At 62.9% G+C, this 56,079-nt stretch carries 53 protein-coding genes (2 of these 53 cut by a window edge); 21 read left to right on the top strand and 32 right to left on the bottom strand.

All coding sequences use genetic code 11. The annotated features are described in order from the left end of the window. On the top strand, positions 1–175 hold the 3' end of the coding sequence (locus ACJRPG_RS21410; protein WP_408002126.1) for an OsmC family protein. Its footprint begins 293 nt before the window's first position; the window shows 175 of its 468 coding nt (coding positions 294–468); the start codon falls outside the window, past its left edge; the stop codon is at positions 173–175. Here the strand turns inward: ACJRPG_RS21410 and ACJRPG_RS21405 are convergent. Then, on the bottom strand, positions 172–2,994 hold the full coding sequence (locus tag ACJRPG_RS21405) for a GGDEF domain-containing protein (protein WP_408002125.1): 2,823 nt from the start codon (positions 2,992–2,994) through the stop codon (positions 172–174). The genes ACJRPG_RS21410 and ACJRPG_RS21405 overlap by 4 nt on opposite strands. Before the next feature lie 162 nt (positions 2,995–3,156). Beyond that, positions 3,157–3,921: a DUF4142 domain-containing protein gene (locus ACJRPG_RS21400; protein WP_408002124.1), complete on the bottom strand. Its 765-nt coding sequence runs from the start codon at positions 3,919–3,921 to the stop codon at positions 3,157–3,159. A gap of 153 nt (positions 3,922–4,074) precedes the next feature. Here ACJRPG_RS21400 and ACJRPG_RS21395 point away from each other — a divergent pair, with 153 nt between their 5' ends. Genes ACJRPG_RS21395 through ACJRPG_RS21385 form a run of 3 tightly spaced genes read left to right on the top strand, consistent with a single transcriptional unit; the run spans position 4,075 to position 5,710 of the window. Then, positions 4,075–4,434 carry a COG4315 family predicted lipoprotein gene (locus ACJRPG_RS21395; RefSeq protein ID WP_408002123.1) on the top strand — a complete coding sequence of 120 codons (360 nt, stop codon included), beginning with the start codon at positions 4,075–4,077 and terminating at the stop codon, positions 4,432–4,434. Positions 4,435–4,439: 5 nt separating this feature from the next. Further along, positions 4,440–4,937, top strand: coding sequence for an RNA polymerase sigma factor (locus ACJRPG_RS21390; RefSeq protein WP_408002122.1), 498 nt, complete (start codon positions 4,440–4,442; stop codon positions 4,935–4,937). Continuing rightward, positions 4,934–5,710: an anti-sigma factor family protein gene (locus ACJRPG_RS21385; protein ID WP_408002121.1), complete on the top strand. Its 777-nt coding sequence runs from the start codon at positions 4,934–4,936 to the stop codon at positions 5,708–5,710. Before ACJRPG_RS21390 ends, ACJRPG_RS21385 begins: the two co-directional genes overlap by 4 nt. A 1-nt stretch (position 5,711) precedes the next feature. On the opposite strand, the gene ACJRPG_RS21380 is transcribed toward ACJRPG_RS21385, so the two are convergent. Then, positions 5,712–6,209 (bottom strand): winged helix-turn-helix transcriptional regulator, encoded by a 498-nt coding sequence (locus ACJRPG_RS21380; protein WP_408002120.1) that lies wholly within the window; start codon positions 6,207–6,209, stop codon positions 5,712–5,714. A 234-nt stretch (positions 6,210–6,443) separates the two neighbouring features. Here ACJRPG_RS21380 and ACJRPG_RS21375 point away from each other — a divergent pair, with 234 nt between their 5' ends. The 5 genes from ACJRPG_RS21375 (at position 6,444) to ACJRPG_RS21355 (ending at position 11,474) form a co-directional block, all read left to right on the top strand. Continuing rightward, entirely contained in the window at positions 6,444–6,842 is a 399-nt protein-coding gene (locus ACJRPG_RS21375; RefSeq protein WP_408002119.1) for a response regulator, read from the top strand. Between the two features lie 108 nt (positions 6,843–6,950). Further along, a complete protein-coding gene (locus ACJRPG_RS21370) occupies positions 6,951–7,328 on the top strand; it encodes a BlaI/MecI/CopY family transcriptional regulator (RefSeq protein WP_408002118.1) in 378 nt (125 codons plus the stop codon). After that, positions 7,325–8,569 carry a TonB family protein gene (locus tag ACJRPG_RS21365; protein WP_408002117.1) on the top strand — a complete coding sequence of 415 codons (1,245 nt, stop codon included), beginning with the start codon at positions 7,325–7,327 and terminating at the stop codon, positions 8,567–8,569. The genes ACJRPG_RS21370 and ACJRPG_RS21365 overlap by 4 nt, the downstream gene beginning before the upstream one ends. A 77-nt stretch (positions 8,570–8,646) precedes the next feature. Next, on the top strand, positions 8,647–10,755 hold the full coding sequence (locus ACJRPG_RS21360; RefSeq protein ID WP_408002116.1) for a TonB-dependent receptor plug domain-containing protein: 2,109 nt from the start codon (positions 8,647–8,649) through the stop codon (positions 10,753–10,755). An 11-nt stretch (positions 10,756–10,766) separates the two neighbouring features. Continuing rightward, entirely contained in the window at positions 10,767–11,474 is a 708-nt protein-coding gene (locus tag ACJRPG_RS21355) for an SIMPL domain-containing protein (protein ID WP_408002115.1), read from the top strand. On the opposite strand, the gene pnuC is transcribed toward ACJRPG_RS21355, so the two are convergent. Beyond that, on the bottom strand, positions 11,461–12,024 hold the full coding sequence (pnuC, locus tag ACJRPG_RS21350) for a nicotinamide riboside transporter PnuC (protein WP_408002114.1): 564 nt from the start codon (positions 12,022–12,024) through the stop codon (positions 11,461–11,463). The genes ACJRPG_RS21355 and pnuC overlap by 14 nt on opposite strands. 134 nt (positions 12,025–12,158) lie before the next feature. Here pnuC and ACJRPG_RS21345 point away from each other — a divergent pair, with 134 nt between their 5' ends. Together ACJRPG_RS21345 and ACJRPG_RS21340 are read left to right on the top strand one after the other, a co-directional pair. Beyond that, entirely contained in the window at positions 12,159–13,184 is a 1,026-nt protein-coding gene (locus ACJRPG_RS21345) for a hypothetical protein (RefSeq protein ID WP_408002113.1), read from the top strand. Positions 13,185–13,286: 102 nt separating this feature from the next. Continuing rightward, a complete protein-coding gene (locus tag ACJRPG_RS21340; protein WP_408002112.1) occupies positions 13,287–16,595 on the top strand; it encodes an ATP-binding protein in 3,309 nt (1,102 codons plus the stop codon). On the opposite strand, the gene ACJRPG_RS21335 is transcribed toward ACJRPG_RS21340, so the two are convergent. The 11 genes from ACJRPG_RS21335 to ACJRPG_RS21285 form a co-directional block, all read right to left on the bottom strand. Continuing rightward, a complete protein-coding gene (locus tag ACJRPG_RS21335) occupies positions 16,587–18,089 on the bottom strand; it encodes a tetratricopeptide repeat protein (protein WP_408002111.1) in 1,503 nt (500 codons plus the stop codon). The genes ACJRPG_RS21340 and ACJRPG_RS21335 overlap by 9 nt on opposite strands. A gap of 119 nt (positions 18,090–18,208) precedes the next feature. Beyond that, entirely contained in the window at positions 18,209–20,119 is a 1,911-nt protein-coding gene (locus tag ACJRPG_RS21330; protein ID WP_408002110.1) for a hypothetical protein, read from the bottom strand. Between the two features lie 74 nt (positions 20,120–20,193). After that, positions 20,194–20,964, bottom strand: a complete 771-nt coding sequence (locus ACJRPG_RS21325) for an enoyl-CoA hydratase (protein WP_408002109.1) — start codon at positions 20,962–20,964, stop codon at positions 20,194–20,196. A 75-nt stretch (positions 20,965–21,039) separates the two neighbouring features. Continuing rightward, positions 21,040–22,236 carry an acetyl-CoA C-acyltransferase gene (locus tag ACJRPG_RS21320; protein ID WP_408002108.1) on the bottom strand — a complete coding sequence of 399 codons (1,197 nt, stop codon included), beginning with the start codon at positions 22,234–22,236 and terminating at the stop codon, positions 21,040–21,042. Between the two features lie 46 nt (positions 22,237–22,282). Continuing rightward, positions 22,283–22,729 carry a PaaI family thioesterase gene (locus tag ACJRPG_RS21315; protein ID WP_408002107.1) on the bottom strand — a complete coding sequence of 149 codons (447 nt, stop codon included), beginning with the start codon at positions 22,727–22,729 and terminating at the stop codon, positions 22,283–22,285. A gap of 59 nt (positions 22,730–22,788) precedes the next feature. After that, positions 22,789–25,188 (bottom strand): 3-hydroxyacyl-CoA dehydrogenase/enoyl-CoA hydratase family protein, encoded by a 2,400-nt coding sequence (locus ACJRPG_RS21310; protein ID WP_408002106.1) that lies wholly within the window; start codon positions 25,186–25,188, stop codon positions 22,789–22,791. Positions 25,189–25,203: 15 nt separating this feature from the next. Continuing rightward, on the bottom strand, positions 25,204–26,994 hold the full coding sequence (locus ACJRPG_RS21305; protein WP_408002105.1) for an acyl-CoA dehydrogenase C-terminal domain-containing protein: 1,791 nt from the start codon (positions 26,992–26,994) through the stop codon (positions 25,204–25,206). Between the two features lie 52 nt (positions 26,995–27,046). Continuing rightward, positions 27,047–27,634 carry a TetR/AcrR family transcriptional regulator gene (locus ACJRPG_RS21300; protein ID WP_408002104.1) on the bottom strand — a complete coding sequence of 196 codons (588 nt, stop codon included), beginning with the start codon at positions 27,632–27,634 and terminating at the stop codon, positions 27,047–27,049. Between the two features lie 225 nt (positions 27,635–27,859). After that, positions 27,860–28,237 carry an Hsp15 family ribosome-associated heat shock protein gene (locus ACJRPG_RS21295; protein WP_408002103.1) on the bottom strand — a complete coding sequence of 126 codons (378 nt, stop codon included), beginning with the start codon at positions 28,235–28,237 and terminating at the stop codon, positions 27,860–27,862. Continuing rightward, positions 28,234–29,397 (bottom strand): cardiolipin synthase ClsB, encoded by a 1,164-nt coding sequence (gene clsB, locus ACJRPG_RS21290; RefSeq protein ID WP_408002102.1) that lies wholly within the window; start codon positions 29,395–29,397, stop codon positions 28,234–28,236. The genes ACJRPG_RS21295 and clsB overlap by 4 nt, the downstream gene beginning before the upstream one ends. Before the next feature lie 4 nt (positions 29,398–29,401). Then, entirely contained in the window at positions 29,402–30,208 is an 807-nt protein-coding gene (locus tag ACJRPG_RS21285; RefSeq protein WP_408002101.1) for an endonuclease/exonuclease/phosphatase family protein, read from the bottom strand. Positions 30,209–30,357: 149 nt separating this feature from the next. Between ACJRPG_RS21285 and ACJRPG_RS21280 the strand changes: the two genes are divergently transcribed. Together ACJRPG_RS21280 and ACJRPG_RS21275 are read left to right on the top strand one after the other, a co-directional pair. Continuing rightward, a complete protein-coding gene (locus tag ACJRPG_RS21280; RefSeq protein WP_408002100.1) occupies positions 30,358–31,170 on the top strand; it encodes a Hachiman antiphage defense system protein HamA in 813 nt (270 codons plus the stop codon). Further along, on the top strand, positions 31,163–33,619 hold the full coding sequence (locus ACJRPG_RS21275) for a DEAD/DEAH box helicase (RefSeq protein WP_408002099.1): 2,457 nt from the start codon (positions 31,163–31,165) through the stop codon (positions 33,617–33,619). Before ACJRPG_RS21280 ends, ACJRPG_RS21275 begins: the two co-directional genes overlap by 8 nt. Here the strand turns inward: ACJRPG_RS21275 and nudB are convergent, their stop codons facing one another. The 9 genes from nudB to ubiE all read right to left on the bottom strand — a co-directional run bounded on the left by nudB (position 33,620) and on the right by ubiE (position 41,583). Continuing rightward, complete coding sequence (gene nudB / locus ACJRPG_RS21270) at positions 33,620–34,063, bottom strand: dihydroneopterin triphosphate diphosphatase (protein ID WP_408002098.1); 444 nt, start codon at positions 34,061–34,063, stop codon at positions 33,620–33,622. Positions 34,064–34,156: 93 nt separating this feature from the next. After that, positions 34,157–35,962 (bottom strand): aspartate--tRNA ligase, encoded by a 1,806-nt coding sequence (gene aspS / locus ACJRPG_RS21265; RefSeq protein ID WP_408002097.1) that lies wholly within the window; start codon positions 35,960–35,962, stop codon positions 34,157–34,159. A gap of 29 nt (positions 35,963–35,991) precedes the next feature. Further along, entirely contained in the window at positions 35,992–36,579 is a 588-nt protein-coding gene (locus ACJRPG_RS21260) for a DUF502 domain-containing protein (RefSeq protein WP_408002096.1), read from the bottom strand. Positions 36,580–36,595: 16 nt separating this feature from the next. Beyond that, a complete protein-coding gene (locus ACJRPG_RS21255) occupies positions 36,596–36,886 on the bottom strand; it encodes an FmdB family zinc ribbon protein (protein ID WP_408002095.1) in 291 nt (96 codons plus the stop codon). Positions 36,887–36,973: 87 nt separating this feature from the next. Beyond that, positions 36,974–37,573 (bottom strand): methyltransferase domain-containing protein, encoded by a 600-nt coding sequence (locus ACJRPG_RS21250; protein ID WP_408002094.1) that lies wholly within the window; start codon positions 37,571–37,573, stop codon positions 36,974–36,976. Next, a complete protein-coding gene (gene ubiB, locus ACJRPG_RS21245; protein WP_408002093.1) occupies positions 37,573–39,141 on the bottom strand; it encodes a ubiquinone biosynthesis regulatory protein kinase UbiB in 1,569 nt (522 codons plus the stop codon). Before ubiB ends, ACJRPG_RS21250 begins: the two co-directional genes overlap by 1 nt. After that, positions 39,138–39,770: a ubiquinone biosynthesis accessory factor UbiJ gene (locus ACJRPG_RS21240; RefSeq protein ID WP_408002092.1), complete on the bottom strand. Its 633-nt coding sequence runs from the start codon at positions 39,768–39,770 to the stop codon at positions 39,138–39,140. The genes ubiB and ACJRPG_RS21240 overlap by 4 nt, the downstream gene beginning before the upstream one ends. 101 nt (positions 39,771–39,871) lie before the next feature. Beyond that, positions 39,872–40,840, bottom strand: coding sequence for a Tim44 domain-containing protein (locus ACJRPG_RS21235; protein ID WP_408002091.1), 969 nt, complete (start codon positions 40,838–40,840; stop codon positions 39,872–39,874). Positions 40,841–40,848: 8 nt separating this feature from the next. Beyond that, the gene (gene ubiE / locus ACJRPG_RS21230; protein WP_408002090.1) at positions 40,849–41,583 is read right to left on the bottom strand and encodes a bifunctional demethylmenaquinone methyltransferase/2-methoxy-6-polyprenyl-1,4-benzoquinol methylase UbiE; all 735 of its coding nucleotides are present in this window, start codon (positions 41,581–41,583) and stop codon (positions 40,849–40,851) included. A gap of 134 nt (positions 41,584–41,717) precedes the next feature. Here ubiE and ACJRPG_RS21225 point away from each other — a divergent pair, with 134 nt between their 5' ends. Further along, positions 41,718–41,966, top strand: a complete 249-nt coding sequence (locus tag ACJRPG_RS21225) for a hypothetical protein (RefSeq protein ID WP_408002089.1) — start codon at positions 41,718–41,720, stop codon at positions 41,964–41,966. Here the strand turns inward: ACJRPG_RS21225 and ACJRPG_RS21220 are convergent. The 3 genes from ACJRPG_RS21220 to ACJRPG_RS21210 all read right to left on the bottom strand — a co-directional run bounded on the left by ACJRPG_RS21220 (position 41,938) and on the right by ACJRPG_RS21210 (position 44,121). After that, entirely contained in the window at positions 41,938–43,227 is a 1,290-nt protein-coding gene (locus ACJRPG_RS21220) for an RNA polymerase sigma factor (RefSeq protein ID WP_408002088.1), read from the bottom strand. The two genes, ACJRPG_RS21225 and ACJRPG_RS21220, sit on opposite strands and share 29 nt — an antisense overlap. A gap of 3 nt (positions 43,228–43,230) precedes the next feature. Further along, positions 43,231–43,581, bottom strand: coding sequence for a YciI family protein (locus ACJRPG_RS21215; RefSeq protein WP_408002087.1), 351 nt, complete (start codon positions 43,579–43,581; stop codon positions 43,231–43,233). Positions 43,582–43,668: 87 nt separating this feature from the next. Then, positions 43,669–44,121, bottom strand: a complete 453-nt coding sequence (locus tag ACJRPG_RS21210; protein ID WP_408002086.1) for a GNAT family N-acetyltransferase — start codon at positions 44,119–44,121, stop codon at positions 43,669–43,671. Positions 44,122–44,165: 44 nt separating this feature from the next. Here ACJRPG_RS21210 and ACJRPG_RS21205 point away from each other — a divergent pair, with 44 nt between their 5' ends. Further along, positions 44,166–44,741, top strand: coding sequence for a helix-turn-helix domain-containing protein (locus tag ACJRPG_RS21205; protein WP_408002085.1), 576 nt, complete (start codon positions 44,166–44,168; stop codon positions 44,739–44,741). A gap of 3 nt (positions 44,742–44,744) precedes the next feature. On the opposite strand, the gene ACJRPG_RS21200 is transcribed toward ACJRPG_RS21205, so the two are convergent. The 5 genes from ACJRPG_RS21200 to ACJRPG_RS21180 form a co-directional block, all read right to left on the bottom strand. After that, positions 44,745–45,647 carry a hypothetical protein gene (locus tag ACJRPG_RS21200; protein WP_408002084.1) on the bottom strand — a complete coding sequence of 301 codons (903 nt, stop codon included), beginning with the start codon at positions 45,645–45,647 and terminating at the stop codon, positions 44,745–44,747. 76 nt (positions 45,648–45,723) lie between these two features. Continuing rightward, positions 45,724–46,143: a gamma-butyrobetaine hydroxylase family protein gene (locus tag ACJRPG_RS21195; protein ID WP_408002083.1), complete on the bottom strand. Its 420-nt coding sequence runs from the start codon at positions 46,141–46,143 to the stop codon at positions 45,724–45,726. A 4-nt stretch (positions 46,144–46,147) separates the two neighbouring features. Then, positions 46,148–46,576, bottom strand: coding sequence for an HIT family protein (locus ACJRPG_RS21190; RefSeq protein WP_408002082.1), 429 nt, complete (start codon positions 46,574–46,576; stop codon positions 46,148–46,150). Next, positions 46,573–50,586, bottom strand: coding sequence for a DUF3683 domain-containing protein (locus ACJRPG_RS21185; protein WP_408002081.1), 4,014 nt, complete (start codon positions 50,584–50,586; stop codon positions 46,573–46,575). Before ACJRPG_RS21185 ends, ACJRPG_RS21190 begins: the two co-directional genes overlap by 4 nt. Before the next feature lie 122 nt (positions 50,587–50,708). Then, positions 50,709–51,203, bottom strand: a complete 495-nt coding sequence (locus tag ACJRPG_RS21180) for a YqaA family protein (RefSeq protein WP_408002080.1) — start codon at positions 51,201–51,203, stop codon at positions 50,709–50,711. Positions 51,204–51,371: 168 nt separating this feature from the next. On the opposite strand from ACJRPG_RS21180, the gene ilvA reads away from it, so the two are divergent. The 6 genes from ilvA to ACJRPG_RS21150 form a co-directional block, all read left to right on the top strand. Next, positions 51,372–52,904 carry a threonine ammonia-lyase, biosynthetic gene (gene ilvA, locus ACJRPG_RS21175; RefSeq protein WP_408002079.1) on the top strand — a complete coding sequence of 511 codons (1,533 nt, stop codon included), beginning with the start codon at positions 51,372–51,374 and terminating at the stop codon, positions 52,902–52,904. Between the two features lie 70 nt (positions 52,905–52,974). After that, complete coding sequence (gene queF, locus ACJRPG_RS21170; RefSeq protein ID WP_408002078.1) at positions 52,975–53,808, top strand: NADPH-dependent 7-cyano-7-deazaguanine reductase QueF; 834 nt, start codon at positions 52,975–52,977, stop codon at positions 53,806–53,808. 257 nt (positions 53,809–54,065) lie between these two features. Next, positions 54,066–54,548, top strand: coding sequence for a PTS sugar transporter subunit IIA (locus ACJRPG_RS21165; protein WP_408002077.1), 483 nt, complete (start codon positions 54,066–54,068; stop codon positions 54,546–54,548). A 34-nt stretch (positions 54,549–54,582) separates the two neighbouring features. Continuing rightward, positions 54,583–55,518: an HPr(Ser) kinase/phosphatase gene (hprK, locus tag ACJRPG_RS21160; RefSeq protein WP_231767692.1), complete on the top strand. Its 936-nt coding sequence runs from the start codon at positions 54,583–54,585 to the stop codon at positions 55,516–55,518. 70 nt (positions 55,519–55,588) lie between these two features. Next, positions 55,589–55,978 (top strand): response regulator transcription factor, encoded by a 390-nt coding sequence (locus ACJRPG_RS21155; RefSeq protein WP_408002076.1) that lies wholly within the window; start codon positions 55,589–55,591, stop codon positions 55,976–55,978. 33 nt (positions 55,979–56,011) lie between these two features. Then, on the top strand, positions 56,012–56,079 hold the start of the coding sequence (locus ACJRPG_RS21150; RefSeq protein ID WP_408002075.1) for a HEAT repeat domain-containing protein. Its footprint extends 973 nt past the window's final position; the window shows 68 of its 1,041 coding nt (coding positions 1–68); its start codon is at positions 56,012–56,014; its stop codon lies off the right edge, out of view.

Here is a 56,079-nt window from a genome sequence, read left to right as displayed (position 1 = left end):
ACAGGGCCGCATGGCGATGACCAGCATTACGCTGCGCCCGAACATCGTGTTCGCCGGCACGGCCTGGCCCGGCGAGGAGGAAATCGCGGCAATCCACCACGAAGCGCACGACAAGTGCTATATCGCGAATTCGCTGAAGACCGAGATTACGGTGGAAGCGCCGGTGCAGTACTAAGCCGCCGCGCTGCTGGCGAGGCCAAGGCGGCGCGGCGCGCCGTCCAGCGCTAGCGGCTGCACGAGGCTGGTGATCACTTTCACTTCGCCGCGCTCGATGGCGTGGCGCAGGTCCGTCACCAGATGGTCGAACAGGTCGCCTTGCGGCGTATTGTCGGTCGCGTAGAGCGCCGTCCAGCCATTGCGGCCGGAGTGCTTGGCGATATACAGCGCCTGGTCGGCCAGCTCCACCACCTGCGACCAGTTGAGCAGGCGCGGCGCCTGCGGCAGGAAGGGGAAGCAGGCAAAGCCGATCGAGCAGGTGCGCTGGATCAGCGCGCCGCCCGGCAGTTCGAAGGGACGCGAAGCGACCGCCGTGCGCACCCGTTCGGCCACCGCGTGCGCTTCGTCGCGCTGGATGGCGCGCGCCAGCACCAGGAATTCCTCGCCGCCCCAGCGCACCAGGTAGTCCGTTTCGCGGAACACTTCGCGCAGGCGCTCCTGCATCTGCACCAGCACCGCATCGCCCGCGGCGTGGCCGTGGGTGTCGTTCACTTCCTTGAAGTAGTCCAGGTCCACCATGAAGAAGACCAGGTCGCGGTCCGGCGAGGCGGATGTCGCGCCTTCGTCGTAGCGGCGCAGGCTGAGTGCCACGTCGGATTCCACATGCTGCAGGAAGAAGCGGCGGTTGCGCAGGCCGGTCAGCTGGTCGGTCAGGCTCACGTCTTCCAGCGCCTTGTAGGCGCGCTCCAGTTCCAGGTTCTTTTCCAGCAGCTGTGCCTGCGTTGCACTCAGGGTCTTCAGCGTGGCCGCCACCTGGCGGTAGGCCGCCGCGTTATCCAGGGCGATCGCGCCGTAGGCGCACAGCGTGCGGAAGATCATGCGTTCGCGCTCGCCGTAGGCGTGCGGCGTCATCGACTGCACCGTCATCACGCCCAGCACGCGTTCGCCGATGCTCAGCGGCGCAAACAGCAGGCTGCGCGTTTCGAGGGAACCGGGAATCAGGTTCGGCGTCACCGCATCGCCATCGATCTCGATCAGGATCTCGCGCCGCTCACGCACGCAGCGTGCGGAATTGGCCTGCGGGTCGTCCAGCGCATGGCGCGTGGCCGGCAAGGTGCGTCCGGCTTCGACGCCGAAGGCGCAGTGCAGGTAAAGGCCATTCGGCTCCAGCAGGAACACGGAGAAGTGGGTTGCATCGAGCAGGCCATGCACGTGGCGGTCCAGCGCGCGGAACACGGCGCCGGAATCCAGGTGCGCCGTGATTTCCTGGCCGATCGCGCTCAGGTGGCTCAGCGCCGCATTGGTCTGTTCCAGCACTTCGTAACGCCGCGCCTCGGCCTCGGCCAGCTGGCGGTGGTGCTCGCTTTCCGTCTGCGCGCGCTCGGTCTGGTACTGCACCTGCATGGCGATGGCGCGGTTGGTGGCTTCCTGGCTGTGCGTGCGGTCGCGCGCGGCGCTGGCCTGCAGCGAGATTTCGTAGGCGCGGCCGTAGTCGCCGCTGGCGGCATATTCGCGCGCCGCCGCATCCAGCAGCACGCCCGGGATGATGTAGCCTTCGATGATCGCCGCCGTCGCCATGGCCTGCTGCAGGTAATGCAGCACGGCGTTGGGCGCTTCCATCGCCTCGGGATTCGGCAGCATGTGCGCCGCGTGGATCTCGGCCAGCACGCGCAAGGCCGCGATGCGGTTGTAAGGATCGCCCTGCGCCATCGCCAGCGCGGCGCGTGCCGCGTCCAGCGCCTCTTCCGGACGGTCCAGCATGGACAGCGCATGCGCCTGTCCGCGCCGTGCGCCGCTCTGGAAATCGCTCTGGTCGAGTGCATGGCCGCGCCGTTCGAGATCGCGGAAGCTGTTCAGGGCAGCCGTGTAGTCGCCCAGGTCAAGGGCCAGGTCGCCCTGGTATTCCAGCGCCACCGCATAGCAGCGCGAGCCGCACACCGGCCGCAGCGTTTCCAGCGCCTCGCGCAGCAGGCTCTTGGCGGATTCGCGCTGGCCCAGCTGGCGCAGGGTTTCCGCGGTCTGCATCTGGCACAGGCCCACACTCATCGGCCAGCCCGTGGGGCGCGCGATGTCGAGGCCGCGCTGCATCCATTCCAGCGCCGCGTCGTGCGCATTCAGGCTGGTGAAGCCGTTGCCGATATTGGTGGCCACGATGATGGCGCGGCGCAGCTGGCCGGTGGCCATGGCCGCTTCGAAAGCCACCATCAGGTGGCTGATGGCGCGGCCGAAATCGGCCGCCTGGAAGGCACTGGTGCCCAGGTAATCGCTGATCCAGCCCGCCACTACCGGGTGCTGGCCGTTCAGGTCTTCGCTGAAGCGCCCGCCCCAGCGGCTGTTGGCGCTCTGCAGGTTGCGGAACACGCTGCACAGTGCGGCGGCGGCTTCGAACACGTCCACGCGCATCGGCTCATTGGCCGCGCGTGCGGCCGCCGCGGCCAGTTCCAGTTCGCGGTCGCTGCGCACGGAGTCGCCACGGTCGGTGGCAATCCAGGCCAGCAGCCAGTGTGCATCGGATTCACCCAGCGGCGCTTCAAGGCGGACGAACTCGCGCTGCGCATGTTCGGCCAGCGCCTGCGCCGCGTCCAGCTCGCCGAACAGCCAGCGCGATTCCGCCTCCACCAGCATGAAGCGTGCGGAGAGATTGTCCTGTTCGTGTTCCGGCAGCAGGAACAGCAGGGGCACCGCTTCGGCGGCGTATTCGGCGGCGCGCGCGACGTCGCGCTGGCGCATCTGCCAGGCGAGCTGGGCGAGCAGGTGCAGACGCGGTACGCCGTGCGATTCCGGCAATTCCGCTTCCCACTGCGCGACCTCATTGTCGAGCGCAAACAAATCCAGCACTGGATTCCCCACAGTAATTTTTCTGATAATCATTATTTCACACTTCGCCTCGAATGCGGCGCTGCAGTGTAAAAAGTGACAAAGCCTATGGCTTTTGAGACAAGAAATGGGGACGGGGGGAAGGAAGGCCGGGCAGGCGGTGTCTGCCCGGCCTGAGGAGGCTTACTTCGTGACCTTGTTGGCCGGATTGGACGGATGGTTGGGCGAATCGGTGTTGCCGCTATCCTTGGGCGCAGGCGGCTTGCTGCCGTCCCGCACCGTGCTGCCGGTAGTGCCGGCGGCACTGGTGCCGCTGGCGTCGCTGGCGCCCGGCGCGGCGGTGGTATCGCCCCGCTTCATATCCTTCGCAGGCTGGCCGCTGCCGCTGCTGCCTGCGCTGCCGCTGGCGCCCATCGAGGTGCCGCTCTTCAGGCTGGCGTTCAGCTGCTGCACATGGCCCATATGCTGCTCGATGGTGGGCTGCAGCTTGGCCGCCACGCCTTTCACATCAGCGTCCTTGGCGCCGGTCTGCGCCTTGCTGACGATGGCCTTGGCTTCCTTGTGCGACTTTACGCCCGCCAGCTCCATGTATTCGCGGTCGAACTTGTCGCCGGACAGTCCTTCCAGCTTCTTCGACATGGCCTTGTGCTTGGCATCGAGTTCGGTCGGCAGCGTCACGTTCTTGGCGCTGGCCACCTTCTTCACCTCCTCCAGGCCCTTGCTGTGGTCATCCACCATCTGCTGGGCGAAAGCTTTCACCTCGGCGTTCTGGGACTTCTGCAAGGCCAGCTTGCCGGTCTCCACTTCGGCCATATTGGCCATGGCCATGTCCTTCAGCGCTTTCTGGTCGCCGCTGGCCAGCGATTGGGCATAGGCCGAGCCCATGCTCAGCATTGCCGCCAGAACCGGTACGCCCAGGTAACTCTTCCACATCCTTGCTTTGTTCATGCGAATCTCCCTGTGTTGTTTGACAGAAAAAGCCGCTTCCAGGATTTTTGTTTTATTCTTAAAGGCGAAAAATAATTTTACGTTTTATGGAATAGCGGGGCCGCACGCCACGTATACCTCGTGCAGTCCCTCTCAATCTCAACGGAGACCACCATGAAACCATTTGCCTTCCTCGCCGCCGCCCTGCTCATCAGCAGCGCCGCCCACGCCGCCGACCCGCTCAAGAAAAGCGACGGCATCCTGGTCGATGACAAGGGCATGACCGTCTACACCTTCGACAAGGACAGCGCCAACAGCGGCAAGAGCGCCTGCATGGACGGCTGCCTGAAGCTGTGGCCCGCCGTGCCCGCGCCGGCGGAAGTGGCCGCGCCCTACAGCGCAATCACGCGCGACGACGGCATGCGCCAGCTGGCCTACAAGGGCAAGCCCCTGTATTACTACGCCAAGGACAGCAAGGCCGGCGAACGCAGCGGCGACAACTTCAAGGACGTGTGGCACGTGGTGAAGGACTAAGCCGGATGCAGGACGACAGCGCCAGCCTGCTCGCCTGCCTGCCGCGCCTGCGCCGCTACGCGCGGGCGCTGCTGGGCGACCGCAGCGAAGCGGACGACCTGGTGCAGGATACGGTGGAGCGCGGCTGGAGCCGCCTGTCGTCCTGGCGCCGCAACAGCGATATGCGGCCCTGGCTGTTCAGCATCATGCACAATCTGCATGTGGACCGGCTGCGCCGCGGCGCGCCGGAAATGGTGGAGCTGAGCGAGGAGCTGCACCTCGCCGCCCCGCCGTCCTCACGGCTGGAGATGCGCGATATGGAATCCGCGCTGGCCCTGCTGCCGCCGGAGCAGCGTGAAGTGCTGCTGCTGGTGGCGCTGGAAGAAATGTCGTACCAGGAAGTGGCGGCCACGCTGGGCATCCCGCCCGGCACCGTGATGTCGCGCCTGTCGCGCGGCCGGGAACGGCTGCGGCTATTGATGCTGGGCCATCCCCTGCCCGCTCCCCTCAAGGTGGTGAAATGAATACCGTCAGCGAAGCCGAACTGCAGGCCTGGGTGGACGGCCGCCTGGCACCCGCGCGGCGCGCCGCGGTGGATGACTATCTGGCAGCCCATCCGCAGCAGGCCGAGCGCCTGCGTGCTTACCGCGAACAGAACGTCAGCCTGCGCGCGCTGTTCAATCCCGTGCTGGACGAAACGCTGCCGGAAGCCCTGCAGCAGGCGCCGCGCCGCAGCTGGCTGCCCACGCCGCGCATGGTGGCCACGCTGGCCATTGCCATCGGCGCCGGCCTGCTGGGCGGCGCGGGCGGCTGGATGCTGCACGGGCGCATGCACCAGACCGATGAGCTGCTGGCTGCACAGCTGCGCACCGCCTTGCCGCGCCAGGCGGCGCTGGCGCATGCCGTGTACAGCCCGGAAGTGCGGCATCCGGTGGAAGTGGGCGCCGACCAGCAGCAGCACCTGGTGGCCTGGCTCTCGAAACGGCTGGGCACCCAGCTCAGGCCGCCGCTGCTGTCGCAACAGGGATTCGAGCTGGTGGGCGGACGCCTGCTGCCGGGCGACAACGGCCCGGTGGCGCAGTTCATGTATGCGGACGCCAGCGGCCAGCGCCTGACGCTCTATGTGAGTTCAGGCCAGCAGGGAAAGCAGGAAACCGGCTTCCGCTTCGCGCAGGAAGGGCCGGTCAGCGTGTTCTACTGGATAGACGGCAGTTTCGGCTATGCGCTGTCGGCCAGCGTGCCGAAAGCGGCGCTGGGCGACATTGCGAACGCCGTCTACCGGCAGCTGGAACCCTGAATCAGACGTGGGCGCGCTTGCCCACTTCGCTCAGGCGCATGCGCATCACTTCATTGGCTGCCGGGCCGGGCGCGAACATATAGTCCTCGTCATTGATGGCCAGGCCGCTGTTGGCATCCACCAGCACCTGGTCGGCCGGCTTGCCGGTTTCGCGGCTCACCACCAGCAGGCTGGCGCCTTCCGGTGCAAGATGCTGATTACCCCAGGCAATAAAGGACAGCAGCACCGGCTTGAAGGCGCGGCCTTCGTCGGTGAGCAGGTATTCATAGCGCGGCGGCCGGGTGCTGTACAGGCGCTTCTCCATCAGGCCGCTCTGCACCAGGCCCGCCAGGCGGCGCGTCAGCATGTTCGGCGCGATCTTCAGGCTCTTCTCGAATTCATCGAACCGGGTCAACCCGTAAAACGCGTCCCGCAGAATCAGGATACTCCACCATTCGCCAACTTTGCCGAGGCTGCGGGCGATCGGACACGGCATCTGACCGAAATCAGTGTGCTTCATAATACCTCCCAAAAATTTTCTTGTCTGGACAGCGTGCTGCCCTTTCAGGTGCGCCGGATCGCCGCCGGCAGCATTGCTTCATCGCTACTCAACACAGCTCCTGTTTTACCGTAAAAAACAAGCGAGGAGACTCACCAAAAATCACAATGCACAGCAATATGACTATTTTTTTTGAATGGTTGTTTTGATAAAGAAAGCAGGCATAATGGGGAGATTGTTAGCAGCGAGATAAGCATGTACCTGACCAGCGATACCAGTGTGCGTCACATCCTGATCGTGGAAGACTCCGCTTTCGAGCAGCGCATGCTGGTCGACCTGCTGAGCGAATTGCCCTACCGCGTGTCGGTGGCCTTCAATGGCGAGGACGGCTACCGCGAAGCGATCGCGCAGCAGCCCGACCTGATCCTGCTGGATGTGCGCATGCCGTCGATGGATGGCTTTACCTGCTGCCGGCTGCTGAAAGCCAACCCGCTGACGCAATCGATTCCCATCATCTTCCTGAGCGGTGCGGACGCGATGGAAGACCGCGTCAAGGGCCTCTCCGTCGGCGCCGCCGACTTTGTCACCAAGCCCTTCACGCCCGGCGCCCTGGCGGCGCGCATCCATACCCATCTGCTGCGCAATCGCAGTTAACTATACAAAGCTGTCTAGTTTACGCAACAGCTGAAAACTGCCGTTGAAGATTCAAGTATACATCTTTGTCTAGACATACTATTCTAGGTTCATCGACAAGGATGAACCATGAATACGCCACTACCCAAACCTACTCCCGCTGAACTGGAACTGCTGCAGGCGCTGTGGCCGCTCGGCTCCGCCACGGCCAAGCAGGTGCATGAAGCCATGCTGTCCGGGAAACCGGACCTGGCCTACGGCACCGTGCTGCGCCTGATGCAGATCATGCACGGCAAGGGCCTGCTGATCCGCGACGAAAGCCAGCGTTCGCATATCTATGCGCCGGCCCAGCCGAAGGACGCGCTGCAGACCAACCTGCTGCAGGACCTGCTGCAGCGCGCCTTTGCCGGATCGGCCAAGGCCCTGGTGCTGGCCGCGCTGCGCACGGGCATCTCGCGCAAGGAACGTGAAGAGATCGAACGCATGCTGAAGGAGGACAAGGAATGAGCGCCATCATCGACGCCCTGGGCTGGACCCTGCTGCACTTCCTGTGGCAGGGCGCGCTGATCGGACTGGCCGCCGCGCTGGCGCTGCACGCGCTGCGCGGAGCGCGTCCGCAGCTCCGCTACCTGGTGGCCTGCGGCGCGCTGCTGCTGTGCATTGCCTGGCCGGCCTTCGACCTCATGACCCGCCTCGACGCCAATGCTGCGGCCAGCGCCGCGGCCAGCGCCAATGACTTGCAGCTGGGCGTATCGCGCGACGAATGGCGGCCGCTGATGTCACAGCATATGGGCCTGGTCGTGGCCGCGTGGGCTGCCTGCATCGGCGCGCTCAGCCTGCGCACCATGGTGGGCCTGCTATGGATCCAGCGCGCCGCGCGCCATGGCGCCGTTCACGCCGGCCTGCAGCAGCGCACCGACCGCCTGGCCGAAGCGCTGGGCATCGCCCGCAGCGTGCGCCTGCGCATCGTGGCTCATCTCGCCAGTCCCGTCACTGCGGGCTGGTGGCGGCCGGTGGTGCTGGTGCCCGCTTCACTGGTATCGGGCATGCCGCCGGACCTGCTGGAAGCGCTGCTGGCGCACGAGCTCGCCCACGTGCGCCGCTTCGACTACCTGGTGAACCTGCTGCAGAACGCGATTGAAACGGTGCTGTTCTACCACCCGGTGGTGTGGTGGCTGTCGCGCCGCATCCGCGCCGAGCGTGAACTGATCGCCGACGAACTTGCAAGTGCCCACGCCGGCGGTGCGCACCGCCTGGCGCTCGCTCTATCCGAACTGGAAAAACTCCAGTTCTCCCATCAACGAACGGCCATTGCGGCCAATGGAGGAGATTTGATGCAACGTATTACCCATCTGCTGCGCCCTGCCCCACAACGTTCCGGCTGGAAGACGGCCGCTCCCGCCATGGTCTTGGCAGCCCTCTGCCTCACCGCCGCAGGCTGCGCCACGGCGGGCGACCCCAATGCACCCGTGGACAAACCAGCCATCGCCGATTTCTCCAGCTGCAAAAAGCCTGTCTGGCCTGAATCCTCGCTGAAAGCCGAGCATACCGGCACCGTGACCCTGAGCTTCCTCATCAGCGAAGCAGGCAAGCCGGTGGAATCGAAGATCGTCAACTCAAGCGGCGATCCCTTGCTCGATGAAGCGGCGCGCACCGGCATCATGAAGTGCAGCTTCCACCCCGCCACCCGCGGCGGCGCACCGGTGGCGCATTGGATGAAGATGCAATACGTTTGGGTGTTGCACTAAGCATTATCGCCCGGCCTTCGCGCCGGGCATCGCAGCCTGCACCGGGCGTACCGCCCAAATCATTTCAAGGTTTGTAAATGCGACTTTCCCGAACAGGAAGGCTGGCAGCGCTCGTCCCCGCGCTTTGGACCGGCCACGCTTGTGCGCAGGAGTCGGCGCCGATCCAGTCGGTGCAGATCACCGGCAGCAGCGAAGCATACGACCCGCGGCGGGACGATACGGCCAGCAAGATCGTGATCAGCCAGGCCGAGTTGGCGAAGTATGGCGATCCATCCGTGGCCGATGCGCTGAAGCGCGTGCCGGGCGTTACCGTCGTCACCAACGGCCGCGGCATCGACATCCGCATGCGCGGCCTCGGCGCCGGATACACCCGCATCCTCGTCAACGGCGAGCGCGCGCCGATGGGGCTTTCGCTCGACTCGCTGTCGCCTGCGCAGGTGGAGCGTATCGAAGTGCTGCGCAGCGCCAGCGCGGAGTACACCACGGAATCCATCGCGGGCACCATCAATGTGGTGCTGAAGAAGGCCGTGAGCAAAACCCAGCGCGAGATCCAGCTCAATGCGGAAAAGGATGCCGTCGACCGCACGGCACGCTCGCTGCTGCAACTGGCGGACAAATCGGGCGCCTTCTCATGGACGCTGAGCGCGCGCACCCGCCATACCTGGATCGACCGGGATGCGGAAACCGTCGAGGAAGGCCCCGCGCTGTACCGGAAAACGGCAGCGCACCAGCGCGTGCGCATGGCGCTGTTCAATGCCATACCGCACCTGCAATGGCAGCTCGCGCCGGGCAGCCAGCTCGTGCTGCAGGCTTACTACAACGTGATTCGCTCCCGCTACGATTCGGACGAAGCGACGCAGACATCGCTCGGCACGCCGCCAGGATATCCCCTGCTGAACCAGCACGCCGAAAGCGAAAACACGCAGTGGAAGACCGACCTCGTATGGTCGCACCGGCTGGAACGCGGCAGCCGCCTGGAACTGAAAGCCAGCCGCCAGAACGGCAGCATCGATGGAACTTTGCAGCGCCTGGGCTACGCCCCCGCTCGCGCGCTCGACAACACAGTGCGCACGCGAGCCTCCAACCCCGGCTTCAGCAGCGCAGCGAAGTATGTGGAAACGCTGAGTGACGGCCATGCGCTGGCCGCAGGGTTTGAAGGCAGCGAGCTGACGCGCCGCGAAGCACGCATTGAACGCGAATTGCTCGATCCCTCCTTCACTGGCAGCGATGACTACTCAAGCGCCAGAACCAGGCGCGTGGCGCTGTTCGCGCAGGACGAATGGACCGTCACGCCCAAGCTGTCGGTCTATGCCGGAGCGCGCATGGAGTCCCTGCGCACGGCCGCCAGCGGCAGCAGCTTCGATACATCGCAGTCCCAGGCGCGCATCTGGAGCCCGATTCTCCAGTCACTGTACAAGCTGCGGCCGGAAGCCGGCGACCAGCTGCGTTTTGCGCTGACCCGCACCTTCAAGGCGCCGGACACGGAAGACCTGGTGCCTCGACGCATCCGCTCGGTGGACAACACGGCCAGCAATCCCGACAGCCGGGGCAATCCCGGCCTGCAGCCGGAGCTGGCCACCGGCATCGACGCCTCCTACGAGTACTACTGGGCCAAAGGCGCCATGCTGTCGGCTGCCGTTTCGTTCCGCCGCATCGGCAACGCGACGGTCAACCGCACCATACTGGAAGAAGATGGCCGCTGGGTCAGCATGCCCTTCAACGCCGGCGAGGCCCATGTGCGCTCGCTCGAACTGGAGGCCCGTTTTCCGCTCAGGACCTTGCTGCCGCATGCCCCGGCTATGGACATCAAGGCCAGCCTGGCGCGCAACTGGTCCAGCGTGGACAGCATTCCGGGGCCGGACAACCGGCTGGCGCAGCAGATTCCGCTGTCCGCCACCTTCTCGGTGGACCGCAGCAGCGGCAAATTTTCCAGCGGCGCCAGCTTCGTGTTCCGAGAGGGCGGCTGGACGCGCCGCTCGCTGCTGGAGAGCAGCTACCGCGCACCGCGCCGCGAGCTCGATGTCTACGGCCTGTGGAAAATCGATGCGCAAAGCCAGCTGCGCATCTTTCTCGGCAACCTGCTGCGCAGCGATGAGCTCTCGGCGCGGCGCTACGCCGATGTGAACCGCAGCACTTTCAACCGGGGCTACGTGCGCCTGCGCCTCAGTCTTGAACACAAATTCTAAGGAGAACCCAGATGAAACGCCTCGCCCTTTTTGCCTTGCTCGCATCGCTCGGCTTTGCAGCGGCAGCTTCACCGCTGCCAGCCTATCCCTTCGTCAGCACCAGCGGCAAGGCGCAGACCTGGATGGCGCCGGACATCGGCGAACTGCAGTTCGACACCGGCGCCCAGCATGTGGACGCAGCCGAAGCGGCGAAAGCGCTGGAAACCGTCAGCAATACGGTGCTGGCGATGCTGGCGGAACAGGGCATTCCTGCGGAAGATATCGAATGCTTTGAGCTGAGCCGGAAAAGCGTCGCGCTGTCGAAACCGGCGGCAGACGGGCAAACGCAGGCATGGGCCTTGGCCCGCCACTTCCGCATCAATGTGCGTGACCTGAAGCTGTGGCCGCAGATTATTGCCGCGCTGCTGGCCATCGACCATATCGACAGCGTGGGCACGTCCTTCGACCGCACCGACAGCGATGAGCTCAACCGGGAGCTGATGACCGGCGCAGCGGACGACGCCCGGAAAAATGCGGCGCTGCTGGCGAAAGCCTTTGGCCGCAAACTGGGCCCGGCCGTCGCCGTCAGCCGGGGCGCATTGGGCAGGATCGCCGCTCCCTTCATCGAAAGCAGCAGCACGGCCATGCCGCGGCCGCCGCGCACTCCGGCCTCCAGCTACGATGTGCCGCCCTCGATCCCCTTTGCGCAGTCGGTGAACGCCATCTTCAGGCTGCAGTAGCCATCTGGCGCCGCCACCACCACCAGGATACGGCGGCGTTCACCCAGTAGGCCGCATACAGCACCGCCGTCAGGGTGAGCCCGCGGCTGGCATATAGCGGCACGGCGACCGTATTCACGATAAGCCACACCGGCCAGGTTTCGACCTGGCGCCGCATCAGCAGCAGCTGGGCGATGATGGAGAACACCAGCACGGCGGAATCGATGAAGGGCGCATAGGCGTCGGTGAACTCCTTCAGCATCAGGCCGTAGGCCGCCGTCGCCGCCAGCCCCGCCGCCGCCATCCACAGCAGCGTGCCGAAACGGGCCGAGGAAATCGGCAGCGCCGCCCCGCCCGCGCCGCGCAGCCATTGCAGCCATCCCAGCAGGCAGGTGGCCACGAAAAACAGCTGCAGGGCCACGTCGGCATATAGCTGCACGCCGTAGAACAGCACGGCGAACATGGTGCAGCCGATGACGCCCAGCCACCACGAGTGCACATTGTTGCGTCCAGCCAGCAGGATGGACACCGTCATCACGGCATTGGCAGACAGCTCCAGCGGTGTTACCAAGACGTTTCTCCCGTTCAAACTTGACGATTCGGCATTGTACGCCGCATCTGATACTGAACTGAGACGGCACTGGACTGTTGCAATACGACACGGCCCCGGATACTGGCTGCAACACGAACTTCGCCCCTGATCCCATGTCTTCTCCCAATTCCTCCACCAAAGCGGGCGTGAACCCCACCGCCCTCCATGTGCGTCCGGGCGGCAAGCGCTACGACGCCGTACTGCCGATGGGCAGCATCCTGGCCGTCGGCGACTACCTGAGCTCGGACAACGGCCTCTTCATGGCCACCCTGCGCGAGGACGGGACCTTCGCCGTCTTCCGCGGCGTGGATGTCAGCGATGCCGGCGCCATGCTGTGGAGCTCCGGCAAAGCCGATACCCCCGGCGCCTATTTCGCCCTGGTGCAGAGCGACGGCAATTTCTGCATCTACAAGGGCAGCGACCTGGAACACAACGAGGGCTGGCACTGGGGCAGCCAGATCACTGCCAAAGGCGGCGATTTTTACGCGGCGATGCAGGACGATGGCAACTTTTCGGTGCGCAAGGGCAAAGGCCCGGCCGACAGCTGCGGCCTGATCTGGGCCAGCGGCGCCACCGACCGCGTGGAGAGCATCGCCGAAGTGCTGCATATCGAGTACGACCTCGCCGGCACCTGCGTGCTGCGCACCAGTCCCGCCAGCCTGTATAGCGAAACCATCAACAATCCCCATGAAGCTGCCGAAATCCACAAGCTGGTGGGCGCCATCGCCATCACCGAAACAACCGCCTGGACCAATTCGACGGCCGCGCGCTACACCCCGGATACGCCCTTTATCTCCGCCGTGCCGCAAGTGGATGGCGATGAAGTCCGCCTGAGCAGCGCCGGCACCCGCTTCCTGCCCAACGGCGCCCACACCAGCACCCGGAACTGGGGCTTCGATACGCCGGTGGAGATTGCGCCCAACAGCACGGTGCGCGCCGCCATTGCCGTGACCTACTCCACCATCGCCGTGCCGTATGTAATGCTGGGCATGCTGCGCTTCGAGTCCGGCGCCTGCGTGGTCGGTCCGCTGAAAGGCGCCTTCATGGGCACCAATGCGCACAGCCTGACCGCCAGTTTCGTGGCGCAGTCCGGCGAAAGCACCCGCCGCACCGAACGCGCACTGCAAGCCCTGCCGTAAATTTATAATCCGCAACTTTACGTTGCACCCTCGCCGCACTGCGGCGATTTGGACGGTCCACAGCAGACAGCTTCCTGCAGGCAATGCTATAGTGGTCCGGCCATGATCTCCGTCCCACCAGCCGCTCCTGCCGACACTCCTGCCGCAGACGGCCGCGTCCTGCTCGATGCCACTTTGTTAAAACAGCTGCGCAAGCGGCGCGGCCTGAGCCAGGAGGCGCTGGCCGAGCTGTGCTTCAGCCAGCAGCTGTGCGTGTCGGTGGCCTCCATCAAGCGCGCCGAAACAGGCAATGTGGTGCTGTACCGCACCGCACGCCACCTGGCCCAGGTCTATGGCGTATCGATCGAACAGCTGCTCGGCCAGTCCAGTTTCGACAAGGTGCCGGTGCCGGCTGCCGTGCTGCCGCCGGCCCTGTCCAGCCAGCTGAGCGCGCTGCAGCCGCCTGCCGATGACATCCTGCGCTATGTGATCCTGCTGCACATCGATCTGGCCGCCGCTCTGCCGGAAGGCGAAGCGCTGCTGCGGGAAGCGGGCAACCTCGTGCTGCAATTCGGCGGGCGGCTGGAAGCGCCTGAAGGCGCCGGCCTGCGCGCCGTCTTCGGCCTGCCGCAAGCCTACCGTTCGGATGCCGAACGCTGCATGCGCTGCGCCATCGAACTCAATCGCCTGCTGCTGACGCACGGCCTGCGCGGCATGGCGATCCGCCTCGTGCGCTGGCAGAACGGCCAGGTCCTGCCCTCGCGCGACGCGCTGCCTGACCTGCGCGCCAATGCTCCGGCGCCCGGCGTGCAGCCGATCCGGCTGCCGCTCTATGTCGCAAACAACCTGCTGCCGCACCTGAAGGACCGCTTCCTGTTCGACAGCAATGCGCTGCCCGGCTATGCCGCCTTCCAGCGCGTGGCCGCAGGCGAGACGGGCGAACTGCAGGCACTGATCGGCCGCTATGCGGAAACGCGCCAGTTCAAGGCCGTTGCCGAATCCATGCTGGAAGCGCAGGGCGGGCATATCGTCTACCTGCGCGCCATGGCGGGCGTGGGCAAGAGCCGCCTGGCGCAGGAATTCGCCGACATTGCACGGCAGGACAGCATTGCCTGCCATGTGTGCGATGTGCTCGATGCGGGCGGCGAAAGCTGGCGCGCGCCGCTGGAGCAGCTGGCGCGCAGCCTGTTCGCCATCGATGCGCAAAGCGCGGTGCCGGCGGAACAGCAGATCGACCAGACTGTGGCCCGCCTGCACCTGCCTGCCGATTCCGCCATGTTCTACCGCACGCTGTGCGGGGCGCCGCTGCGCGATTCGCAGGCGCCGGTATTCGCGGCCATGAGCCATGAGGTGCGCGAACGGGGCTTCGCCAACGCGCTGCAAGCGCTGATCGTGCGCCTGGCGCTGAATGCGCCGCTGATGATCACCGTGGAAGACGTGCATTGGGCCGGACAGCAGATGCTCGATGCGCTGGCCGCCCTGCTGGCCGGAACGCGCGATGCGCCGGTGCTCTGGGTACTGACCTCGCGCGTCGACGACGACCCGCTGGAGCAGTCGCTGCGCCCGCAGCTCTACGACATGGCGCTGACGGTGCTCGACCTGGGCCCCATGAGCCCGCGCGAAGCGGCCGCCCTGGCCGACCAGTTCGGCGATGTGGATGCCGCCTACCGCCGCCAGTGCGTGGAACGGGCGCAGGGCAATCCCCTCTTCCTCACGCAGCTGCTGGCCAGTCCCGAGCACCTGCTGCCGGACAGCCTGCGGCACGTGATCCAGACCCGCATCGACAGCCTGCCGCCGGACCAGGCGGCCGCCTTGCGCATGGCCTCCGTATTCGGCAACCGCTTCGAACTGGCGCTGCTGCGCGAAGCGCTGGAGCAGCCGGATTACGAAGTGGCTGCGGGAGGCCGCAACAGCCTGCTGCGCCCTGCCGGCAAGGACAGCTATGCTTTCGTGCACGACCTTGTCATGCACTGCATCTATGACAGCATTGAGGCAGGCGCGCTGCGCGGCATGCATGCGAAGGTGGCGGAAATCTTCCGCGGGCGCGACGCCGCGCAATGCGCCCACCACCTCTACCGAGCGAAGGACAGCGGCGCGCTGGAGATGATGCTTGCAGCGATTCGCGCCAAGCTCGACGCGCATGAATACGAGGCCGCACTGAACCTCACGGCGGAATGCAACCGCGCCGATTCCACTAGCTTCAGCAGCTTCCCCCTGGCCCTGCTGCGCGCCCACGCCGCGGCGGGCATGGGCAGCATGGCGAACGCACGCCAGTACTACCAGCACGCCATGATGCTGGCCGGCCAGCCGTCGGACAAGATCGAGGCCGTGATCGGCCTGGCCACCACGCTGAACATCCTGGAAGAGCTGGCCGAGGAAGAGCGCCTGCTGGACGAAACGATACCGCTGGCCATGTCCATCGGCGCTGACTCGGCGCTGGGCAAGCTGCTCTACCTCAAGGGGAATATCTATTTCCCGCGCGGGAATTACGGCGAATGCCGCCGCTTCCACGAAGACGCCGCGCGCTACGCCCAGGCCAGCGACATGGCGGAAACGCAGGCGCGTGCGCTGAGCGGCGTTGGCGATTCGTATTACGCCCAAGGCCATATGCGCAAGGCGCACCAGCTGTTCAGCGAATGCCTTTCCATGTGCTCGCAGCACAGCTACCTGCACATCGAAGCCTCGAACCGCTCTGCGCTTGGCTCCACCCGCATCTATCTCGGCGAATCGGCCGGTGCGGTGGAGGACGCGCTGGCCTCGGCCGACATTGCGCACAAGGTGGGCAACCGCCGCGCCGAAACCTTTGCGCGCATGACCGCCGGCTGGGCCCTGGTGGCCAGCGGCGAGCTGCAGCGCGCGCACGAAGAAGTGCAGACCGGCCTTGAGCTGGCGCGCTCGCTGGGCAGTTCGCGTTTCGAAACCTTCCTGCGCGAGAGTGAAGCGCGCCTCGCCTGGCTGAATGGCGACCACGCCGATGCCGAGCGCAAGATGCGCGCGATTGCGGAAGACGTGGAACGGCACCAGCTGCAGAATTTCATCGGTCCATGGGTGATGGGCACACTGGCCCTGTTCGCGGGCGACGCTGCCACCCGCAAGCGCGCATTGCTCAAGGGCGCCTCCTACCTCACGCGCGACTGCCTCGCGCACAACAGCTTCCGCTTCTACCTGAATGCCGCCGAAGTGGCGCTGCTGGACGGCGATGCCGTCTCCGCGGGCTTCTATGCCGAGCAGCTGGAAGCCAGCGCCGCTTCCGAGCCCTGCACCTGGATCGGCCACCACGTCGCCATGATCCGCGCCTACACGGAATGGACTGCGTCGCCGAACGAGGAAGTGCGCGAGCGCTTCGCCGCCCTGCGCGCGGATGCGCAGCGCTACGGCTTCACCGAAGCTGCGCCGCGCCTCGCGCGCGCCATGCTGGCGGTTTCAGGCTGAGCGCCTCAGCACCACGAGCAGGCCGTTCACGTCCCTGCCGGCATCCTGCCGCAGCACGCTGGTTTCCATTGCAGCGATGCTGAAACCGTGCCGCGATGCTTCCGCCTCCACATAGCCGCGCGCATGTGCATAGCGGCCTGAGTCCTGCAGCGTGAAACCCTGCGCTTCGGCCGAGTCCTCAACCGAGAAGGCCAGCACGCCGCCCGGCCGCAGTGCGGCATGCGCCGCCTGCAGCACCGGCGCGAGATCGCCGAGGTAGACCATCACGTCGGCGGCGGCCAGCAACTCATAGCCCGCCGGCCGGGTGCGCAGCAGGGCTGTCAGCTCGCCGCAATACAGCGCGTCGTACAGGTCCAGTTCGCGCGCCTTGTCCAGCATGCGCGGCGACAGGTCCACGCCCTCCAGCCTTGCCGCGAGAGGCCGCAGCAGCGGTGCGCAAAGGCCGGTGCCGCAGCCCAGGTCCAGCACATCGAGGCCATGCGCCTGCGGCAGGTGCGCGCGCAGTGCGTCCACCAGCAAGCCGGGTGTGCGGTAATGCAGCACCTGCTGCAGGTGATGGTCGAATTGGGCCGCGTACTGGTCGAACAGCGTGGCCACGTAAGCGCCGGGCGCCGCACCGGGCGCATCCTGTACGCCAAGCGTTGCCAGCATATAGCCGACCGTCGCCGCATCGGCGCCGAGTGTGCGGGCATGCCCGTAGGCCTCGGCCGCAGCTTCGCGCTTGCCCTGCGCGCGCAGCACATTCGCAAGGCCCAGTTGCGCGCGTGCGTAGGCCGGCCGTACCGCCAGCGCGTTGCGGTAGCTTTCTGCCGCGGCCTCCAGTTCCTGTGCACGCATCAGCACCGCTGCGCGGCCGCACCAGGCCTCCGCGTAATCGGGACGCCGCTGCAAGGCGCGGTCGAAACCCTCCAGCGCCGACTCTGCGTCGCCGCGCGCTGCGAGCGATACGGCGGCGCCATGCAAGGCCTCCGGCCAGGTGGAACGCAGGCTCAGGGCCGCGCCGAAAGCATCGAGGGCTTCCTCATGGCGCGCCAGCTGCTGCAGCACGAGGGCGCGGTTCAGGTGCGGCTCCGGGTAGTCCGTCTTCTTGCGCAGGGCCGCCGCATAGCTCTCCAGCGCTTCATCGAAACGGCCGAGCTTACGCAGTGCGTTGCCCCGGTTGCAAAGCGCCATCGCATAATCGGGCTGCAGTGCGATGGCGCGCTCATAGGCATCCAGCGCCTGTTCGTGGCGCTGCAAGTCCTGCAGCGCGGCGCCGAGGTTGCACAGCATGATGGCCTTGTCGCCCGCCCGCTCCAGCGCAGCGCCGATCAGTTCCACCGCCTGTTCCGCATCGCCGCGCTGGCGCGCGAGCACGCCGCTCAGGTGCAGCGCTTCGGGATGATCGGGCTCGTGCTGCAGCACGGCCGCATACAGCTGGCCGGCCTTCGCCAGCTCGCCGCGCTGGTGCAGCGCGACCGCCTGCTGCAGGGCGGCGGAAGTTGAGAATGTCATGGCCGTATTACATCACAAGAGGTCAAACGCCTGTCATATTCGCGCGCCAGAATAGGACTTCTCTGGAGGCGCGAGCCTTCACTACCGGCGCCGGCGGTCGGGAAATATACCGGCACCAGTTACTTGTATTCGAGTGCCTGCACAAAGAGCCCCAGCACGCGGTTGTCGGCGCTCAGGCCCAGTTGCTGCGGCGATACCGCGTCGGGCAGGGCGAGCTGCATCACGATTTCGCCCGGCATGCTTGCGCCGGCCGGCAGCGATATGGTTTGCGTATCCGCACCGAAGACGAACTCCTGCGGCGGCTGCCCTTGCACGGTCAATATCGCACGCTGGCGCCCATGGAATGCCGACGCTGCTATCTCCACGCGGCCCTCCGCTTTGTCACGCGCCGCCAGCGCGCATCTGAGCGATGCCTGCCGTCCCTCAGTCCAGGTGCCGTTCGCCTCGCGTGCGCTGAATCCCTGCAATATGCAGGGGAAGACCCTGTTGGCTTGTGTGAACGCGATGCGGTCCATACCGGCCGCGCGTTTCAGCAGGCACGCGCCATCCAGTGCCACCATGCCGCCGAATGGCGTGCCTTTTCTGCATTCTGGCGCGTGGTCGAGCGCACCGCCTTGCGCTGTAAGGATCGCGCCAACGGCCGGCCAGTCAACAAGGGCGCGCTGGAACAGGAGGCTCGCCGCATTGGCGTTCTCCATCCGTGGAATGTGCAGGTGCGCGATCGACATCATGTATTCGGTCAGCGCGGTGCCATCGGCCGCTTCGATAACATAGCTGAATTTTCCGGGTGCAGCCTTGGCCTGTGCGCGCAATCCCATCACGCTCCGTTCAAGCTCCTCCAGTTTGCGCATATCGAACACCGGAGCCGGTGCGGCAACCGCACAGACCGCCACCACGGTCAGGAAGGCCGGCAGTACGGCAAGCAGGCGCGTCTCTTTTGCACACTCGCTGCGGTAGACCAGCATTGCCGGGATCAGCGACAGGGCGGCCAGGGCGGCCGTATCCAGTGCAAAGGCATATTTGCGCATCGCATATTCCGAGCCGAAACCCAGCACGAGCGCCACCGCTTGCAACAGGCACAGGCCCGACACCGCAAGGCCGTAGGCGCCAATGTATTTGACGACCATCAGCCGCTCATCGTGCCGGCGCCGCGCCCAGAACACCATCTGGGCCGCCGACACTGCCGCCATCGCCGCACTGAAACACAGCAGCGTCTTTGTGTTATCCAGGTAAGGCAGCACCATGCCGCCGTTCTGGGTGCTGATTTCGCTCATGGCGCGGAAAGCCGGATGACTGAGCACCGCGGCCAGCGCCGCAAGGCAGGAGGCCGCTGCAATCGCCGTTGCCGCCGCAGGCCGGCCGCGCTTCGCGCGCCACAGCACCAGCAGCTCCATTGCGAGCGCCAGGCCGCCCGTCAGCAGCAACACCAGCGCGGGCAGGAGATGCACGCCGGTCAGCAGCCAGGCGCCAGGCGCCAGCAGTGCGCAACGCAGCCAGAAAGGCGCTCCCCTCTTCTCAAGGTGGAAAGCGAGCAGCACCCCGCACAGGCAAAGCGCCTGCCCGGCCAGTTGCGCATAGAAGAAATTGCCGATCAGCTCATCGCCGTGCAGCGGCATGTGCAAGAGATAATGGTTGATGGCCAGCAGCGCTGTCCACGCGAGCGCAGCGGCCAGCGCCATCCGCTGTGGCAAGCCGCCAAGCAGACTGGCGAAGGCGGCCCACAGCAGCACCAGGCTCGCCACAGCCACGGTCTGCATCCCGGCCAGCGGCGAGCCCGTGATACGGCCTGCGGCCGCCGCAAACTGGTGCGACAGCCGGGGGTAGCTGTTCATCTCGGCCAGGCTGGGATCGAAAGCAAATGCGGCGTGGCCATGCTCCATCAGTCTCGCCACCAGCGCGTAGTGATGCGCGAGGTCGACCGAACCGCTCCACACCTTATCGGCGAAGATGAACGTCAGCACGGCGACGGTGAGGAGCAGTATCGCCGGACGAAGCAGTCCGGCATTGAACGCAAAGAGGTGTCTCTTCATCTCGATAAAGAAAAGGCGCAGCCCCGCATTATATAGGCCGCGCCCGCCGCCCCTGTGCCGGGCTCAAACCATGCTCAGGCGAACTTGCTGAAGTCCGGTTTGCGTTTTTCGAAGAAGGCGGTAAAGGCTTCTTTCGCTTCCGGCGCCTGCAGCATCTCGGAGAACAGGGTGCTCTCGGTGGCGATGGCGTTGTTCAGCGATTCGGTGCGGCCGGATTTCATCAGGCGCTTGGTGACGCGGATCGAGGCGGGCGGCAATGCGGCCAGCTTGGCTGCCTGCGCTTGCGCGTGGCCGATCACTTCCGCCGGCGGCAGCACTTTCGAAATGATGCCCATGTCGTAGGCTTCCTGCGCGCTGAAGGCTTCGCCCAGCATCAGCTTTTCGGCTGCGCGCGCATGGCCTGCGTTCAGCGGCAGCAGCATGCTGGAGCCGAATTCCGGGCACAGGCCGAGCTGCGTGAACGGCACGGAGAATTTGGCGCTGTCCGCTGCGTACACCAGGTCACAGTGCATCAGCAGCGTGGTGCCGATACCGATGGCGTAGCCGCCCACCGCTGCCACCACCGGCTTGGTGGCGCCGCCAAGGGCGCGCATGAACTTGAACACCGGACGCTCGCCGCCATCGGCCGTGCCGGAATTCTTCAGGAAGTCTTCCAGGTCGTTCCCCGCAGTGAACAGCTCGGGCTTGCCCTGGATGAGGATCACGCGCACGGCGGGATCAGCTTCCGCGTCGAAGATGGCGTTCGCCATCACGTCGTACATCACGGTAGTGATCGAGTTCTTGCGTTCCGGGCGGTTGAATTCCAGCGTGAGGATGCCGTTGGATTTGGTGATGAGGATGTCCATTTGTCTCTCCAGATATGTGAAGGGCGCCGGGGATGCGAATCCGCGGCGCCCTTTGTTATCGCTTCAGCGCGTAGTTTACACGCGTTCGATGATGCCTGCGGCGCCCATGCCGGCGCCCACGCACATCGTGACCATGCCGTATTTCAGGTTGTTGCGGCGCAGTGCGTGCACCACGGTCGCGGCGCGGATCGCACCGGTGGCGCCCAGCGGGTGGCCGAGGGCGATAGCGCCGCCCATCGGGTTCACCTTGCTGGTGTCCAGGTTCAGGTCGCGGATCACGGCCAGCGCCTGTGCGGCGAAGGCTTCGTTCAGTTCGATCCAGTCCAGCTGGTCCTGGGTGATGCCTGCAGCCTGCAGCGCTGCCGGAATGGCGAACTTCGGACCGATGCCCATGATTTCAGGCGGCACGCCGCGCACGGCGAAGGAAGAGAACTTGGCCAGCGGGGTCAGGTTGTGTTCCTTCAGGATCTTCTCGCTCACCACGATCAGCGCACCGGCGCCGTCGGACATCTGCGAGGAGGTCGCGGCGGTGACGGAGCCCTTGGCGGCGAAGACCGGCTTCAGCTTGGCCATCGATTCCATCGACGCGTCGGCGCGCGGGCCTTCGTCCAGGTCCACGGTGCGCTTCGATACCTTGATCTCGCCGGTGGACAGGTCCGGCGTGCGGGTGGTGATTTCAACCGGGGTGATCTCGTCCTTGAACTGGCCGGCTTGCTGCGCGGCGATGGCGCGGCGGTGCGATTCCAGGCCGAAGGCATCCTGGTCTTCGCGCGATACTTTCCACTGCTGCGCCACTTTCTCGGCGGTCAGGCCCATGCCGTAGGCCAGGCCCACGGATTCGTCCTTGAACACGTCCATATTGATCGACGGGTGGTGGCCCATCATCGGCACCATGGACATGGATTCCACGCCGCCCGCGATCATCACGTCGGCTTCGCCCACGCGGATGCGGTCGGCTGCCATCGCCAGCGCGGTGATGCCCGACGCGCAGTAGCGGTTCACGGTCACGCCGCCCACGGTGTTCGGCAGGCCTGCCAGCACCACGGAGTTACGCGCCACGTTGAAGCCCTGTTCAGCCTCCGGGAAGGAGCAGCCGATGATTGCATCGACGATCAGTTTCGGATCCAGGTTCGGCACGGCGGCCATGGCGCCCTGGATGGCTTTCACCAGCAGGTCGTCCGGACGGGTCTTGTTGAAGAAGCCGCGTGGCGCCTTGCCGATCGGGGTACGGGTTGCGGCGACGATGTATGCGTCTTGAAGTTGTTTGCTCATTTTGTGCTCTCGTATATTGGGTCGATACCGTTCGAAACTGTCCTGTTCAGCGCCGCGGAGAGAGATACCAGTCCACCTGCACCTGCGCTGCCAGCGTTCCCTGCGCGTCGAACACATCGACTTCGACAGGGAAAGCAATCTTGCCTTCCGCCTTCAGTTGCGCCTTCAACGCATCCAGGTCGCCCGGCACGCGGCCGCTGGCGCGGGTGGCGCCCTTGGCCAGCTTCTGGTACTGGATGCGCGACTCCTTCGCCACCGGACGCAGGTCCACGATCATGTCCGCGAAACCGCCGGCCATGGCAGCGCCGGAGGCGGTTTCCGCCAGCGTGAACAGCGCGCCGGCATGCTGCGTGCCGAGATGGTTGTGCAGCTTCGGATCGTCCGGCAGCGACACCTCGGAGGTGCCGGCGCCGATGCTGTCGATGCGGATACCGAGCAGCCTCACGAAAGGCAGGGTATCCATCATCTGCTGCTTGATCCGTTCATACACCATGCTCGGTCTCACTCGAAGAAGAACTTTGAAGGCCAGCGCCAGGACAGACATGGGCTGTCTTAGTTGCGCACCGGCTTACCGGTTTGCAGCATGCCCATGATCCGTTCCTGCGATTTCGGATTGTTCAGCAGCTCCAGGAAAGCCTTGCGTTCCATGTCCAGCAGCCATTGCTCGCTGACCACGCTGCCCTGGTCGATATCGCCGCCGCTTACGATCTCGGCGATCATGTCGCCCAGCTTGTAGTCGTGGGCGGAGATGAAGCCGCCGTCGCGCATATTCACCAGCTGGCCGCGGATGGTCGCCCAGCCGTAGCGGCCCGTCACCGGCACCGGACGCTGGATCGGCGCGCGGTAGCCTGCGTCGAACATCGCGCGGGCTTCCACTTTCGCCACGTGCAGCAGTTCATACGGGTTGAACACGATTACGTCGTCTTCCTTCAGGTAGCCCATGGCGCGCGCTTCCAGCGCCGATTTGGCGACGTTGGCGGTAGCGGCATTGGTGAAGCCCACTTTCAGGAACTGCAGGATGTCGTTGCCCTTGGCTTCCTTGGCGGCGCGCACCGCCGCTTCCTTCAGGCCGCCGCCTGCAGGAATCAGGCCAACGCCCACTTCCACCAGGCCGATATACGATTCCAGCGCGGCGACGCGCTTCGAGGCGTGCAGCGCCATTTCGCAGCCGCCGCCCAGCGCCAGGCCTGCCACGGCAGCCACCACCGGCACGTTCGAATACTTCATCGCCATGAAGGTGTTCTGCAGTTCGCGGATGATCGGATCGACCGCTTTCGCGCCGCCGGCCATGAAGGCAGGCAGTGCGGACTGCAGGTCGGCGCCGGCCGAGAAGGCGCCGCCTTCGGCTGCGTCGGTATTCCAGATCACCAGGCCCTTGTAGCCTTTTTCGGCTTCGGCCAGGCCGCGCTGCAGGCCCTTGATCACGCCGTCGCCGATCACGTGCATCTTGGTCTTGAGCGAGATCACCAGCACTTCGTCGCCGGAGTGCCACAGGCGCACGGAGTCGTCTTCGAAGACGGTGGTGCCTGCGGTCTTCGCATCGGCGCCGCCGCTGCCGATGACCGGCGCGCGGAATTCCTGGCGCTTGTACACCGGCAGGTCGGAGCGCGGCACATAGGTCTTGCTGCTGGCGGACCAGGAGCCTTCAGGGGTGTGGACGCCCTTCTCGGCAACCGGGCCTTCGAACACCCATGCCGGCAGCGGCGCATTGGTCAGCGCCTTGCCTGCGTCGATGTCTTCCTTCACCCACTGCGCGATCTGGGTCCAGCCTGCGGCTTGCCAGGTCTCGAACGGGCCCACGCTCCAGCCGAAGCCCCAGCGCATGGCGAAGTCCACATCGCGCGCGTTGTCGGCGATGGTGTCCAGGTGGTAGGCGATGTAGTGGAAAGCGTCGCGGAAGATCGCCCACAGGAACTGGCCTTGCGGGTTGGTCGATTCGCGCAGCGCCTTGAATTTCTTGACCGGGTCTTTCTCTTTCAGGATACGGCCGATGATGTCCGCAGCCTTGGCGCCGCCGGCAACGTATTCGCCGGTGGCGAAGTCCAGGCGCATGATGTCCTTGCCGACCTTCTTGTAGAAGCCCGCGCCGGTCTTCTGGCCCAGCGCGCCTTTCTCGATAAGCTTCGCCAGCACTTCAGGGGTCTTGTAGACGCTGAAGAATGGATCGTCGGCCAGGTTGTCCTGCATGGTCTTGATCACGTGGCCCATCGTGTCCAGGCCCACCACGTCCGCAGTGCGGAAGGTGCCGGACTTGGCGCGGCCAAGCTTCGCGCCGGTCAGGTCGTCCACCACGTCCACGGACAGGCCGAACTGCGCGGCTTCATGGATGGTGGCCAGCATGCCGAAGATGCCCACGCGGTTGGCGATGAAGTTCGGCGTATCTTTCGCGCGCACCACACCTTTGCCCAGCACGGAGGTGAGGAAGGTTTCCAGCTGGTCCAGGATCTCAGGCTTGGTGGCCGGGGTCGGGATCAGTTCCACCAGGTGCATATAGCGCGGCGGGTTGAAGAAGTGCACGCCGCAAAAGCGCGATTTCAGGTCGGCGTCGAAGCCTTCGGCCAGCTTGTTGATCGGCAGGCCCGAGGTGTTGGACGCGAAGATGGCGTTCTGGCCGATGTGCGGCGACACCTTCTTGTACAGGTCATGCTTCCAGTCCATGCGCTCGGCGATGGCTTCGATGATCAGGTCGCAGCCGGCCAGCAGGTCCAGGTTGTCTTCGTAGTTCGCAACCTGGATCAGCTCAGCGTCCGCCTTGTCGCCCAGCGGCGCAGGCGACAGCTTCTTCAGGCCTTCGATGGCTTTGAGGACGATGCCGTTCTTGGGCGTGCCCTCTTTTCCAGGCAGGTCGAACAGCACGACCGGCACTTTGGCGTTCACGCAATGGGCGGCGATCTGCGCGCCCATCACGCCCGCGCCCAGCACGGCGACTTTCTTCACGGTGAAATTGCTCATGTTTTCCTCTATCTCTTAGAACAGGTCAGCTTCCAGCGCCATCAGCGAAGCGGCGCCCGAACGGGCCTGGCGAATCAGCATTGCGGTTTCAGGCTGCAGGCGTGCGAAGTAGAAGCGCGCGGTGGCCAGCTTGGCTTTGTAGAAGTTGTCGCCGGAGTCCTGCTTTTCCAGTGCGATCTTCGCCATCTGCGCGAAGAAGTAGCTGTACACCAGGTGGCCGACAACGCGCAGGTAAGGCACGGCGGCAGCGCCTACCTCGTCCTGGTTCTGGAAGGCTTTCATGCCGATTTCCATGGTCAGCTTGCCCACCTTGTCGCCCAGGTCGCCCAGCGGGGTGATGAACTCGGACATCGCTTCATCGGTGCCGTGTTCTTCCACGAAGGCCTTGATCTTCTCGCCGAAGGCGCGCAGCTTGGCGCCGTTGTCCATCAGGATCTTGCGGCCCAGCAGGTCCAGCGACTGCACGGTGTTGGTGCCTTCGTAGATCATGTTGATGCGCGCGTCGCGTACATACTGCTCCATGCCCCACTCGGAGATGTAGCCGTGGCCGCCGAATACCTGCATCGCTTCCGAGGTAGCGACCCAGCCGTTATCGGTGATGAAGGCCTTGACGATAGGCGTCAGCAGCGCGACTTCGTCAGCGGCTTCCTTGCGCACTTCTTCGTCCGGGTGATTCAGTTCGCGGTCGATCTGCAGCGCGACGTAGGAGGTAAATGCGCGGCCGCCTTCAGCGTAGGCCTTCGCGGTCAGCAGCATGCGGCGCACGTCCGGGTGCACGATGATCGGGTCGGCTGGCTTGTCCGGCGCCTTCACGCCGGACAGGGAACGCATCTGCAGGCGGTCTTTCGCGTAGGCCAGCGCGTTCTGGTAAGCCACTTCGGTCAGGCCCAGCGACTGCATGCCAACGCCCAGGCGCGCCGCGTTCATGAACACGAACATCGCGTTCAGGCCCTTGTTCGGCTGGCCGATGATCCAGCCCTTGGCGCCGTCCAGGTTCATCTGGCAGGTGGAGTTGCCGTGGATGCCCATCTTCTCTTCGATGGCGCCGCAGAAGATCGGGTTGCGCTCGCCGACGGAACCGTCAGCGTTCGGCAGGAATTTCGGCACGAGGAACAGCGAGATGCCTTTCGAGCCTTCCGGTGCATCCGGCACACGGGCCAGCACCAGGTGCAGGATGTTCTCGGACATATCGTGCTCGCCGGCCGAGATGAAGATCTTGGCGCCGGTGATGGTCCAGGAACCGTCGTCGTTCGGAACGGCCTTGGTGCGCAGCAGGCCCAGGTCGGTGCCGCAGTGCGGTTCGGTCAGGCACATGGTGCCGGTCCACTCGCCGGACACCAGCTTCGGCAGGTAGGTTTTTTTCTGTTCGTCGGTGCCGTGCTCCTTCAGGCACTCGTAGGCGCCGTGCGACAGGCCGGGATACATGGTCCAGGCCTGGTTCGAGGAGTTCAACATCTCGTAGAAGGAATTGTTCAGCACCACAGGCAGGCCCTGGCCGCCGTATTCCGGGTCGCAGGCCAGCGCCGCCCAGCCGCCTTCCACGTACTGCTTGTAGGCTTCCTTGTAGCCTTTGGGCGTGGTCACGGTCTTGGACGCGGCATCGTGGTGGCAGCCTTCGCGGTCGCCGGAATGGTTCAGCGGGAACAGGACTTCGGAAGTGAACTTCGCGCCCTCTTCCAGCACGGCGTTGATGATATCGGCATCGGTCTCAGCGTGAGCCGGCAGTTCCTTGAGCTGCTCTTCCACTTTCAGGAACTCGTGCAGAATGAACTGCATATCCCGGATTGGCGCGACGTATTGACCCATGTTTATCTCCTGACGAAACGTGATTTAAAGGCTGCGCGGATCGCGCGCAACATTAGGATTGGTAGTTCTCGATAAGACGGTTGAAGCCGACGCTGGCCCGCTCCACCGTGCCCGGAATGCGCAGGAAGCGCGCATCGTGGTGGACGGCGAGGATCAGGCCATACATCTCATACACCAGCTGCTCTGCATCGGTATCCGCTTTCAGGTGGCCGCAGTCGATGGCCTGCTGGGCCGCGCGCAGCAGCGCCTGCTGCCAGGCGCCCACCATGGCCACCAGCGCCTCGCGGATAGGACCGGGACGGTCGTCATACTCCACTGCGCCGCTGATATAGATACAACCCGACGCAATTTCGACCGTGACGCGGCTCACCCAGTGCGCAAACATGGCGCGCAGGCGCGGCAGGCCGCGTGGCTCCTTGATGCTGGGATAAAACACTTCCTGTTCGAAGCGGCGGTGGTACAGCTTCAGTACTTCCAGTTGCAAATCTTCACGCGAACCGAAGTGAGCGAATACGCCCGACTTGCTCATGTTCATTTTGTCCGCCAGCAGGCCGATGGTGAGGCCCTCCAGCCCGTCACGGCTGGCGAGTTCCAGAGCCACGTCCAGGATGGCGGCGCGGGTCATTTCGCCCTTGCGCATGAATTTTGTCGAAGTATTAATAAGAATGGCACCCACGTTAGAACCCATCTGGTAAAACAAGAAACTTATTCTCGCTCCACGGACCGGCTTCGTGTGAAAAAAAATTACGAACGCTCGTACTATTATCCAGAGCTGGATAAATGTCAAACGGGATTGTTAGAGCCGAGGTTCTATTGATGCGCCGCAACAATTTCTTAATCGGGGTCAGACCCGGATTAAGCAACTTTATTCGCCGGCGCGGTCGATGAGGCGGCGGTCGCGCTTGGTGGGGCGGCCTTTGATGTCGGTGCCGGGTTCGTGGAAGAACTTGCGGCGCTCGCGCTCTTTCTCACGGCGCGCAATCGAGGCTTCACTTTCTTCATAAAGGGTGCGGGCAATCGGCGCCGACTGGCGCTGGTCGCTGATGCCCACCACCAGCACTTCCCATTCGTCCGAGCCGTTGTCGATGTCCAGCCGCTCGCCCAGCTTGATGATGCGCGAAGGCTTGATGCGGTCGCCGCCGATCTTCACGCGGCCGTTGTCCACCGCGTCGATGGCCAGCTGGCGCGTCTTGAAGAAGCGCGCCGCCCACAGCCATTTGTCGATCCTGACGTTGTCTTTCAAGCGTATTTTCCTACTGCAAAAATGCGCATCAGCGTGCGATAGAAGAGATAGGCCACTTCATAGCCGATGCGGCGGAAGCGGCCGACGTGCTCATATTCATGCGGGCAGATCACCACGCCCTCGGCCACGGCCTGCTCGATATGCCGGCGCAGGCTGCGCGCAAAGGCGGCGTCCTTGATGACGACGTTCGCTTCCTGGTTCAAAAACAGACTCAGCCCATCCACATTGCTGGAGCCCACCGTGGCCCACTCATCATCGATCACGGCAACCTTCGCATGCAGCTGGGTCTTGTGATATTCCACCACTTTCACGCCGGAGGCAAGCAGCTTGGGATAGAAGGAGTGCGCCACCGCATCCTGCATCCAGTGCTCGCCCACGCCGATCAGCAGCACCACCTCTACGCCGCGCTGCGCCGTCTGCGACAGCGCGCGGCGGAATTTGCGGCCCGGTGCGAAATAGGGATTGGCGATCAGCACGCTTTTGCGCGCATGGCCCAGCGCCTTCAGGTAGGCGCGCTGGATGGTCATGCGGTTGCGCAGGTTGTCGCGCACCACAAAGCCGGCCTGCACCGCCGCGTCGTGCGTGATCTTGTCCACCTTGCGCATGTCGCGGAACAGGCCGATGCGCTTGGCGACCGACATCTTCCCCAGCCGCAGCCATTGCGTGCAGGCTTCCTTGTGGATGGCCGCCACCAGCGGGCCGCGCACTGCGACCGCAAAGTCCCAGCGCGGCGCGTCCAGCGGCACGTTGTGGTCGTAATCGCAGAACATATCGTCGTTGATATTGATGCCGCCGACGAATGCCACCGACCGGTCCACCACGCAGATCTTGCGGTGCGTGCGCGTCACGCCCCGCAGGAACCACGGATTGAAAATACGGTGCTCGACACCTGCTTCGAGCAATTGCGCATGCATGCGGTTCACCCGGCCGCGGCCGGTGCCGAACCAGTCGGTGATCATGCGCACCGTAACGCCCCTCTTTGCCGCCTCCATCAGTGCCTTGAGCACGCGCTGGCCGGTTTCATCGTCCGCGAAGATATAGGTCTCGAAGTACACGTCGTACTGCGCGGCGTCGATGGCTTCCACCAGTGCGGGAAAGTAGTCGGTACCGCAGTGCAGGAGCTTGACTTCGTTATCGGCGATGAAATCGACAGGACGCATTTCGCTAGAGCTTGAGGTTTGCCACAATCGGCGCATGGTCGGACAGCCTGGCCCACATTTGGCCATGCAGGACCTCGGCAGATTCTACCTTGAAGCCACGCACATAGATGCGATCGAGACGGAAGAAGGGCAAGGCGGATGGGAAGGTGCGGGCTGGACGGACCGCCGCCTGCTTCCGGGCCAGGGTACGGACCAGGTCGCCCAGGCTGGAGCCGGAGCCGATCTCGTCAAACACCTCAACCACTCCCAGCGCCTTGCGCAGTTTGGCGCTCAGGGTATTGCGCCAGTCGTTAAAGTCGCCGGCGATAATCACCGGCTCGTTGTTCGGGGCGGACAGGTTCACCGCGTCGATCAGCGCCTCCACCTGGCGCACCCGGCTTTTCTCGAACAGGCCGAGGTGGATCACGTAGCAGTGCACGATGCCTTTCGGCGTTTCGACGATGGAGTGCAGGATGCCGCGCGCCTCGTAGGCGTGGTCGGAGATGTCGGTGTTGGTCCACTTCTGGATGGGGAAGCGGGTCAGCAGTGCGTTGCCGTGGTGGCCGTGGTCGTATTGCGCATTCAGGCCATACACGGACTGGTGCGATTCACCTGCGAAAAATTCATGCTGCGCGTTCTGTGGCCAGTGGCGGTGCCCATGCCGCTCCTCGCCGTAGCGCGCCGCAATGCGGTCGTGCTGGCCCTGCACCTCCTGCAGGAAGATCAAATCGGCCTCGAAGGCCATAATCGCCTGCTTGAGCGCGTGCACCCGCGGATGGCTGCGGTAGGACACGCCCTTGTGGATGTTATAGGTGGCAACACGAATCTTCATGGAATTATTGTAGCGCCAAGCCACTTCATACGCCTTTCAATTGCGCAGCCCCAAAAACCTCTTGCTGGATGGCATTGTTCTTCAATAAACTCATGTAACCAAAAGACAACAGTTACTTGCAACTTGCATGAAACCCCGAGGGACAGATAATGATCGATGGACTTTTCTATAGCGCGACGGCGGATGAGACGTCAGCAATCTGTGTAGTCCAAAACCTAACAGATAGCCTCAAAAATGAGGTGCGGAGCAACTTAGCTAAGATCTGTCATGGCGCAAAAAAGGTAAATCGAAACCCAAAGATTTATTCGTATAAAAATACGATCAAGGAGTTTATGGACCGCTACAATAGCAAAGCTGATCTGATGCAGACCGGTATGCTAGGCGAGCTTTTATGTCATACTCTGCTTTTCAAATGCCATCCAAATCTGAAAGCGGCCAGCCCTTATTTCAATATGGAAGAGGCCAATATCAAAAAAGGATTCGACCTCATCATTTCCAATTCAGACAACAACGCGCTTTGCTTAGCTGAAGTGAAGAGCGGAGAACTTGGCAAACTCAACCTCAAAGAGAAAACTCGCGCCCTAATTGATCTTGCCAAGAACGACTTAATCACGCGCATCTCGAGTTCGGCGTGCCCAACGCTATGGTATTCTGCAGTAAATAATGTGGAGCTATCCTTCAATGCCTCTAATGCCGAACAAAAACTCTTGGTCGACAAAATAGAAGAATTTCTCGCGGACGACCTAGACCTTAAAGCACAGATGAACAAAGTCCATGTCTTTTTAGTGCCAGTTTTATTTGAAACGGTCGCTAATCAAATAGACCTTACGTTTTTATCTGAAAAATTCAACAGTATCATCGCAGCCATGCCTTTCTCTGGCTGCACCATCTTCGCTATTCAGAAATCAACTCTGACAAAACTTGAATCATTCCTTCGAGATGAGGCGGGTAATCATGAGTGATTTAACGCTGAGAAAGATCCGAAATACGCAACTAAGCAAGGTGGTGGGCAAACTCCACTCAGGCTCTCTGAGTTCCAAAGAAATGCATCGTGCCCTGGAAATCGGCCTAATTCTTATGAACAGTGAGGTTGCCACAATTCGTGAATTCGGATACAGAATAATACTTAAAGTGTCAATCGAGAATAAATATTATGTTCCGCTTTTCGACATAGCAACACATGAAGGCTACATTCCAGTGGCTGCATTACTAATAAGGCAAGGGAAGGTTCGCAACGAAACCAACCTCGTGTTTACGTTGACCGAGGCATATTTCGCTAACTTTCGATATAACGATACGTTCCAAACCGAAGAACAAGGCGCGTTGTTTGAGGAGTTTCAAAAGCGCAGCGATGAAACTCTTGCTGTCGTGGCGCCAACATCCTATGGAAAATCCCAGTTAATCGAGGAAGCCGCGCGCCAAAATCGGCATAATTTGGCAATCATAGTTCCATCGAAAGCACTAATCACTCAAACTCGGCGACGCGTTGCTGAGGCCATCGCTGAGCAAGTTCAAAAGCAAAGAATAATCATTCATCACGACATGGCCATTAGTGATACGGACCCGCTTATAGCTGTGGTCACTCAAGAGCGTTTTTTGAGGCTCTGTCAAAAGCATTCAAATCTAACTTTCGGAACAATCATAGTAGACGAGGCTCATAATCTTTTGGCTGGCGACAAACGTGCAAGACTTCTGGCCAGCACGCTTATCATATCGCGTATACGGAATCCTTCAGTAGCTGTGAAGTATTTGACTCCGTTCCTAGTCTCAAGCGATAGTTTAAATCTGGTTGTCGAACAAGCGCAAATACATGAAATAGTAATCGATGAGAAACTGAAATCGGAGTTATATTACGTTACCGACCTTCGCACAGACGGCATCACCCGGCTTTACGATCAATATTTAAATGATTTCTTCCCGGTAGCAAAAAAATCGCCTAAAACCGTAGTCCAACTATTGCACGAATATAAGACCGAAAAAAACATTGTCTACCTCAATAAACCATTGGCCATTGAGAAGCTGGCCGTAGAATTGGCTGCCACTGAGCCGGCGCTCCGTGAGTCGGATCTTGACCATCTGCTTAAAGAAATCGGCGACTTCGTACATCCCAGCTATCGGCTTTTGCGTTGCTTGCATCACGGGGTTGCATACCATCATGGATCGGTCCCCGACACTGTACGGTCGTACATTGAGGACTATTTTCGGTCTGCCAAAGGCAACCAATGGATCATCACCAACTCGACGTTGCTAGAAGGAGTTAATATTCCTGCGTCGAGCCTATTTGTCTTAGATCCACGCAAAGGGAATCGAAAACTGACGCTGGCACAATTTCGAAACTTGGTCGGTCGGGTTAATCGCTTCAGCGATATTTTCCACCCCGAACACGGCGACATAGCGAAATTGATGCCGCCTGTGCATTTGATCGGTTGTGAATATTCACGGAAGGATCTAAACCTTGAAAAATACATCAAAGAGGTAGCTAAGGTCGATGCGGCATTGAAAGATTCTATCGATAATCCCTTATTAAAACTTGTGGATATCGATGCCCCCTCCATAGGCATAAAGCGTAACGAAGACTTCACTTTCATAGAAAATATTGAACCCGACGCCAAAATTCGGCCCGACCGTAATTTGGCACAAACAGAATTCGGTCGGCTATGTTTCATTCATAACGTCTATGAATTCGACATCCTCGGAGTCGAACACCATCTGTCGCGAATAGTGGATGAACGCAGACAAGATAATGCACTGATTTTGGATGCGGCAGACCTAATGACATTTATTGAAAAAATTTTTATATCGAATATTGCTGACGACGAAGATGATCGTGAGATAGCCAGCTTGACCCGATTGCGAAATGCTCCTGCACGAAAATTTTATGCAATGTTTTTCGACTGGCGCATCAATCAAGTCAACTATCGTCGAATGGTCGGTAATTTCTTTGCATACTGGAAGAAGTTGATTGAAGACCCCACAGAAGTCGCTCAAGTATTTGTGGGAAAATGGGGAGATATAGCGCGTGAAGGACACGTTGCAAATTATGTGAATTTGCGCGAAAAGACCGAATATGAGCTGATAAATTTGGCTATCGTGCGGATCAAGGAGGAGCAAGATTTCATCGACAATAAGCTAATAAAATTTCTCGAGATCCTCAACGATTTGTCGCTGGTGTCTGCCGATCTTTATAACAAAGTTAAGTATGGGACGACTAATTCGGATCAGATAATTTTAATCCAGTGCGGTCTTTCGCACATAACAGCCAATGTTTTAGTGACGAGCTACAAGCGATTTCTTCTCTTCACAGACGATGGCGGGGCGCGAATTGATAGTCAGATTATGTCTGAGTTCAGTCGACGCAACGAGACTGGCATAATTCGCGCGGAAGTACAGTGGTCCGGCATGTTGACTTAATCAACGAAGCTTCGGGAGCTGGAGGATGGCTTCGGCGTTGGAGGGGCTGAAGCATTTGTCGGCGGCTTCCAGGTAGGGGAGCCAGATGTGGGCGGTGTGTTCGCGGGGGCTGAGCACGATCGGGATGCCGCGCGGGACTTCTACGCTGAAGATGTGCTCGGTGTTTTGCGTGACGCCGGGGGCGTAGCGGTGGCGCCAGACGGGGTAGATTTCGTAGATGTTGCTCATGCCCCAGTCGCGCAGCTTGATGCGCTCGCCGTCGGCCACGATGCCGGTTTCTTCGAAGAGTTCGCGGGTGGCGGTGGTCAGTAGGGGCTCGTCTTCGGTGTCCAGGGAGCCGGTGACGGATTGCCAGTAGCCGGGATTGGCGGCGCGTTCGATCAGCAGCACGTCGAGATCGGACGTGTGGATCACAACAAGGACGGATTCGGGAATCTTATACATGGCGCGCGTGTCGTCCCCGCGAAGGCGGGGACCCAGGGGTGGGCATGCGGCGCCGAAACACCCCTGGACTCCCGCCTTCGCGGGAGTGACGGATTAGCCGGCGACTTTTGGTTCGGCGGCGCGCAGGCGGATGTGGAGCTCGCGCAGCTGCTTCTCGTCGACTTCCGATGGAGCGTGCGTCAGCAGGTCCTGTGCACGCTGGGTTTTCGGGAAGGCGATCACGTCGCGGATCGAATCGGACTTGGTCATCAGCGTCACGATACGGTCCAGGCCGAAGGCCAGGCCGCCGTGCGGCGGCGCGCCGTATTGCAGCGCGTCCAGCAGGAAGCCGAACTTCAGGCGCGCTTCGTCGGCGCCGATCTTCAGTGCGCGGAACACTTTCGACTGCACTTCTTCGCGGTGGATACGGATCGAACCGCCGCCCAGTTCCCAGCCGTTCAGCACCATGTCGTAGGCCTTGGCGATGCAGGCGCCCGGATTGGTTTCCAGCATGTCCTCGTGGCCGTCCTTCGGCGCGGTGAACGGGTGGTGGGTCGCGGTCCAGCGGTCGTCTTCTTCGTCGTACTCGAACATCGGGAAGTCGATCACCCACAGCGGCGCCCACACGTCGTTGAACAGGCCGTTGGCCTTGCCGAACTCGGAGTGGCCGATCTTCACGCGCAGCGCGCCGATCGCGTCGTTGACGATCTTCGCCTTGTCGGCGCCGAAGAAGATCAGGTCGCCGTCCTGCGCGCCCGTCAGTTCCAGGATCTTGGTCAGTGCTGCGTCGTGGATGTTCTTCACGATCGGCGACTGCAGGCCGTCACGGCCTTTGGCTTTCTCGTTGACCTTGATGTACGCCAGGCCCTTCGCGCCGTAGATGGCCACGAACTGGGTGTAGGCGTCGATCTCGGAACGCGGCATGTCGGCGCCCTTCGGCACGCGCATGCCCACCACACGGCCGTTCGGCATGTTGGCGGCGCCGGAGAACACCTTGAACTCCACGTCCTTCATCACGTCGGTCAGTTCGGTGAATTCGAGCTTCACGCGCATGTCCGGCTTGTCCGAACCGTACTTGCCCATGGCTTCGGAGAAGTTCATCACCGGGAACGGGTTCGGCAGGTCGATTTCCAGCGTGTTCTTGAAGACCTTGCGGATCATGTCTTCGAACAGGTCGCGGATTTCCTGCTCGTTCAGGAAGGAGGTTTCGCAGTCGATCTGGGTGAATTCCGGCTGGCGGTCAGCGCGCAGGTCTTCGTCGCGGAAGCACTTGGTGATCTGGTAGTAGCGGTCGAAGTTGGCGACCATCAGCAGCTGCTTGAACAGCTGCGGCGACTGCGGCAGCGCGAAGAACTGGCCCGCGTTCACGCGCGATGGCACCAGGTAGTCGCGCGCGCCTTCCGGCGTGGACTTGGTCAGGGTCGGGGTTTCGATGTCGATGAAGCCCAGCTCGTCCAGGTACTTGCGCACTTCCATCGTCACCTTGTAGCGCAGGCGCAGGTTGTTCTGCATCTGCGGACGGCGCAGGTCCAGCACGCGGTGCGTCAGGCGGGTGGTTTCGGACAGGTTGTCGTCGTCCAGCTGGAACGGCACGGCCACGGAGGCGTTCAGCACTTCCAGCTGCGAGCAGATCACTTCGATCTTGCCGGACTTCAGGTTGGCGTTCACGGTGCCGGCCAGGCGGTCCTTCACCACGCCGGTCACACGCAGGCAGTACTCGTTACGCACGGATTCGGCCACCTTGAAGACTTCGGCCTGCTCCGGATTGCAGACGATCTGCACCAGGCCTTCGCGGTCGCGCAGGTCGATGAAGATCACGCCGCCGTGGTCGCGGCGACGGTGCACCCAGCCGCACAGGCTGACGGTTTGGCCCAGCAGTGCTTCGGTGGTGAGGCCGCAGTAGTGAGTACGCATTGACATGGTTATTTCTCAGTTCAGGTTAAATTGGTTCATTCGGGCGCAACCACGCCCATCGAAACGATGTACTTCAGGGCGGCATCGACACTCATGTCGAGTTCCACCACCTTGTCTCTCGCCATCATCAGGAAGAAGCCCGACGTTGGGTTTGGCGTGGTCGGCACGTAAACGCTCACGTAGTCGCCCACCAGATGGTTCTTCACATCGCCGCCCGGCGTGCCGGTGAGGAAGGCGATGGTGTACGAATTCTCGTGCGGATACGGGATCAGCACGGCCTTGCGGAAGGCGTTGCCGGACGAGGAGAACAAGGTGTCCGACACCTGCTTCACGCTGCCGTACAGCGAGCTGACCACCGGAATCCGGTTCAGCAGCTTTTCCCACAGGCGAACGATGTAGTTGCCGATCAGGTTATTGGCCAGCAGGCCAACCAGGAACACGATGAGAATGGTCAGGATGGCGCCCAGGCCCGGCACATCGAAGCCGATCAGGGTGCGCGGCTGCCAGCGTTCGGGCACGAACAGCAGCGACTGGTCCATGGTGCTGATGACGAGGTTCAGCACCCAGGCGGTAATCGCCAGGGGAACCAGGATCAGCAGACCGGTGATGAAGTATTTACGCATCGCGTCCCTTGCCAACTTATTTCGAGTCGCCGCCCGATGGAGCCGGGGCTGGCGCAGGTGCAGGCGCAGTTGCCGGGGCGTCGGCTTTCGCGCCGCCCGCCACGCCGGTGGCTGGGGCATTGCTGCCGCCACGGAAGTCGGTCACGTACCAGCCGGTGCCCTTCAGCTGGAAACCAGCCGCGGTCAACTGCTTTTTAAACGTGGATTTGCCGCAGGATGGGCAATCAGTCAGCTGCGGATCGGAGATCTTTTGCAGCACGTCCTTGGTAAAGCCACAATCCTCGCAGCGGTAAGCATAGATTGGCATCTGTCTCTCCGCAAAATTCTACAAAAACCCTGAATTATAAAGCTTTTTTGCGGGGATAAGGCGATTTCGGCGCTGGCGGCGGCCGTTTCAGCGGCGTTGCCATTCAAACCAGTATTCCTGGCCTTCGAAGACGCTCAGGGAATCGGCCACGCTTTCCTCGGCCTTGAGGTGGAAGTGCGGCTCCAGCAGCTGGAGCAGGTGCGCGCGGGCGATGCCGAAGGGCGGGCCTTTCGGCTTGTCGCCGCAGAAGAAGTAGCCGGCCAGCGTGGCGCCGGACGGCAGCAGTTCAGCCCAGCGCGCTGCGACCTGGGGCCACATGGCGGGAGGCATGGCGCACAGGAAGGCGCGCTCATAGACCAGGTCCAGCGGCGCGGCGGGCTGCCAGCGGAAGAAATCGGCCTCCTGCACGCGGGCGCTCCAGGGGCCCGCGGTGGCCTGGCCCTGCGCCACGGCGGCAGGAGAAAAATCGATGGCGGTGGCGTCCCAGCCAGCCTCGCACATGGCCACCAACTCGTAGGCGCTGCCGCAGCCGGGGATCAGTACGGATGGTTTGGCGCCCTGCCATTCGGCGATATAGCGCTGCAGGCGCTGCGGCACGCCGCCCATGTCCCAGGGCGTGAAGGCGCGGTCGAAGCGCTCGTCCCAGAACTCGGGCGACAGCGGGTCCCGGGTGCGGAATTCCGGCATCAGGCGCCGCCGTGATAGCGCATCCAGGCCTGGAAGCCGACCACGCCGACGACGAAGGCGCCCACGAAGAAGACAAGGAAACTGAGCAGGCGGTTGGTGCGGCGCTGTTCTTCGGCCAGCTCGCGCAGCAGCTCGTGGCTGGAGGTGTCGCGGTCGGCAATCGCCGTCAGGGCCTGGTGCGTGAGGCGCGGCAGCTGCGGAATGATGTGCGAGTAGCGTGGCGCTTCGGCCTTGAAGCGCTCCAGCAGGCCGCGCCAGCCTACCTGCTCCGCCATCCAGCGCTCCAGGTAGGGCTTGGCGGTCTTCCACAGGTCGAGGTCAGGATCCAGCGCGCGGCCCAGGCCTTCGATGTTCAGCAGGGTTTTCTGCAGCAGCACCAGCTGCGGCTGCACTTCCACATTGAAGCGGCGCGAGGTCTGGAACAGGCGCAGCAGGATCTGGCCGAAGGAGATGTCCTTCAGCGGGCGGTCGAAGATCGGTTCGCAGCAGGCGCGCACGGCGGCCTCCAGCTCGTCCACGCGGGTCTCTTTCGGCGCCCAGCCGGATTCGATATGGGCCTCGGCGACGCGCTTGTAATCGCGGCGGAAGAAGGCGAGGAAGTTCTGCGACAGGTAGTCCTTGTCGTAATCGTTCAGGGTGCCGACGATGCCGAAGTCGAGCGCGATATAGCGGCCGAAGCTGGCGGGGTCGATGGACACGAGGATATTCCCCGGGTGCATATCGGCGTGGAAGAAGCCGTCGCGGAATACCTGCGTGAAGAAGATCTCCACGCCGTCGCTGGACAGCTTCTTCAGGTCCACGCCCGCTTCCAGCAGGCGGTCGGTCTGCGACACGGGAATGCCGTGCATGCGCTCCATCGTGATCACGCTGCTGGAGCAGTAGTCCCAGTACATCTCGGGCACCATCAGCATTTTCGAATCGGCGAAGTTGCGGCGCAGCTGGGCCGCATTGGCCGCCTCGCGCATCAGGTCCAGTTCATCGTGCAGGTACTTGTCGAATTCGTGCACCACTTCCTTCATCTTCAGGCGCTTGCTGTCTTCCCACACGCGGTTGATGAAGTTGGCGGCCATATGCATCAGGGCCACGTCCTCGTCGATCAGCTTCTTCATGCCGGGGCGCAGCACCTTGACGGCTACCTGGGTGCCATCCGGCAGCGCGGCGAAGTGCACCTGGGCGATGGAGGCGGAAGCGACGGGAATGCGCTCGAAGCGGGCGAACAGCTGGTCCGGATGCGCGCCCAGCGAGCGCTCGATCTGCGCAATGGCCAGGTCGGAGTCGAACGGCGGCACGCGGTCCTGCAGCTTGGACAGTTCGTAGATGATGTCCGGCGGCACCAGGTCGCTGCGGGTGGACAGGACCTGGCCCAGCTTGACGAAGATCGGCCCTAATTCTTCCAGCGCCAGCCGCAGGCGCACGCCGCGCGGGGTGGACAGGTCGCGCCAGAAAAAGGCGAGGTCGAGGAGACGGCTGATGCCCGGTTTATCGAAACCGGAGATGGCAATTTCGTCCAGTCCATATTTGACGAGAACGCGAAGAATTCGGACCAGCCGCAAAAATTTCAGAATCATTGATTGTCCGTCGGTTGGGGCGCAGCGGCCAGCTTGCGTTCCAGTTTTTCCAGTCGTTTGGCGAAGCGTTCCACGTCGTCACGCAGGCGGGTCACGTCGCCGGCAAATTCTTCCGCCACCAGGGGGCGGATCAGCACCTGCTTCTCTTCCAGCAGGTATTCAGCCACATTCTCGCCCAGCTTGCGCTGCCCGGCTTTCAGCGACTCCACCGCCGCCTTGGCGCCGGACACCATGCGCACGGCCGCGATCGGCCCGAACCACTTCTCCAGGTCATGCTCGGCTTCCCAGCGCAGCGACTGGCTCAGGCGCGAGATGGCATTCGCAAATTCGGCATCGCCCTCGATCTGCACGTAGGAGAAGGCACGTTCGCGGTTCTGCGCAATCAGCGGCAGGTCGGACAGCTTGAGCCGGATCGTCACCGAAGGCTCCACGCCGGAGGGCGCGCTTTCCACCATGCCGTCCGCCGCCACGCGCAGGCGCAGCGACGCAGGCGTGGCTTCGATGGCCGCTACCTTGCCTGCGTACTGCTTCAGCTCCTGGCGGGCCCACGGCTCCTGCGCCAGCAGGTGATTGACGGTGGCCGCGGCGGGCATGCTCAGCGTGGGCAGCGAAGATGGAAATGGAAACATGGTCGTTAGCGATAAGAGGCGCACAAAACAAAGCCGCCCGGAAAATCCTGGGCGGCTTCGATCTTACCAGTTCGCAGGGCAAACGCCCTGCACAACGGTTATCAGGCGAGCTGCTGGATACCGCCAAGCATCCAGCCGCCGGCGCCGTTGACCGGCTTCACGAGGTTCCACACCTCGTTGAAGGGCTCGGCCAGCGCGTCCGGCGCAGGCTTGATCTGGCCGCTGAACTGCACGGATGCCAGGTATTCGCTGCCGTTGTTCTCAATACCCAGCAGTTCGGCTTCGATGCTGACCACATCGGTATAGTCGGCCTTGCCGCCGCGTTCCTGGATCTGCATCTTCAGCTCGGCAAATACTTCCGGCGTGGTGAATTCGCGGATGTCGTTCACGTCGCTCTTGTCCCAGGCAGCCTGCAGGCGAATGAAGTTGCTCTTCGCGTGGCGCAGGAAGGAAGCCTGGTCGAAGTCGGCCGGCACGCCCCATTGCTGATGAGCCACCGGCGCAGGCGCGGCCGCCGGCTCAGGCTGTGCAGCAGGCTGGAAGGCCGAAGGCTGCAGGCGCGAACCGATTTCGGGCGTGGCCGAGCCGGTGCTCTGCGGCGCAGGGGCATTGAAATTGCCGCCGCCGAAACCGCCATTGCTGAAGCCTGCCGGAGCCGCTTGCGGCTGCGAACGGCGGCGAATCAGGTTGATGACGAAGAAGATCACGCCCACCACCAGCAGCACGGTCAGGATCGAGCCCAGCGCGGAAGCCAGGCCGGCGCCCATGCCGAGGTGCGAGAACAGTGCGCCCAGGCCAAGGCCCAGCAGTGCGCCGCCCAGAATGCCCTTCCATGGGCTAGGGCGGGCGGCAGGCGGCGTGGCCGGAGCCGGCGCAGGCGATGCCGCAGGACGCTGCGCGCCCTGGGTTGGCGCGGGCGCAGGAGCCGGACGCGGCGCCATACGGCTCACATTGGACGACTGGCGGCCAAAGGACTTGCCGCCGCCCATCGGGCGCGCCATCAGATCGGCGGTCATGCTCATGGCCGCCAGGGCTACGGTTGCTGCGACAAGAAACTTCTTGAAGTTCATGGCTATTCCTAAAGTTTGATACCAGTGTGTAAAGCGGCCACACCTGCCGTCAGGTTGTAATACTCCACGCGTTCAAGACCCGCTGCCTGCATCATGGTCTTGAGGGTTTCCTGGTCCGGGTGCATGCGGATGGACTCGGCCAGGTAGCGATAACTCTCGGCATCGCCGGCGATTTTCTGCCCCATCCACGGCAGCACCGAGAACGAGTACACGTCATAAGGCTTTTGCAGCGGCGCCGCCACTTTCGAGAACTCCAGCACCAGCAGCTTGCCGCCCGGTTTCAGCACGCGCCGCATTTCCGACAGGGCAACATCCTTGTGCGTCATATTGCGCAGGCCGAAGGCCACGCTGACGCGGTCGAAGTAGTTGTCCGGGAAAGGCAGCTTCTCGGCATCGCACAGCAATGTGGGGGTCACGAGGCCGCGGTTCAAGAGGCGGTCGCGCCCCACGCGCAGCATGGACTCATTAATGTCCGTGAGCCAGACTTCGCCGGTCGGGCCAGCCTGCCTGGCAAACACCTTGGCCAGGTCGCCGGTGCCGCCCGCGATATCCAGCACCTTGAAGCCCGGACGCACGGCCGCGTTAGCAATAGTGAAAGTTTTCCACAGGCGGTGCAGGCCGGCCGACATCACGTCGTTCATCACGTCGTATTTGGCGGCGACCGAGTGGAAGACCTTGGCGACTTCCTTGACTTTGTCGTCCTCGGCCACGGTTTTATAGCCGAAATGGGTGGTATTGCTCATTATTCAGGCAGCCCCTCTAAAGATTGACAGCATTATACAAGCGGGAGTTTGAGGATTAGCTTAAAAAAAACCTGTCAACCGGATCGCTCAGGCCTGCGTTATTGGCTGAGATTGGTCAACACACGGAGCAAGTAATGGATCTTCAGCACAAACTGCCAGCGGATATTTATTTCCCTGATATTGATGAAGCCACCAAACATTTCATTGATGCAACTCACGCTCAGTCGCGCCACGCGCTGAACGAAGAGCCGCACCCGATGGAATTCAACGCCGAAGCCGTGCGCCGCCTGCCGCCTCCGGCCCGCGCCGTGTTCCGCTATATCTGGGAACGCGAACAGCGCTCCTACGAAGAATTCATGCGCCGCAAGCGTGTGACGAACTAAGAAGTCCCCTCTCCGCCGCCATCCGGCGCTGGCTCAGGTAGCGGTGTTCCACCGCATTCCCCGCCAGCGCCAGCGCCCGGTCATATTCGGCCAGCGCCGCCCGGAAATCCCCCAGCCGACCATGGAATTCGGCCTTCGCCGAGGGCAGGTAGTGGCTCGCCGGTAAGCGCCCACTCTCCTCCAGGGCCTGTAAACGCGCGAGCCCTTCGGCCGCGCCATGCGCCATGCCCTGCGCCACCGCCGCATTCAGCTCGACCACCGGCGTGGGCAGGTGGCGCAGCAAGGCGCCGTACAGCGCGGCAATCTGCGCCCAGTCCGTTTCCTCGGCCCGTTGCGCCTTGCCATGCAGGGCAGCGATGGCTGCCTGAATCTGGTATGGCCCCGGCCGGGCCAGGCGCAAGGCCCGGTCCAGCAGCGCAATGCCCTCCCCTATCGCGGCCGCATCCCATTGCGAGCGGTCCTGCTCCGGCAGGGTCAGCAGGCCGCCATCCGGGGCCACGCGTGCGCCGCTGCGGGCATGCTGCAGGCGCATCAGCGCCAGCAGGCCGAGCACCTCCGCTTCGTCCGGCATCAGCTCTTCCATCAGACGGCCCAGGCGGATCGCTTCGGTGCACAGCTCGGTGCGCACCAGGCGCTGGCCTTCGGTAGCGCCATAACCTTCATTGAACACCAGGTAGATCACCTGCAGCACCAGCGCCAGCCGCTGCGGCAGTTCGGCGCGCTGCGGCACCACAAAAGGAATATTCGCCTCGGCGATCTTGCGCTTGGCGCGCACGATGCGCTGGGCCACGGTCGCTTCCGCCTCGCAGAAGGCGCGGGCAATCTCGCGTGTGGAGAGGCCGCACAGCATGCGCAGCGCGAGCGGGGCCTGCACATTGGGCGCCAGGGCCGGGTGACAGCAGATGAAAATCAGGCGCAGGCGGTCGTCGTCCACGCTCGCCGAGCCGGAGACAAGCGGTGCGGGCTGCGGCGCGGCCTCCTCGTCCGTGCTGCCGGCCAGTTGCGCCAGCACCTCGGCGGAATCGGGCAACAGCGCGGCATGGCCGCGCAGCTGGTCCAGTCCCTCATTGCGGGCGACGGTGGTGAGCCAGGCGGCTGGATTGTGCGGCAGGCCTTCACGCGGCCAGCATTCCAGCGCCTTGCGGTAGGCCTCCTGCAGCAGGTCTTCGGCCAGGCTGATATCGCCGAAGCGGCGTATCAGTCCGGCCAGCACCTTGCCGCCTTCGCGGCGGCAAAGCTGTTCGATGGCTTTCGCCAGCATGGCTTAGCCGTGCGTGACCAGCGGCCGCACTTCGATTGAGCCGTCCTTTGCCGACGGCACTTTCGCGGCCCAGTGCAACGCTTCATCCAGGTTGGCGCAGTCGATCAGGTAGTAGCCGCCCAGCTGCTCCTTGGTTTCGGCAAACGGGCCGTCGGTGCTCACGACTTTGCCGTTACGCAGGCGCACCGTGGTTGCGGTGTGCACGGGCGCCAGCTCGGAGCCGCCGCGCAGCACGCCGGCCGCTTCCAGTTCCTCGGTGTAGCGGCCGTACTCTTCCATCATGGCGGCCATCTGAGCCTGCGGCATATCGCTGTAGATTTTTTCGTCGGCGTAAATCAGGATCATGTATTCCATGGCAGTCTCCTCAGAAGTTACCCGCAAAGCCGGGCATTCCTACGACGCAGGGCGCGACGATTTTCGACAGCTGCCGCAAAAAATATTCTACTTCAGGGGCTTCTCCATGAATACGCTGAGCGGATCGTCGGCGTAGCCGCCATAGGGCCCGCGCCGCGCGAAGCCCAGGCGTTCATACAGGCCCAGCGCCTCCGGCTGGTCCGGCCCGGTTTCCAGCACCATCACCGGGCAGCCCGCCTCGCGCGCCGCCTCTTCCAGCTTGGCCAGCAGCCGTTTCGCCGCGCCGCTGCCGCGCGAGGCCGGGTGCACGAACATGCGCTTCACCTCGGCGTATTCCGGCGTCAGCACAATCGCCCCGCAACCCGCCGCCGCGCCCTCGCTGTTGCGCGCGACCGCGAACCTGATATGCGGCTGGGCCAGCGTATCGATATCAAGCGCATAGACCGACTCCGGCGGATACAGTTCCAGCAGATAGGCATCGAGTTCGGCAATCAAGGCGATGATTTCAGGCTGGTTCGGCGATTCGAAGGTGATATTCATGGCGGACAGTTTAATGGACGACTAAATCCAGTATAATGGATTTCATGGACATTAACAAACATATCGCCAGCCGCCTGCTGGCCTTGCGCGAGGCGCGCCAGCTATCGCTGACGGCATTGGCCGAGCGCAGCGGCGTGAGCCGCTCGAATATCTCCCTGATCGAACGCGGCGAAAGCAGCGCCACGGCCACGGTGCTGGACAAGCTGGCCGGCGCGCTGGGCGTGACGCTCGGCTCCCTGTTCGAAACGGATGCGGCGGCGATAGCCGAGCCATCGCCGCTCAGCAGCGCAGCCATGCAGGCGGTATGGACCGATCCCGCCTCCGGCTATGTGCGGCGGCAGCTGTCACCGGCCGCGCGCTCGCCGATGCAGCTGGTGGAAGTGAGCTTCCCGCCCGGCCAGCGCGTCACTTACGACCAGGTGCTGCGCGAGAACGATGTGTACCAGCAGGTGTGGCTGCTGGAAGGCGAGCTGGAAATCTCGCTGGGCGATCAGAGCTGGCAGCTCAAACCGGGCGACTGCCTGGCCATGCGCGAAGACCAGCCGATCAGCTACGCCAACCACGGCAGCAAGCCGGCGCGCTACCTGGTGGCGCTGGCCATCCTGCCTTACGCACCATAAGCCTCACTTGCCGTCGAAGTTCCAGCGCACTTCCACATTGAGCGTCTGCTCGCCCTTGCCCGTGATGGAAGAAGGCGTTGGAAGCTTGAGCGTGGTGCGCTGGCTGCCGGAGCGTGCGCCGCCATTGATCTGGGCGAAGGCCCACTTGAGCGCATCCGCGTTCAGGTCCATTTGCGAATTCGCCGAATCGCTCGTGACATGGCCCGCGTCCGTGCTCACGAAACGGCCCTTCACGGATGGCACGGTAATCTGCGCCATGATCTTGCCGGTGCGCTTGTCTATGCTGACGCCGCCGATGCATACGCTTGCCTTCTCCATCTCGCCGGCCTTGAAATCGGCCGTCGTTTTCGTCGTGAACGGACGCATGCCCGCCACGTCGGCATAGGCGCCTTCGGTGCTGTCGTTGATGCGCGCGGTGAATTCGGCCTTGCAGACCGCGGGCTCGGTCTGGATGTAGTTCAGGTAGCGGCCCTCATCCGCCGACGTATCCGGCATGGGCGCGGACCACGCCGCGGTTTGCTGCCCCAGTTTCACCGCGATGTTCTGCATGCAGGCGATATTGTTATTGCAGGCCGCCATCGCCTTCTGCGCCTGCATCATGACCTCCTGCTGCTTTGCCTGCGAAGGCGCGCGCGCCTGGGAAGCCGCCATCTGCTTCTGCATCGCCGCCGAGGTACCGGCGTGGTCAAGGAAATTGCGGTCATCGCCGTCGCCTGAGCGCATCACCGTGTAGGCGAGGTGCATGCTCTGCGAGATGACGGACTTCGTGTAGTCCTTGTTGCGCTGGGCGTAGCCGGTGCCGTCCACCTTCACGTCAACGGTGAGGCGGCCGTAGTGGTCTGCAGCGAGGGCGGAAGGCGCGGCGGCAAGCGCGGCGGCCATGAGTGAAAGGCGGGCAAGGAACATGGAAACCTCGAACGAAAAACGCCGAAGTTAACATGGCTCCCTGCTTTCAGTCTGTACTGAAATTGTCGTGGAAGTATCAGTGATGGTGGCCGCAGGCGTGCGCTTTCTTCGCGCCGCCCGGCAGCTCGGCGCCCGGCGCGCGGCCGCTGTCGCCTTCGAAACCGGCCGCGTGCAAGCGGGCCATGTAGTCGGCCCAGTGCTGCTCCTGGCGCGCGCCAAGATCGTACAGATAGTCCCAGGTATAGAGACCGGAGCTGTGGCCGTCCGTAAAGATGGGCTTCACGGCGTAATTGCCGACCGGTTCCAGGTCGCTCATGCCGACGTCGCGTTTTCCGACCTGCAGCACTTCCTGGCCCGGACCGTGGCCCTTCACTTCGGCCGACGGCGAATAGACGCGCAGCAGCTCGAAAGGCAGGTTGAAGCTGCTGCCGTCGTCGTAGCTGACTTCGAGGTAGCGGGACTTGCTGTGGACAGTGAGGCCGGTAGGATTTGCCATGGCGTCAGGACTCCAGTGATGTGACGAGTGCGGCGCGCAGCTGCGGCAGCAGCGCCGCGCGCGCGGCGACCGATTCAGGCGATGCGTCGCGCTGCTTCGCGCCCCAGGTCGGGTTCGGAAAATGCGCATCGTCAGTGTAGCGCGGGATGACGTGCCAATGCACGTGCGGCGTCATATTGCCGAAGCTGGCCACGTTGACCTTGTGCGGCGCCATCGTGCCACGCAGTGCCTGCTCGACCTTCCATACGGTCTGCATCACGTGATCGCGGTCCTGCGGCGCGAGGTCGGTCATTTCCTTCACGTGCCCATTCCACACCACGCGCGTGAAGCCGGGATAGCCCGGCTCATCGACCAGTACCACGGCCAGTTTATCGTCGCGCCACACTACTGCATCGGTGGGCGCGGCGAGCAGCTTGCACAGGTCGCACGTCATACGAGCACGCGTTCGATGCCGCCGTCGTTGGCGCGGTTCACGTACTCCGGCAGCCAGTTCTCGCCCAGCAGGTGCCTGGCGATTTCCACGACGATGTAATCGGCCGAGGTGCCCGAATCGTCGTTGTAGCGCGACAGGCCCTGCAGGCAGGATGGGCAGCTGGTGAGGATCTTCACGTCGCCATTGAAGCCATCGGCGCGCAGCTTGCTGGAGCCCTTCACCATTTCCTCTTCCTTGCGGAAGCGGACCTGGGTCGAGATATCCGGACGGGCCACGGCGAAGGTGCCGGACTCGCCGCAGCAGCGGTCGTTCTTCTCGATCTTCACGTTATCCACGGTCTGGATCAGCGCATTGACGGTCTTCGTGCCTTCCTGCAGCTTCATCGGCGTGTGGCAAGGATCGTGGTACATGTAGCGAGTACCGGTCACGCCTTCCAGCTTCACGCCCTTCTCCAGCAGGTATTCATGGATGTCCATGATGCGGCAGCCGGGGAAGATTTTCTCGAACTCGTAAGTCGAGAGCTGGTCGTAGCAGGTGCCGCAGGACACCAGCACAGTCTTGATGTCCAGGTAGTTCAGCGTGTTCGCCATGCGGTGGAAGAGGACGCGGTTATCCGTCATCATCTTCTCGGCCTTGTCATAGTCGCCGGAGCCGCGCTGCGGATAGCCGCAGCACAGGTAGCCCGGCGGCAGCACGGTCTGCACGCCTACTTCCCACAGCATGGCCTGCGTGGCAAGGCCCACCTGCGAGAACAGGCGTTCGGAGCCGCAGCCCGGGAAGTAGAACACCGCTTCCGTATTGGCATTGGTCTTCTTCGGGTCCCGGATGATGGGGATCATCTTGTTGTCTTCGATATCCAGCAGCGCGCGCGCCGACTTCTTCGGCAGGTTGCCCGGCATCTTCTTGTTGATGAAGTGGATCACCTGCTCCCGCACCGGGGCCTTGCCCGTGGTCGGCGGCGGCGCCTTGGTCTGCGCGCGCGCCACTTTCTTGAACACCTCATGGCCAAGGCGCTGGGCCTTGTAGCCCCAGCCGATCATGGTCTGGCGCGTGGCGTTGATGGTGCTCGGGTCGGTGGCGTTCAGGAAGAACATCGACGCCTTCTTGCCCGGATTGAAGCTGCGCTTGTCCATCTTGCGCAGCAGGTTACGCATGTTCATCGACACGTCGCCGAAGTCGATATTGACCGGGCATGGGGTCACGCACTTGTGGCACACCGTGCAGTGGTCGGCCACGTCCTCGAATTCTTCCCAGTGGCGGATCGAAATGCCGCGGCGGGTCTGCTCTTCGTACAGGAAGGCTTCGATCAGCGAGGACGTCGCCAGGATCTTGTCGCGCGGCGAATACAGCAGGTTCGCGCGCGGTACGTGCGTGGTGCAGACCGGTTTGCATTTGCCGCAGCGCAGGCAGTCCTTCACGCTGTTGGCGATTTCACCGATATCGCTCTGCTGCATGATCAGCGATTCGTGGCCCATCAGGCCGAAGGACGGTGTGTACGCATTGCGCAGGTCCGCTTCCATGCCCGGCAGGTTGAGCAGCTTGCCCTTGTTGAAGCGGCCTTCCGGATCCACGCGCAGCTTGTAGTCGCGGAAGTCGCCGATTTCCTCCTCGGTCAGGAATTCCAGCTTGGTGATGCCGATGCCGTGCTCGCCCGAGATCACGCCGTTCAGCGAACGGGCCAGCTTCATGATGCGCGCCACGGCCTTGTGTGCATCCTGCAGCATTTCGTAGTGGTCCGAGTTCACCGGCAGGTTGGTGTGCACGTTGCCGTCGCCGGCGTGCATGTGCAGCGCGACGAAGACGCGGCCGCGCAGGATCTGCTTGTGCAGCGCCGTCGCTTCATCGAGGATCAGCTTGAAGGCGGCGCCGTTGAAGATCTGGCGCAGCGGCGCGCGCAGCTCCTGCTTCCAGCTCACGCGCACAGTGCGGTCCTGCACCACGTCGAACAGGGTGGCGTTCGGCTGGCGCTGCAGGCGCTCGTCGAAAGCGGCGCGCAGTTCGCCCAGGCCCAGCTCATACAGCGGCTCGCGCACTTCGGCCAGCGGCTTGTCCAGGTTCTCCAGCAGGAAGGTCCAGCGGGCCTGTACCTGTTCCAGCAGGGCCAGCGCCTGTTGCGGGCGGTCGCCCAGCATTTCGGCGTCGCCGACCTTGTCGTCGGACGCATCGTCGCTCTTGCCGACCGGGAGATTCCCTGCGGCGAAGAAGCCGTGCAGCGCCGCCGACAGTTGCAGCTTGTTCTTGATCGACAGTTCGATATTGATGCGCTCGATGCCGTCCGTGTACTCGCCCATGCGGTTCAGCGGAATCACCACGTCTTCATTGATCTTGAAGGCGTTGGTATGCTTCGCAATGGCGGCGGTGCGCGCACGGTCCAGCCAGAACTTCTTGCGCGCTTCGGGGCTCACGGCCACGAAGCCTTCGCCCACACGGGTATTCGCCAGGCGCACCACTTCCGACGCGGCCAGCGCCACGGCGTTTTCGTCGTCGCCCACGATGTCGCCGAACAGCGCCATCTTCGGCAGCACGCCGCGCTTCGATTTGGTGGCGTAGCCCACGGCGCGCAGGTAGCGTTCATCGAGGTGTTCCAGGCCGGCGAGGCGCAGCGTGGAGAACTGTTCGCCTTGCGCGGGCAGGCTGTCCAGGTAGTCCTTGATCTCCACGATCGAAGGAATCGCATCGCGCGCCTGGCCGAAGAATTCGAGGCAGACGGTGCGCGTGTGCTTCGGCATCTTGTGCAGGATCCAGCGCGCCGAGGTAATCAGGCCGTCGCAACCTTCCTTCTGGATGCCCGGCAGGCCGGCCAGGAACTTGTCGGTCACGTCCTTGCCCAGGCCTTCCTTGCGGAAGCGGCGGCCTTCGATTTCGAGAATCTCGGTCTTGAACGGCTCGCCCTTGGCTTCGCCGCGCGCGGTGGGATGCGTCCATTCCAGCTTGAATCGGGCCAGCGGCGTATCGTGGATCTTCGACAGGTTGTGGTCCAGGCGCGTGACTTCCAGCCAGTCGCCGTTCGGATCGACCATGCGCCACGAAGCGAGGTTATCGAGCGCGGTGCCCCACAGCACGGCCTTCTTGCCGCCTGCATTCATCGCGATATTGCCGCCGATGCAGGAAGCGTGGGCCGAAGTCGGATCCACGGCGAATACGAAGCCCGCCTTCTCGGCGGCTTCGGAAACCTTGTTGGTAATGACGCCCGCTTCCGAGAACACGGTGGCATATTCGCGGTCGAGGCCCGGCAGCACCTTCATTTCCACGGCGCCCAGCGTCAACAGTTTTTCCGTGTTGATGACGGCCGACATCGGCGTCAGCGGAATCGCGCCGCCGGTATAGCCGGTGCCGCCGCCGCGCGGAATGATGGTGAGGCCAAGTTCAATACAGCCTTTCACCAGGCCTGCCATTTCCTCTTCGGTATCCGGCGTGAGCACGACGAAGGGATATTCAACGCGCCAGTCGGTGGCATCGGTAACGTGCGAGATGCGCTTCATGCCGTCGAAGCAGATATTGTGCTTGTCGGTGTAGCGGCCCAGCACCTTCACCGCGCGCTTGCGCAGGTCGTACATCTGGCGGAATTCTTCGCCGAAATCGGCGACGGCCTTGCGCGCAGCCTTGATCAGCTTTTCCACGTTCTCGCGGCGCTTCACGGCCAATGCGTCGTCATCCGCCGCATCGACGGTGAGCCGGCGCTTGTCCACTTCCGTCAGGCGGTGCTGCAGGGCATCGATGAGTTCCTGGCGGCGCTTCGGGTTATCCAGCAGGTCATCCTGCAGATAGGGATTGCGGCGCACCACCCATATATCGCCCAGCACCTCGTACAGCATGCGCGCCGAACGGCCGGTCTGGCGCGCGCCGCGCAGCTCATCCAGCAGGGACCAGGACTCCGCACCCAGCAGACGGATCACGATCTCGCGATCGGAAAACGACGTGTAGTTGTATGGGATTTCGCGCAAGCGCGTTGGGGCGTGGCCGTCTGGCGAATCGGCCAGCAAGGCCTGGATTTGGGCTGGGGCGTTCATTATACGAAAGACAATGGGTGACGCTATGGGGGAACCATTCTAGCGTATTGCGCCGCACAATGCCCAACAGCCTTACAGCATGGAAGGGTAATTTATGCACCAGCCAACTAAATATTATTTGGCTAACCGCCCAAAAAGTGGGCTAAAGACTTCCAGAAGCCGTCCGGCACATACAGCAAAACGCTCGTCATGGTCAGATACCGAGCGAACTTACCGATCGCCATATAGAACACCGCAGGCCAGAAAGGCAGCTTCAGCCAGCCGCCGAGGGTGCAGAGGGGATCGCCAATGGCGGGCACCCAGGACAGCAGCATGGTTTTGGCGCCGTAATGCGCAAGCCAGCCGAACCAGCGGCTCTGGCGTTCCTTGGCGAAGGCAGCCTTGGCGTAATAGCCGATCCAGTAATCCACGATGCCGCCCAGCGTGTTGCCGCAGGTGGCCACGGCAATGGCCGGCCAGAACAGGGCCTCGTTGGCCTTGACGACGGCAAATACGGCGGGTTCGGAGCCGAGCGGGACAAGGGTAGCGGAAACGAAACTGATGATGAAAACCGACGTCAGCCCCACTTCCGGCGCCGCGAGAACGCCCAGCAGCCAGTTGATAGCGGATTCGATCATCCAGGGATTTCACAGGTGGCTAGTGCTGTCCATTATAATGAGTCGCACCAGGCACCTACCGCACGAATGAACAGTCCGTAGCCCGCAGACCCGCGGCGCCGGCGTGCCTCCCACCTCGGTTATCCGCCGTTGATAAGCAAGTCCCCCGATTCACACTGTTTGCAGACTATGACTATCGACTACCTGAAAAAAATCCTGACCGCGCGCGTCTACGACGTCGCTTCCGAAACACCGCTTGAACTGGCGCCGACGCTGTCGCAGCGCATCCAGAACCGGATTTACTTCAAGCGCGAGGATATGCAGGACGTCTTTAGCTTCAAGATCCGCGGCGCTTACAACAAGATGGCCCATCTGAGCGACGCGCAATTGAAGCGCGGCGTCATTTGCGCCTCGGCCGGCAACCACGCGCAGGGTGTGGCCCTGTCGGCAGCAAAGCTCGGCGTGCGCGCCGTGATCGTGATGCCCACCACCACGCCGGCATTGAAGATCGACGCCGTGAAAGCACGCGGCGGCGCCAATGTGGAAGTGGTGCTGCATGGCGAGTCCTATACCGACGCCTACAACCACGCCATCACGCTGGAGCAGGAACAGAAGCTCACCTTCGTGCATCCATTCGACGACCCCGATGTGATTGCGGGCCAGGGCACGGTGGGCATGGAGATTTTGCGCCAGCACTCCGGTCCGATCCATGCCATCTTCGTGCCGATCGGCGGCGGCGGCATGCTGGCCGGGATTGCGGCGTATGTGAAGCAGATCCGTCCCGACATCCGCGTGATCGGCGTACAGACGCTGGACTCGGACGCGATGGCGCGCAGCATCAAGGGCAAGGAGCGCGTGACGCTGCCGGATGTGGGCCTGTTCTCTGACGGCACCGCGGTGCGCCTGGTGGGCGAAGAGACCTTCCGCCTGGCGCAGCAGTTTGTGGACGAAATCATCGTGGTCGATACGGACGCCATCTGCGCCGCGATCAAGGACGTGTTCACCGACACGCGCTCGATCCTCGAACCGGCCGGAGCACTGGCGGTGGCGGGCGCCAAGGCCTATGTGGAGCGCGCCGAGCTGACGAAGAACCCGATCAAGAACGAAACTCTGGTGACGGTGTGCAGCGGCGCCAACATGAATTTCGACCGCCTGCGCTTCGTCGCCGAACGCGCGGAGCTGGGCGAATCGCGCGAAGCTTTGTATGCGGTGACGATGCCGGAACAGCGCGGCAGCTTCCGCCGCTTCTGCGGCCTGGTCGGCCCGCGCAACGTGACGGAGTTTAACTACCGCATCAGCGACGGCGAGCAGGCGCACGTCTTCGTCGGCATCCAGATAGCCGACCGTTCCGAGACGGGGGCGGTAGCACGCCGCTTCGAGGAAGAAGGTTTCAGCACGCTGGACATGACGCACGACGAACTGGCCAAGACGCACCTGCGCCACCTGGTCGGCGGCAAGAGCGCGCAGGCGAAGGACGAGCTGCTGTACCGCTTCGAGTTCCCCGAGCGGCCGGGCGCGCTGATGCGCTTCCTGAACAGCATGTCGCCGAACTGGAACATCTCGCTGTGCCACTACCGCTCGCAAGGCGGCGACGTGGGCCGCATCCTGATCGGCCTGCAGGTGCCGCCGGAAGAGATGGAGGAATTCGCCGCCTTCCTCACCACCCTCGGCTACCGCTACTGGGACGAAACCCAGAACCCGGTCTACAAATTGTTTCTTTAAAATTGGGGACAGACCCGGATTTTGGAAATTAGGGTCTGTCCCCAATTTCTAAGAAAGATTTACTGTTGTTATGAATAACTCGCCTGATCAATCGCCACTGGGCAAGACCTCGGCTTACCGTACCGACTATGCGCCGGAGCTCCTGTTTCCGATTCCGCGCCAGGCGAAGCGCGATGAGCTGGGGCTGCAGGGCACCCTGCCCTTCTTCGGCGTGGACGTGTGGAACGCCTACGAGATCTCCTGGCTTAATATGCGCGGCAAGCCGCAGGTGGCGGTGGCGCGCATTACCGTGCCGGCCGATTCGCCCAATATCATCGAGTCGAAATCGTTCAAGCTCTATCTGAACTCCTTCAACCAGACCCGCCTCGGCGGGCCCGACGCCCTGCGCACCTTGCTGCAGCAGGACCTGTCGGCCGCCGCCGGCGCCAATGTGCACGTGGCGCTCACCATGCAGGAGGATTTCGGCAAGCTGGAAATGGGTGAGCTGGAAGGCCTGCTGCTGGACCGCCTCGATATCGATGTCGATAACTACGCGCCCCAGCCGGATATCCTGAAGGCAAACTTCGAGGAGCTGCCCGTCGAGGAAACCCTGGTATCCCACCTGCTGAAGTCGAACTGCCTCGTCACCGGCCAGCCGGACTGGGGCAGCGTGCAGATCACCTACGCCGGCCCCCAGATCGACCAGGAAAGCCTGCTGAAGTACCTGATCGGTTTCCGCGAGCACAACGAATTCCACGAGCAGTGCGTGGAACGCATCTTTACCGACATCTTGCGCCAGTGCAAACCCCAGCACCTCACCGTCTATGCGCGGTATACCCGCCGAGGTGGCCTTGATATTAATCCCTGGCGTACCAATTTTAGTGGTGCGCAGCGGCCGTCCAATCTGCGCAACGCGCGGCAATAAGGTTTTGCGGGATATCAACTCCCGTTCAGGAAAACGCGCAAAAATTGGTGGAGAGGCGCTTGCGCTGGCGAAAAACCGGCGCTTCAGGCCTTTTTTGTACGGAAATAGCTTTTTCGGCGAAAGGACTTGCTGTTTGCCATGCCACGCCCCGCCAGCGTGGCCCGGAAGCAAGCGAATTCGGGTTACAGCGGCCTCAAACAGGCCTATAATTCGGCTCGCATGCCAATCTTTGTGCGTCGCATCATTCAAGTCGCCATATGAATAACCTGAGTAAAATCCTTTCGCTCGAGAACGTCCAGCTGGATCTAGAAGTTTCCAGCAAGAAGCGCGCTTTCGAGCAAGCCGGCCTGATCTTCGAGAATAACTGCGGCATCGCCCGCTCCACCGTTTCCGACAACCTGTTCGCGCGCGAGCGCCTCGGTTCCACCGGCCTGGGGCATGGTGTTGCAGTTCCGCACGGCCGTATCAAGGGCGCCAAGAACCTGAAATCGCCGCTGGCCGCCTTCGTGCGCCTGGCCGAGCCGATTCCCTTCGAGTCGCCGGACGGCAAGCCGGTGAACTTGCTGTTCTTCCTGCTGATCCCGGATCACGTGACCCAGCAGCACCTGGAAATCCTGTCCGAAATCGCCGAAATGTTCTCGGACGATGCCTTCCGCAATGCGCTGAGCACCGATACGGATCCCCAGTCCGTGCACAGCCGCATCGTGAATTGGCAACCCAGCTTGCAGGCGGCGGGTTAAACTAAGGCGTCAATATTCTCCTTAGGCAACGCCCATGCTGCAGACCCCGCTGACGATTCAACGCCTCTACGACGACAATCGCGAGACTTTGCAGCTGGGCTGGTTCGCCGGTTTCCCCGGCGGCGAGCGCCTGATTTCCGGCGACGTGGCCTCGGCGGCCGACCAGGTGGGCCACCTGAATACCATCCACCCCGGCCGGATCCAGGTGTTCGGCCACCAGGAAATCAACTACTACCAGCGCCTCAAGTCGCTCACGCGCGCCCACGTGATCGGCGAGCTGATTGCGGGCGGACCACCGGCGCTGATCATCGCGCAGGGCCTGGAAACGCCGCCCGACATTCTCGCCATCTGCGACGAAAAAAATATTCCCCTGTTCTCCACGCCGCTGCCGGCGGCGCAGGTGATCGACTTCCTGCGCGTCTACCTGTCCAAGAAGCTGGCCCAGCGCATCATCATGCATGGCGTGTTCATGGACGTGCTGGGCGTGGGCGTGCTGATCACCGGCGACTCCGGCCTGGGCAAGAGCGAACTGGGCCTGGAACTAATCTCGCGCAGCCACGGCTTGGTGGCCGACGATGCGGTGGAGTTCTCGCGCATTGCGCCGAACATGATTGAAGGCCGCTGCCCGCCCCTGCTGCAGAACCTGCTGGAAGTGCGTGGCCTGGGCCTGCTCGACATCAAGGCCATCTTCGGCGAGACCGCCGTGCGGCGCAAGATGCGGCTCAAGCTCATCGTGCACCTGGTGCGCCGCTCGGCGCTGGAGGAGGAAGTGGAACGCCTGCCCTTCCAGTTCCCGACGGAAGACGTGCTGGGACTTCCAATCCGCAAGGTGGTCATCCCCGTTGCGGCCGGCCGCAACATCGCGGTGCTGCTGGAAGCCGCCGTGCGCAACACCATCCTTCAGCTGCGCGGCATCGACACGCTGCAGGAGTTCATGGAGCGCCAGCGGCAGGCCATGAGCGGCGATTGACCAGGACAAGCTGGTCAAAGCCAGCTGATTTCTATAAGATCAAGCTGTTTCCTTGCCACCGCCTTCACCCATGACGGACCAATCCGCGCTCATCCTGATCGTCGAGGACAATGAGCATATCAGCCAGCTCCTGCAATTCATGCTCGAGCGCCAGGGCTACCGCACCCATATGGCCAACGACGGGCTGGCCGCGCGCCAGGCCATCGAGGAATTGCCTGAGCCGCCGCAGCTGGTGCTGCTCGACGTGATGCTGCCCTATATCGACGGCTTCGAAGTCGTTGGCCTGATCCGCGCGCGCGCCGGCTGGGAAGACGTGCCGGTCGTCATGCTCACCGCCAAAAATACGGAACCGGACATTGTCCGTGCGCTCGACGCCGGCGCTTCGGACTATATTGTGAAGCCGTTCCAGCCCAACGAACTGCTGGCCCGCGTACGCCGCTACCTGAAGGAGAAAAGTTGAACCGCCGCGCCAACTACCATGCCTTCGCCGGGATTGCGCACCACTTCTGAGCTCTGGCTCGAAGTCGCCTGGTGGGTCGGCGTCGGCGCCCTGGCGCTGAC

It is taken from the genome of Pseudoduganella rhizocola, from assembly GCF_045984285.3.
In the GTDB taxonomy this organism is placed as follows: Bacteria; Pseudomonadota; Gammaproteobacteria; order Burkholderiales; family Burkholderiaceae_D; genus Rugamonas.
The sequence above is the reverse complement of the archived record's forward strand: the minus strand, read 5'-3'. Positions and strand labels throughout refer to the sequence as shown.

Excerpts from the sequence above, each read along its gene's own strand:
- ACJRPG_RS21400 (WP_408002124.1), bottom strand. The coding sequence starts at position 3,921 with ATGAACAAAGCAAGGATGTGGAAGAGTTACCTGGGCGTACCGGTTCTG.
- ACJRPG_RS21395 (WP_408002123.1), top strand. The coding sequence starts at position 4,075 with ATGAAACCATTTGCCTTCCTCGCCGCCGCCCTGCTCATCAGCAGCGCC.
- ACJRPG_RS21390 (WP_408002122.1), top strand. The coding sequence starts at position 4,440 with ATGCAGGACGACAGCGCCAGCCTGCTCGCCTGCCTGCCGCGCCTGCGC.
- ACJRPG_RS21385 (WP_408002121.1), top strand. The coding sequence starts at position 4,934 with ATGAATACCGTCAGCGAAGCCGAACTGCAGGCCTGGGTGGACGGCCGC.
- ACJRPG_RS21380 (WP_408002120.1), bottom strand. The coding sequence starts at position 6,209 with ATGAAGCACACTGATTTCGGTCAGATGCCGTGTCCGATCGCCCGCAGC.
- ACJRPG_RS21375 (WP_408002119.1), top strand. The coding sequence starts at position 6,444 with ATGTACCTGACCAGCGATACCAGTGTGCGTCACATCCTGATCGTGGAA.
- ACJRPG_RS21370 (WP_408002118.1), top strand. The coding sequence starts at position 6,951 with ATGAATACGCCACTACCCAAACCTACTCCCGCTGAACTGGAACTGCTG.
- ACJRPG_RS21365 (WP_408002117.1), top strand. The coding sequence starts at position 7,325 with ATGAGCGCCATCATCGACGCCCTGGGCTGGACCCTGCTGCACTTCCTG.
- ACJRPG_RS21360 (WP_408002116.1), top strand. The coding sequence starts at position 8,647 with ATGCGACTTTCCCGAACAGGAAGGCTGGCAGCGCTCGTCCCCGCGCTT.
- ACJRPG_RS21355 (WP_408002115.1), top strand. The coding sequence starts at position 10,767 with ATGAAACGCCTCGCCCTTTTTGCCTTGCTCGCATCGCTCGGCTTTGCA.
- ACJRPG_RS21345 (WP_408002113.1), top strand. The coding sequence starts at position 12,159 with ATGTCTTCTCCCAATTCCTCCACCAAAGCGGGCGTGAACCCCACCGCC.
- ACJRPG_RS21340 (WP_408002112.1), top strand. The coding sequence starts at position 13,287 with ATGATCTCCGTCCCACCAGCCGCTCCTGCCGACACTCCTGCCGCAGAC.
- ACJRPG_RS21335 (WP_408002111.1), bottom strand. The coding sequence starts at position 18,089 with ATGACATTCTCAACTTCCGCCGCCCTGCAGCAGGCGGTCGCGCTGCAC.
- ACJRPG_RS21330 (WP_408002110.1), bottom strand. The coding sequence starts at position 20,119 with ATGAAGAGACACCTCTTTGCGTTCAATGCCGGACTGCTTCGTCCGGCG.
- ACJRPG_RS21325 (WP_408002109.1), bottom strand. The coding sequence starts at position 20,964 with ATGGACATCCTCATCACCAAATCCAACGGCATCCTCACGCTGGAATTC.
- ACJRPG_RS21320 (WP_408002108.1), bottom strand. The coding sequence starts at position 22,236 with ATGAGCAAACAACTTCAAGACGCATACATCGTCGCCGCAACCCGTACC.
- ACJRPG_RS21315 (WP_408002107.1), bottom strand. The coding sequence starts at position 22,729 with ATGGTGTATGAACGGATCAAGCAGCAGATGATGGATACCCTGCCTTTC.
- ACJRPG_RS21310 (WP_408002106.1), bottom strand. The coding sequence starts at position 25,188 with ATGAGCAATTTCACCGTGAAGAAAGTCGCCGTGCTGGGCGCGGGCGTG.
- ACJRPG_RS21305 (WP_408002105.1), bottom strand. The coding sequence starts at position 26,994 with ATGGGTCAATACGTCGCGCCAATCCGGGATATGCAGTTCATTCTGCAC.
- ACJRPG_RS21300 (WP_408002104.1), bottom strand. The coding sequence starts at position 27,634 with ATGCGCAAGGGCGAAATGACCCGCGCCGCCATCCTGGACGTGGCTCTG.
- clsB (WP_408002102.1), bottom strand. The coding sequence starts at position 29,397 with ATGCGTCCTGTCGATTTCATCGCCGATAACGAAGTCAAGCTCCTGCAC.
- ACJRPG_RS21285 (WP_408002101.1), bottom strand. The coding sequence starts at position 30,208 with ATGAAGATTCGTGTTGCCACCTATAACATCCACAAGGGCGTGTCCTAC.
- ACJRPG_RS21280 (WP_408002100.1), top strand. The coding sequence starts at position 30,358 with ATGATCGATGGACTTTTCTATAGCGCGACGGCGGATGAGACGTCAGCA.
- ACJRPG_RS21275 (WP_408002099.1), top strand. The coding sequence starts at position 31,163 with ATGAGTGATTTAACGCTGAGAAAGATCCGAAATACGCAACTAAGCAAG.
- nudB (WP_408002098.1), bottom strand. The coding sequence starts at position 34,063 with ATGTATAAGATTCCCGAATCCGTCCTTGTTGTGATCCACACGTCCGAT.
- aspS (WP_408002097.1), bottom strand. The coding sequence starts at position 35,962 with ATGTCAATGCGTACTCACTACTGCGGCCTCACCACCGAAGCACTGCTG.
- ACJRPG_RS21260 (WP_408002096.1), bottom strand. The coding sequence starts at position 36,579 with ATGCGTAAATACTTCATCACCGGTCTGCTGATCCTGGTTCCCCTGGCG.
- ACJRPG_RS21255 (WP_408002095.1), bottom strand. The coding sequence starts at position 36,886 with ATGCCAATCTATGCTTACCGCTGCGAGGATTGTGGCTTTACCAAGGAC.
- ACJRPG_RS21250 (WP_408002094.1), bottom strand. The coding sequence starts at position 37,573 with ATGCCGGAATTCCGCACCCGGGACCCGCTGTCGCCCGAGTTCTGGGAC.
- ubiB (WP_408002093.1), bottom strand. The coding sequence starts at position 39,141 with ATGATTCTGAAATTTTTGCGGCTGGTCCGAATTCTTCGCGTTCTCGTC.
- ACJRPG_RS21240 (WP_408002092.1), bottom strand. The coding sequence starts at position 39,770 with ATGTTTCCATTTCCATCTTCGCTGCCCACGCTGAGCATGCCCGCCGCG.
- ACJRPG_RS21235 (WP_408002091.1), bottom strand. The coding sequence starts at position 40,840 with ATGAACTTCAAGAAGTTTCTTGTCGCAGCAACCGTAGCCCTGGCGGCC.
- ubiE (WP_408002090.1), bottom strand. The coding sequence starts at position 41,583 with ATGAGCAATACCACCCATTTCGGCTATAAAACCGTGGCCGAGGACGAC.
- ACJRPG_RS21225 (WP_408002089.1), top strand. The coding sequence starts at position 41,718 with ATGGATCTTCAGCACAAACTGCCAGCGGATATTTATTTCCCTGATATT.
- ACJRPG_RS21220 (WP_408002088.1), bottom strand. The coding sequence starts at position 43,227 with ATGCTGGCGAAAGCCATCGAACAGCTTTGCCGCCGCGAAGGCGGCAAG.
- ACJRPG_RS21215 (WP_408002087.1), bottom strand. The coding sequence starts at position 43,581 with ATGGAATACATGATCCTGATTTACGCCGACGAAAAAATCTACAGCGAT.
- ACJRPG_RS21210 (WP_408002086.1), bottom strand. The coding sequence starts at position 44,121 with ATGAATATCACCTTCGAATCGCCGAACCAGCCTGAAATCATCGCCTTG.
- ACJRPG_RS21205 (WP_408002085.1), top strand. The coding sequence starts at position 44,166 with ATGGACATTAACAAACATATCGCCAGCCGCCTGCTGGCCTTGCGCGAG.
- ACJRPG_RS21200 (WP_408002084.1), bottom strand. The coding sequence starts at position 45,647 with ATGTTCCTTGCCCGCCTTTCACTCATGGCCGCCGCGCTTGCCGCCGCG.
- ACJRPG_RS21195 (WP_408002083.1), bottom strand. The coding sequence starts at position 46,143 with ATGGCAAATCCTACCGGCCTCACTGTCCACAGCAAGTCCCGCTACCTC.
- ACJRPG_RS21190 (WP_408002082.1), bottom strand. The coding sequence starts at position 46,576 with ATGACGTGCGACCTGTGCAAGCTGCTCGCCGCGCCCACCGATGCAGTA.
- ACJRPG_RS21185 (WP_408002081.1), bottom strand. The coding sequence starts at position 50,586 with ATGAACGCCCCAGCCCAAATCCAGGCCTTGCTGGCCGATTCGCCAGAC.
- ACJRPG_RS21180 (WP_408002080.1), bottom strand. The coding sequence starts at position 51,203 with ATGATCGAATCCGCTATCAACTGGCTGCTGGGCGTTCTCGCGGCGCCG.
- ilvA (WP_408002079.1), top strand. The coding sequence starts at position 51,372 with ATGACTATCGACTACCTGAAAAAAATCCTGACCGCGCGCGTCTACGAC.
- queF (WP_408002078.1), top strand. The coding sequence starts at position 52,975 with ATGAATAACTCGCCTGATCAATCGCCACTGGGCAAGACCTCGGCTTAC.
- ACJRPG_RS21165 (WP_408002077.1), top strand. The coding sequence starts at position 54,066 with ATGAATAACCTGAGTAAAATCCTTTCGCTCGAGAACGTCCAGCTGGAT.
- hprK (WP_231767692.1), top strand. The coding sequence starts at position 54,583 with ATGCTGCAGACCCCGCTGACGATTCAACGCCTCTACGACGACAATCGC.
- ACJRPG_RS21155 (WP_408002076.1), top strand. The coding sequence starts at position 55,589 with ATGACGGACCAATCCGCGCTCATCCTGATCGTCGAGGACAATGAGCAT.